The organism is Litorimonas sp. WD9-15 (genome assembly GCF_050271975.1).
In the GTDB taxonomy this organism is placed as follows: Bacteria; Pseudomonadota; Alphaproteobacteria; order Caulobacterales; family Maricaulaceae; genus Litorimonas.
Genome location: NZ_CP189850.1, coordinates 2,175,131 through 2,232,801, shown reverse-complemented (window position 1 = coordinate 2,232,801; position 57,671 = coordinate 2,175,131). Strand labels below are relative to the sequence as shown.

At 52.8% G+C, this 57,671-nt stretch carries 47 protein-coding genes and 4 tRNA genes; 26 read left to right on the top strand and 25 right to left on the bottom strand.

Annotated features, from left to right (window positions below; all coding sequences use genetic code 11):
* Positions 1-40: 40 nt before the first annotated feature.
* From ACP9M6_RS10400 to ACP9M6_RS10355, 10 genes are all read left to right on the top strand, one after another.
* The gene (locus ACP9M6_RS10400; RefSeq protein WP_427450860.1) at positions 41-436 is read left to right on the top strand and encodes a hypothetical protein; all 396 of its coding nucleotides are present in this window, start codon (positions 41-43) and stop codon (positions 434-436) included.
* Positions 436-1,653, top strand: coding sequence for an LL-diaminopimelate aminotransferase (locus ACP9M6_RS10395; RefSeq protein WP_427450858.1), 1,218 nt, complete (start codon positions 436-438; stop codon positions 1,651-1,653). The genes ACP9M6_RS10400 and ACP9M6_RS10395 overlap by 1 nt, the downstream gene beginning before the upstream one ends.
* A 75-nt stretch (positions 1,654-1,728) precedes the next feature.
* Complete coding sequence (glpX, locus tag ACP9M6_RS10390) at positions 1,729-2,685, top strand: class II fructose-bisphosphatase (protein WP_427450857.1); 957 nt, start codon at positions 1,729-1,731, stop codon at positions 2,683-2,685.
* A gap of 2 nt (positions 2,686-2,687) precedes the next feature.
* Positions 2,688-4,460 carry a single-stranded-DNA-specific exonuclease RecJ gene (recJ, locus tag ACP9M6_RS10385; protein ID WP_427450855.1) on the top strand — a complete coding sequence of 591 codons (1,773 nt, stop codon included), beginning with the start codon at positions 2,688-2,690 and terminating at the stop codon, positions 4,458-4,460.
* A 76-nt stretch (positions 4,461-4,536) separates the two neighbouring features.
* A tRNA-Glu gene (locus ACP9M6_RS10380) sits at positions 4,537-4,611 on the top strand.
* A gap of 79 nt (positions 4,612-4,690) precedes the next feature.
* The gene (locus ACP9M6_RS10375) at positions 4,691-5,161 is read left to right on the top strand and encodes a DUF192 domain-containing protein (protein ID WP_427450853.1); all 471 of its coding nucleotides are present in this window, start codon (positions 4,691-4,693) and stop codon (positions 5,159-5,161) included.
* Between the two features lie 62 nt (positions 5,162-5,223).
* A tRNA-Pro gene (locus ACP9M6_RS10370) sits at positions 5,224-5,300 on the top strand.
* An 85-nt stretch (positions 5,301-5,385) separates the two neighbouring features.
* Positions 5,386-7,344, top strand: a complete 1,959-nt coding sequence (locus ACP9M6_RS10365) for an ATP-binding protein (RefSeq protein WP_427450851.1) — start codon at positions 5,386-5,388, stop codon at positions 7,342-7,344.
* A 47-nt stretch (positions 7,345-7,391) separates the two neighbouring features.
* Positions 7,392-7,697 (top strand): NADH dehydrogenase ubiquinone Fe-S protein 4, encoded by a 306-nt coding sequence (locus tag ACP9M6_RS10360; protein ID WP_427450849.1) that lies wholly within the window; start codon positions 7,392-7,394, stop codon positions 7,695-7,697.
* 12 nt (positions 7,698-7,709) lie between these two features.
* A tRNA-Arg gene (locus ACP9M6_RS10355) sits at positions 7,710-7,786 on the top strand.
* A gap of 45 nt (positions 7,787-7,831) precedes the next feature.
* On the opposite strand, the gene ACP9M6_RS10350 is transcribed toward ACP9M6_RS10355, so the two are convergent.
* The 3 genes from ACP9M6_RS10350 to ACP9M6_RS10340 form a co-directional block, all read right to left on the bottom strand.
* A complete protein-coding gene (locus tag ACP9M6_RS10350) occupies positions 7,832-8,833 on the bottom strand; it encodes a hypothetical protein (RefSeq protein ID WP_427450847.1) in 1,002 nt (333 codons plus the stop codon).
* Positions 8,834-9,017: 184 nt separating this feature from the next.
* Positions 9,018-10,175 carry a cystathionine beta-lyase gene (metC, locus tag ACP9M6_RS10345; RefSeq protein WP_427450845.1) on the bottom strand — a complete coding sequence of 386 codons (1,158 nt, stop codon included), beginning with the start codon at positions 10,173-10,175 and terminating at the stop codon, positions 9,018-9,020.
* Positions 10,175-11,173 (bottom strand): cysteine synthase A, encoded by a 999-nt coding sequence (locus ACP9M6_RS10340; protein ID WP_427450844.1) that lies wholly within the window; start codon positions 11,171-11,173, stop codon positions 10,175-10,177. The genes metC and ACP9M6_RS10340 overlap by 1 nt, the downstream gene beginning before the upstream one ends.
* 97 nt (positions 11,174-11,270) lie before the next feature.
* On the opposite strand from ACP9M6_RS10340, the gene kdsA reads away from it, so the two are divergent.
* The gene (kdsA, locus tag ACP9M6_RS10335; RefSeq protein WP_427450842.1) at positions 11,271-12,119 is read left to right on the top strand and encodes a 3-deoxy-8-phosphooctulonate synthase; all 849 of its coding nucleotides are present in this window, start codon (positions 11,271-11,273) and stop codon (positions 12,117-12,119) included.
* Here kdsA and ACP9M6_RS10330 read toward each other — a convergent pair.
* On the bottom strand, positions 12,116-13,312 hold the full coding sequence (locus ACP9M6_RS10330) for a DUF3089 domain-containing protein (RefSeq protein ID WP_427450841.1): 1,197 nt from the start codon (positions 13,310-13,312) through the stop codon (positions 12,116-12,118). The two genes, kdsA and ACP9M6_RS10330, sit on opposite strands and share 4 nt — an antisense overlap.
* A gap of 92 nt (positions 13,313-13,404) precedes the next feature.
* On the opposite strand from ACP9M6_RS10330, the gene ACP9M6_RS10325 reads away from it, so the two are divergent.
* A complete protein-coding gene (locus ACP9M6_RS10325; protein WP_427450840.1) occupies positions 13,405-14,172 on the top strand; it encodes a DUF502 domain-containing protein in 768 nt (255 codons plus the stop codon).
* Here ACP9M6_RS10325 and recG read toward each other — a convergent pair.
* Positions 14,169-16,277 (bottom strand): ATP-dependent DNA helicase RecG, encoded by a 2,109-nt coding sequence (gene recG, locus ACP9M6_RS10320; protein WP_427450838.1) that lies wholly within the window; start codon positions 16,275-16,277, stop codon positions 14,169-14,171. The genes ACP9M6_RS10325 and recG overlap by 4 nt on opposite strands.
* A 71-nt stretch (positions 16,278-16,348) precedes the next feature.
* On the opposite strand from recG, the gene ACP9M6_RS10315 reads away from it, so the two are divergent.
* Positions 16,349-16,615 carry a succinate dehydrogenase assembly factor 2 gene (locus ACP9M6_RS10315; protein WP_427450837.1) on the top strand — a complete coding sequence of 89 codons (267 nt, stop codon included), beginning with the start codon at positions 16,349-16,351 and terminating at the stop codon, positions 16,613-16,615.
* 1 nt (position 16,616) lies between these two features.
* Complete coding sequence (mfd, locus tag ACP9M6_RS10310; protein WP_427450836.1) at positions 16,617-20,108, top strand: transcription-repair coupling factor; 3,492 nt, start codon at positions 16,617-16,619, stop codon at positions 20,106-20,108.
* On the opposite strand, the gene ACP9M6_RS10305 is transcribed toward mfd, so the two are convergent.
* Positions 20,105-21,478 carry a diguanylate cyclase domain-containing protein gene (locus tag ACP9M6_RS10305; protein WP_427450834.1) on the bottom strand — a complete coding sequence of 458 codons (1,374 nt, stop codon included), beginning with the start codon at positions 21,476-21,478 and terminating at the stop codon, positions 20,105-20,107. The genes mfd and ACP9M6_RS10305 overlap by 4 nt on opposite strands.
* 66 nt (positions 21,479-21,544) lie before the next feature.
* The gene (locus tag ACP9M6_RS10300) at positions 21,545-23,317 is read right to left on the bottom strand and encodes a M2 family metallopeptidase (protein ID WP_427454781.1); all 1,773 of its coding nucleotides are present in this window, start codon (positions 23,315-23,317) and stop codon (positions 21,545-21,547) included.
* 324 nt (positions 23,318-23,641) lie between these two features.
* On the opposite strand from ACP9M6_RS10300, the gene hemH reads away from it, so the two are divergent.
* Entirely contained in the window at positions 23,642-24,655 is a 1,014-nt protein-coding gene (hemH, locus tag ACP9M6_RS10295; RefSeq protein ID WP_427450832.1) for a ferrochelatase, read from the top strand.
* On the opposite strand, the gene ACP9M6_RS10290 is transcribed toward hemH, so the two are convergent.
* Genes ACP9M6_RS10290 through ACP9M6_RS10280 form a run of 3 tightly spaced genes read right to left on the bottom strand, consistent with a single transcriptional unit; the run spans position 24,638 to position 27,300 of the window.
* Positions 24,638-25,282 (bottom strand): shikimate kinase, encoded by a 645-nt coding sequence (locus tag ACP9M6_RS10290; RefSeq protein WP_427450831.1) that lies wholly within the window; start codon positions 25,280-25,282, stop codon positions 24,638-24,640. The two genes, hemH and ACP9M6_RS10290, sit on opposite strands and share 18 nt — an antisense overlap.
* Positions 25,282-26,634, bottom strand: a complete 1,353-nt coding sequence (gene thrC / locus ACP9M6_RS10285) for a threonine synthase (protein WP_427450830.1) — start codon at positions 26,632-26,634, stop codon at positions 25,282-25,284. Before thrC ends, ACP9M6_RS10290 begins: the two co-directional genes overlap by 1 nt.
* 54 nt (positions 26,635-26,688) lie before the next feature.
* Positions 26,689-27,300, bottom strand: a complete 612-nt coding sequence (locus ACP9M6_RS10280; protein ID WP_427450828.1) for a helix-turn-helix domain-containing protein — start codon at positions 27,298-27,300, stop codon at positions 26,689-26,691.
* Positions 27,301-27,411: 111 nt separating this feature from the next.
* Here ACP9M6_RS10280 and cysG point away from each other — a divergent pair, with 111 nt between their 5' ends.
* Genes cysG through ACP9M6_RS10260 form a run of 4 tightly spaced genes read left to right on the top strand, consistent with a single transcriptional unit; the run spans position 27,412 to position 31,922 of the window.
* Positions 27,412-28,788, top strand: a complete 1,377-nt coding sequence (gene cysG, locus ACP9M6_RS10275; protein WP_427450826.1) for a siroheme synthase CysG — start codon at positions 27,412-27,414, stop codon at positions 28,786-28,788.
* A complete protein-coding gene (locus ACP9M6_RS10270; RefSeq protein WP_427450824.1) occupies positions 28,785-29,096 on the top strand; it encodes a DUF2849 domain-containing protein in 312 nt (103 codons plus the stop codon). The genes cysG and ACP9M6_RS10270 overlap by 4 nt, the downstream gene beginning before the upstream one ends.
* On the top strand, positions 29,096-30,745 hold the full coding sequence (locus ACP9M6_RS10265; RefSeq protein WP_427450822.1) for a nitrite/sulfite reductase: 1,650 nt from the start codon (positions 29,096-29,098) through the stop codon (positions 30,743-30,745). The genes ACP9M6_RS10270 and ACP9M6_RS10265 overlap by 1 nt, the downstream gene beginning before the upstream one ends.
* Positions 30,738-31,922, top strand: coding sequence for a phosphoadenylyl-sulfate reductase (locus ACP9M6_RS10260; RefSeq protein ID WP_427450820.1), 1,185 nt, complete (start codon positions 30,738-30,740; stop codon positions 31,920-31,922). The genes ACP9M6_RS10265 and ACP9M6_RS10260 overlap by 8 nt, the downstream gene beginning before the upstream one ends.
* A gap of 999 nt (positions 31,923-32,921) precedes the next feature.
* Here the strand turns inward: ACP9M6_RS10260 and katG are convergent.
* On the bottom strand, positions 32,922-35,099 hold the full coding sequence (katG, locus tag ACP9M6_RS10255) for a catalase/peroxidase HPI (protein ID WP_427450818.1): 2,178 nt from the start codon (positions 35,097-35,099) through the stop codon (positions 32,922-32,924).
* Between the two features lie 143 nt (positions 35,100-35,242).
* On the opposite strand from katG, the gene ACP9M6_RS10250 reads away from it, so the two are divergent.
* Positions 35,243-36,148: a LysR substrate-binding domain-containing protein gene (locus tag ACP9M6_RS10250; RefSeq protein ID WP_427450817.1), complete on the top strand. Its 906-nt coding sequence runs from the start codon at positions 35,243-35,245 to the stop codon at positions 36,146-36,148.
* Here the strand turns inward: ACP9M6_RS10250 and hisIE are convergent.
* From hisIE to ACP9M6_RS10200, 10 genes are all read right to left on the bottom strand, one after another.
* The gene (gene hisIE, locus ACP9M6_RS10245; RefSeq protein WP_427450816.1) at positions 36,145-36,738 is read right to left on the bottom strand and encodes a bifunctional phosphoribosyl-AMP cyclohydrolase/phosphoribosyl-ATP diphosphatase HisIE; all 594 of its coding nucleotides are present in this window, start codon (positions 36,736-36,738) and stop codon (positions 36,145-36,147) included. The genes ACP9M6_RS10250 and hisIE overlap by 4 nt on opposite strands.
* Positions 36,735-37,502, bottom strand: a complete 768-nt coding sequence (gene hisF, locus ACP9M6_RS10240) for an imidazole glycerol phosphate synthase subunit HisF (RefSeq protein ID WP_427450814.1) — start codon at positions 37,500-37,502, stop codon at positions 36,735-36,737. Before hisF ends, hisIE begins: the two co-directional genes overlap by 4 nt.
* A complete protein-coding gene (gene hisA / locus ACP9M6_RS10235; RefSeq protein ID WP_427450812.1) occupies positions 37,496-38,221 on the bottom strand; it encodes a 1-(5-phosphoribosyl)-5-[(5-phosphoribosylamino)methylideneamino]imidazole-4-carboxamide isomerase in 726 nt (241 codons plus the stop codon). The genes hisF and hisA overlap by 7 nt, the downstream gene beginning before the upstream one ends.
* A complete protein-coding gene (hisH, locus tag ACP9M6_RS10230) occupies positions 38,218-38,817 on the bottom strand; it encodes an imidazole glycerol phosphate synthase subunit HisH (protein ID WP_427450810.1) in 600 nt (199 codons plus the stop codon). The genes hisA and hisH overlap by 4 nt, the downstream gene beginning before the upstream one ends.
* Complete coding sequence (gene hisC / locus ACP9M6_RS10225) at positions 38,814-40,463, bottom strand: histidinol-phosphate transaminase (protein WP_427450808.1); 1,650 nt, start codon at positions 40,461-40,463, stop codon at positions 38,814-38,816. The genes hisH and hisC overlap by 4 nt, the downstream gene beginning before the upstream one ends.
* Positions 40,460-41,758, bottom strand: a complete 1,299-nt coding sequence (hisD, locus tag ACP9M6_RS10220) for a histidinol dehydrogenase (RefSeq protein WP_427450807.1) — start codon at positions 41,756-41,758, stop codon at positions 40,460-40,462. The genes hisC and hisD overlap by 4 nt, the downstream gene beginning before the upstream one ends.
* On the bottom strand, positions 41,758-42,642 hold the full coding sequence (hisG, locus tag ACP9M6_RS10215) for an ATP phosphoribosyltransferase (RefSeq protein ID WP_427450805.1): 885 nt from the start codon (positions 42,640-42,642) through the stop codon (positions 41,758-41,760). Before hisG ends, hisD begins: the two co-directional genes overlap by 1 nt.
* On the bottom strand, positions 42,639-42,929 hold the full coding sequence (locus ACP9M6_RS10210; RefSeq protein WP_427450803.1) for a YerC/YecD family TrpR-related protein: 291 nt from the start codon (positions 42,927-42,929) through the stop codon (positions 42,639-42,641). Before ACP9M6_RS10210 ends, hisG begins: the two co-directional genes overlap by 4 nt.
* A gap of 112 nt (positions 42,930-43,041) precedes the next feature.
* Positions 43,042-47,970, bottom strand: a complete 4,929-nt coding sequence (locus tag ACP9M6_RS10205) for a calcium-binding protein (RefSeq protein ID WP_427450801.1) — start codon at positions 47,968-47,970, stop codon at positions 43,042-43,044.
* Positions 47,971-48,143: 173 nt separating this feature from the next.
* Positions 48,144-48,233, bottom strand: a tRNA-Ser gene (locus ACP9M6_RS10200).
* Between the two features lie 242 nt (positions 48,234-48,475).
* Here ACP9M6_RS10200 and ACP9M6_RS10195 point away from each other — a divergent pair.
* The 6 genes from ACP9M6_RS10195 to ACP9M6_RS10170 all read left to right on the top strand — a co-directional run bounded on the left by ACP9M6_RS10195 (position 48,476) and on the right by ACP9M6_RS10170 (position 53,979).
* Positions 48,476-49,411 carry a septal ring lytic transglycosylase RlpA family protein gene (locus tag ACP9M6_RS10195; protein ID WP_427450799.1) on the top strand — a complete coding sequence of 312 codons (936 nt, stop codon included), beginning with the start codon at positions 48,476-48,478 and terminating at the stop codon, positions 49,409-49,411.
* 105 nt (positions 49,412-49,516) lie between these two features.
* Positions 49,517-50,653, top strand: coding sequence for a D-alanyl-D-alanine carboxypeptidase family protein (locus ACP9M6_RS10190; RefSeq protein WP_427450797.1), 1,137 nt, complete (start codon positions 49,517-49,519; stop codon positions 50,651-50,653).
* A gap of 4 nt (positions 50,654-50,657) precedes the next feature.
* Positions 50,658-51,308 carry a dTMP kinase gene (tmk, locus tag ACP9M6_RS10185; RefSeq protein ID WP_427450795.1) on the top strand — a complete coding sequence of 217 codons (651 nt, stop codon included), beginning with the start codon at positions 50,658-50,660 and terminating at the stop codon, positions 51,306-51,308.
* Positions 51,309-52,373 (top strand): DNA polymerase III subunit delta', encoded by a 1,065-nt coding sequence (locus ACP9M6_RS10180; protein ID WP_427450793.1) that lies wholly within the window; start codon positions 51,309-51,311, stop codon positions 52,371-52,373.
* The gene (locus ACP9M6_RS10175; RefSeq protein ID WP_427450792.1) at positions 52,370-53,155 is read left to right on the top strand and encodes a TatD family hydrolase; all 786 of its coding nucleotides are present in this window, start codon (positions 52,370-52,372) and stop codon (positions 53,153-53,155) included. The genes ACP9M6_RS10180 and ACP9M6_RS10175 overlap by 4 nt, the downstream gene beginning before the upstream one ends.
* Positions 53,155-53,979: an MBL fold metallo-hydrolase gene (locus ACP9M6_RS10170; RefSeq protein WP_427450790.1), complete on the top strand. Its 825-nt coding sequence runs from the start codon at positions 53,155-53,157 to the stop codon at positions 53,977-53,979. Before ACP9M6_RS10175 ends, ACP9M6_RS10170 begins: the two co-directional genes overlap by 1 nt.
* Here ACP9M6_RS10170 and ACP9M6_RS10165 read toward each other — a convergent pair.
* From ACP9M6_RS10165 to ACP9M6_RS10150, 4 genes are all read right to left on the bottom strand, one after another.
* Positions 53,963-54,547 carry a histidine phosphatase family protein gene (locus ACP9M6_RS10165; RefSeq protein WP_427450788.1) on the bottom strand — a complete coding sequence of 195 codons (585 nt, stop codon included), beginning with the start codon at positions 54,545-54,547 and terminating at the stop codon, positions 53,963-53,965. The genes ACP9M6_RS10170 and ACP9M6_RS10165 overlap by 17 nt on opposite strands.
* Positions 54,547-55,350: a 3-deoxy-manno-octulosonate cytidylyltransferase gene (kdsB, locus tag ACP9M6_RS10160; RefSeq protein ID WP_427450786.1), complete on the bottom strand. Its 804-nt coding sequence runs from the start codon at positions 55,348-55,350 to the stop codon at positions 54,547-54,549. The genes ACP9M6_RS10165 and kdsB overlap by 1 nt, the downstream gene beginning before the upstream one ends.
* A complete protein-coding gene (locus ACP9M6_RS10155) occupies positions 55,343-56,305 on the bottom strand; it encodes a KpsF/GutQ family sugar-phosphate isomerase (RefSeq protein WP_427450784.1) in 963 nt (320 codons plus the stop codon). Before ACP9M6_RS10155 ends, kdsB begins: the two co-directional genes overlap by 8 nt.
* A 690-nt stretch (positions 56,306-56,995) precedes the next feature.
* Positions 56,996-57,601: a phage tail protein gene (locus ACP9M6_RS10150; RefSeq protein WP_427450782.1), complete on the bottom strand. Its 606-nt coding sequence runs from the start codon at positions 57,599-57,601 to the stop codon at positions 56,996-56,998.
* Positions 57,602-57,671: the final 70 nt, after the last annotated feature.

Here is a 57,671-nt window from a genome sequence, read left to right as displayed (position 1 = left end):
TTAGGGTGACCCTCGCAGAGGTTTGTCTCATAAGGCTCACATGAAACAGGTTTTCACATCTACCCGAATCGTCTTGCTTACGGCGGTACTATCTATTTCCGCCTGTCAGACTGTGAAAATGCCCAATCTCGATGTTATCAAATCCCCTGAATTTAGCGAAGACGCCGCGAATATAGAACGCTCCTATCCACGACCGGTTGATGCGCCTGTGCTGCCACAAGATGTTCGGTCCGGCGCGCAATGGGATAAGGACGCCATAGCCTTACAGAGATTACGCGACCTCTCTGACAAAGCGGAGCCAGAGCCGGTTCTTTCGGAAAAGGATATCGAAGACCGCTATAATGCGCTGAAAGATAAAGCGCAGGCCTATAAAGACGATGATCCTGCGACTGAAACAGATTTCCCCGAAGTAGATACAAGACGAAGACGAAACTGATGCAAACCAATCCGGACATTCCAACGGACGAATTCTACCGCATTCAACGCCTGCCACCTTATGTTTTTGCCGAGGTCAATAAGCTGAAAGCGCAGCTTCGCGCTGAGGGTCAGGATATTATCGACTTTGGTTTTGGCAATCCCGATCTGCCCACACCTAAACATGTGATCGATAAGCTCATTGAGACGGTGCAAAAACCGCGCGTGACCGGCTATTCTGCCTCACGGGGTATCAAGGGCTTGCGTCAAGCTTGCTCCCGTTATTACGCGCGTCGGTTCGATGTTGAACTTGATCCGGAAGATCAAATTATTGCCACGATTGGCTCGAAGGAAGGGTTCGCAAACCTCGCGCAAGCCATCACGGCACCGGGTGACGTGATTTATGCCCCCGATCCGTCCTATCCGCTACATGCTTACGGTTTCATCATTGCAGGGGCAAAAATTCAGGGCATTCCTGCCATTACGGCGGAGGAATATTTGGTCGGCGTGAAAGACGCGCTCGCAAAAGCAGACAAGCCGCCCATGGCGATTGTCGTCTGCTTCCCGTCCAACCCAACGGGGATGGTCGCGGATAAGACTTTCTACGATGAGATCGTCGCGATTGCAAAGGCACATGATATCATTATCCTGTCAGATCTCGCCTACTCCGAAATCTATTTCAGCGATCCACCGCCGTCCATATTCGAAGTCGTCGACCCCGAGGACATCATGTGTATTGAGACAATTTCTATGTCCAAGACCTATTCTATGGCAGGTTGGCGCATGGGCTTTGCTGTTGGAAACCGTCGCCTTATTGCGGCCTTAACCCGTGTGAAATCTTATCTGGATTACGGGGCTTTTACACCCATTCAAGTCGCCACTTGCGCCGCCTTAGATGGTCCGCAGGATGTCGTGCAGGATGCGCGCGATATCTATAAAGCCCGCCGTGATGTCCTTGTTGACAGTTTTGGCCGTGCGGGATGGGATATTCCGGTGCCGGAAGCCTCCATGTTTGCCTGGGCACCACTTCCGTCAAAATTCGCGCATCTTGGCTCTGTCGAATTCTGTAAAATGCTGATGGAAAAAGCGAATGTAGCGGTCTCACCCGGAAACGGATTTGGCGAGCATGGTGAAGGCTATGTTCGGATTGCACTCGTCGAAAATGAGCAACGCATTAGACAGGCGGCTCGGAATATCAAAAGTCTGTTGGCTTCAACTGATATCCTCGCCGCAGAATAGACTTAGAATAATCGTACTTTTATTATCCGGCATGTTAACGGCAGGCTCAAAATATTGACTGAATGGGGTCCTCGAATGAGTAAAATTGGTTTTAACGCAGCGCTCGCGCTGCAGGCGGCATTGGTCACGGAAAAAGCTGCGATTGCGGCGACAGCGCTTGTTGGGCGAGGTGACGAGAAAGCTGCGGATCAGGCTGCGGTAGACGCAATGCGCAAGGCCCTGAATAATATGGATATTCGCGGTCGAATTGTGATTGGTGAGGGCGAGCGCGACGAAGCGCCCATGCTCTATATTGGCGAGGAAGTCGGCAAGGGCAAAGGCCCTGAAATCGACATCGCGCTTGATCCACTGGAAGGTACGACTCTAACCGCCAAGGCTATGGCCAATGCCTTGGCTGTCATGGCTTTTGCGCCAAAGGGCGGGCTCCTCTACGCGCCGGACACCTATATGGACAAGATCGCCTGCGGGCCGGGCTATCCGGCGGGCATATTAGATATTGATGCGTCCGCCGCTGACAATGTCAAAAAACTCGCCAAGGCCAAAGGCGTTAAACCGAACCAGATCACGGTCTGTGTTTTGGACCGTGCACGGCATGGCAAGATCATCGATTCCCTGCGCGATATTGATGCCGCTGTCAGCCTCATCACAGACGGCGATGTCCAAGGCGTGATTGCGACGACGGATCCCGATACGCAGATCGACATGTATGTCGGCAGTGGCGGCGCACCGGAAGGTGTTCTCGCGGCGGCAGCGTTACGCTGTATTGGTGGCCAGATGCTGGGCCGTTTGACATTCCGGAATGATGATGAAGTCAGCCGCGCCCGCCGCGTCGGGATTGATAATCTTGATACGATCTACGATCTCAAAGGCCTCGCTTCCGGCCCGACGATTTTTTCTGCGACGGGAGTTACGCAAGGGTCGCTTCTCGACGGCGTGAAATTTATCGGTGACAAGGTTCACTCTCATACGCTTATCATGAACTCTGTTGACGGCTCCGTTCAAAAACTGCGTTCTGTGCGCCCCGTCGCTTAGTGATGTCAGAGGCAGATTTCCCGGACTGCCTTGGCGTGACATCTTCAATTCGTGGACGCCGTTGGCGTCTGCGGCATGACCCTTCGGCACTTGAGGAATATAGCACAGAGTCAGGGCTGCCGCTTTTGCAATCCGCCTTACTGTTGGGGCGTGATGTTGCGCTGTCAGAGACAGCCAATTTCCTCATGCCGACATTGCGGAACAGCCTTCCTGATCCATCTTCTTTGAAGGATGCGGACAAAGCGGCAGGCCTAATTCTCGATCACATCATCGCTGGCAAACGGATTTCACTTTTCTCTGATTATGACGTGGACGGTGGAACGTCGGCGGCACAGCTCATCCGTTGGGGCAGGGGACTTGGCTATGAATTCGGCCTCTACGTTCCTGACCGTGTGAAGGAAGGCTACGGTCCGTCAGAAGCGGCATTTGGCCAATTAAAAGCCGAAGGTGTGGACCTCGTCATTACACTCGATTGCGGGGCGGCGGCGCATTCAGCATTGGAATATGCGGACGCGATAGAGTTGCCCGTGATCGTTGTCGATCATCATCAGATGGGGGAGGTGCCCCCACCCGCACTCGCACTCGTTAATCCGAACCGGATGGATGACACATCTGAACAGGGGCATCTGGCGGCAGCGGGCGTAACCTTTATGTTGCTTGTCGCACTACATCGTGAAGCCCGGGCTAGAGATCTAACGAACACCGTTGATTTAAAGAGTTTGCTAGGACTCACCGCGTTAGGAACAGTGTGCGATGTCGTGCCCCTACGCGGCGTAAACCGGGCCTTTGTCCGGCAGGGGCTTAAGGTCTTATCGTCTAATGAAAACATAGGCGTTCAGGCATTAGCGGATGTCTCAAGTGCCTATCCGCCTTACACAACTTATCATGCCGGATTTGTTCTCGGCCCTCGGATTAATGCGGGGGGACGGATTGGCAGCGCAGAGATGGGGGCGCGTCTGCTCTCAACGGAGGATTCGCAACAGGCCTATGGCTATGCTGCAGAGTTGGACCGCGTGAACTTGAAACGTCGCCAGATGCAGGACCGGATTCTGGAAGAAGCATTAGAAGCCGCACAAGCACAATCCGAAGAGCCCGTCATCATTGTTGCCATGGAAGACTGGCACCCGGGTATTATAGGTATCGTGGCTGGACGATTGAAAGACCGATTCCGGAAACCCGCAATTGTTATCGGTATTGACCGCGATGCAGCGGAGCCTATCGCGAAAGGGTCGGGACGCTCTATCAATGGAGTGGATTTGGGCCGGGCTATATCAGCGGCGGAAGAGGCGGGCTTACTCCTCTCGGGTGGCGGCCACGCCATGGCTGGCGGTCTGAGTGCCGACCCTGATCAGATTGACGCATTTCGAACCTTCATTTGTGAACGCCTTGCGGAAGACGTCACAACAGCCCTCGAAAACGAGTCGAGCAAAGTTGATTACGTTCTCAGTCCATCCAGCCTGACAGATGACCTCATGAGGGTCATAGACTCCGTCGGACCATATGGCGCAGGAAATCCACAACCCGTTTTTGCTTTTGCGGATCTCTCCGTAACTTATGCGCAACGCACGAAGGGTGACCATGTGCGGTTTACATTGAGCGACCAAGATGGCGGCAACCTAAAAGGTATTTGCTTCCGAGCGGGCGAATCTGGATTGGATGAAGCCCTCCTTATGGCAGGGGAACAGCGCTTCCACGCGATTGGCCGCCTCAAAACCAATGTTTGGCAGGGCCGGACCTCCATTGATTTCAATCTTATGGACCTCGCACCTGCATAAGGTGGTATTTTTGCGTAAAAAGCCTCTTGCAAGGTTTGAAACCCGCCTCTATATCGCGCTCCACACTGACTGATGCGGTCCCTTCGTCTATCGGTTAGGACGCCAGGTTTTCAACCTGGAAAGAGGGGTTCGATTCCCCTAGGGACTGCCAATCAGTTTTTTCCCGCTGTCAGTGTTTTCTCCTGCATTTCAGATTTACATCCTGCCCCGCAGGGCTGTATGTCAGCCACATGAAACGTATTGCTACATTTACACTCGGTCTGATGTTTATTGCAGGGACTGCCTTTGCCCAGACCTCTAAAAATGATGTTGTTGATTTTGGCGAACCGCAACCGCTGACCATTGTGACGGCGGATGGAGAGCATAATTTCCAGGTCGAAGAAGCCAAAACGCTGGATCAACAGGCGCGAGGTATGATGTTCCGCGAATCAATGGACGCGGATACAGGCATGATTTTCGAATTCGATGAGCCGAAAGTGGCGACGATCTGGATGAAGAACACATCCATTCCGCTGGATATCCTTTTCGTGCGATCCAATGGTAAAATTTTGAAAATCGAACACTCTCATCAGCCCTATACACTGCGTAGCGCCTCCTCAGAGGCTGTTATTGCCGCAGTCGTTGAGCTCAAGGGCGGAGAGTCCAAGGCCCGCGGCATCCGGCCCGGCGATACAATCGAACATCCTTTCTTCGACAACTGAATTTAACCCGTATTGGCACTTGCCTTTTATTCCAGTCGGGGTAAGTAGCGCTCCACCGTGTTCGGGGCGTAGCGCAGCCTGGTAGCGCACCTGTTTTGGGAACAGGGGGTCGCAAGTTCGAATCTTGCCGCCCCGACCACGGATCTTCACCTTATATTGGCGCAAGACGCCGTAAGGCTTTGATAAGCCCTTTCTGCTAGTCTCTTCCTGGGGCTTAGGGAAAGATGGCTATGCAAACTGCGCGTAATTCGGTTCAGAACGCACCGATGGGGAAAAAAACTCCGTTTAAACAGGTTGAGATCGGGCGCATTCGGACGGTTGGCTCCAGTAGTGCTGTTATCTCCATCAATAAATCTGTGATTCGGAATAATCAGCTGAACCTTGCCCAGATCGGTACGATTCTAAAAATTGTGACGAGCAAATCTATCGTTGTGGCCATGGTCGGCTCTCTCAAAATTGGCGGAGATGATGATGAGGGCATGAGTGATGGTTGCCTCGCCATGCTCAATATTATGGGTGAAATCACGACCAATGAGACAACGCGCGAGACAAAATTCTTCCGGGGTGTCCGGTCTTTCCCTGTTTTGGGTGAGGCGGTTTATAACATGTCGCCCGACGAATTGACGATGATTTTCAACCGGGAGAACGAAGCCTGTATCGAAGTCGGGCGATTGCAGCAGGACAATTCTATTGTCGCGAAGGTGCGCGTGGATGATTTGCTGTCCAAACATTTTGCTATTCTTGGTTCTACGGGCTCCGGTAAATCCTGTACTGTGGCCTTAGTTCTGCAGGCTATTCTGAATGCGAACCCGCAGGGTCATGTCGTTCTTTTCGACCCGCATAATGAATATTCCAAGAGTTTTGGAGATCGGGCGGAGGTGATCGATAATGAGTCCCTCGATCTGCCGATTTGGATTTTTGATTTTGTCGAGACCTGTGAGCTTCTCTGCTCAGATATTGAGGATCAAGCACGGGAAGAGCAGGAAATCCTGCATGATGTTATCCTCCGCGCGAAACAGCTTTATGACCGCTCGCTTAAACGCGGTGACGTCAGCACCCAACTTAAATTGGATGATATCGAGGGCGAGCTCCAACGCGCCACACATATCTCTCTGGATAGTCCTGTGCCCTACCGCATTCGTGATGTTGCTAAGCTTGTCGATCATGCCATGGGCAAGCTCGAGAATGCTTCAAATCTAGCGCCCTATAAGCGCTTAAAGCGCCGTATTGCGACCTTAACATCCGATCCGCGCTATGCGTTCATTTTCAAGAACCAAGCCTCTCCGCGTCCGATTGAAGATATCGTGGGCCGTATTTTCCGTCTCCCCGTGAATAACAAACCGATTTCTTGCCTCGATTTTTCTGGTATTCCTTCGGAGGCCCTAAATATTGTCGTCTCCGTTGTCAGCCGTCTCGCTTTCGAACTTGCGACGTGGTCGGAACGGAAGTTACCCATACTTCTGGTGTGTGAAGAAGCGCATAGATATATTCCCCGTGACCGGAATCTTGGATTCCATTCCACGCGCCGGATTATTTCGCGAATCGCGAAAGAGGGTAGGAAATATGGAGTGTCTCTCGCCATTGTTTCGCAGCGTCCGTCCGAATTGGAGCCCTCCACACTGTCGCAATGCTCGACGATCTTCTCTATGCGGTTATCAAATGAATTGGATCAAAATTTCGTTCGCGCAGCAGTGCCGGACGGCGCAGCGGAACTGCTCTCTTTCCTGCCGTCACTCGGTACGGCGGAAACTATGGTTTTCGGTGAATCCGTCAATCTTCCCATGCGGGTCATTCTGGATAATCTGCCGGCTGAATATCGACCGCATAGTTCCAGTGCACAATTTACAGAACTGTGGCAGCGTGATCATGCGACACCGCAAATGATGGAACAAGTTTTCAACCGTTGGCGGGCGCGCAGTCTGCACCCGGATGGAAAGCCGCAGCAGACGTCAGCGCCTGTCACGCCGAGTGTACAGGACACCCGTGCAGCCCTGCGTCGTCGTAACGCTGACCGAGCCCCTGCGCAAAGGCCTCATCAGCCCGCACCTCAGACTGGGACGCTCGCGGCGCAAGCTCGCGAAAAGCTCATGGCGCAAGCTGGACAGAGGTCGCCGCAGCAAACGACATCAACTCTTGCTGATGTGAAAGCGCGTCTGAATTCTGCCTTTCACCGCGATATCTAACGCAACACTGCATTGACCAGAGCGAGGCGTGGCGCTATCGCGTTTTCATGTTTGCAAAGATATCAAAAGCTCAACCCTCTGCCATGACCTCTGGTCGTGCGAATTCCGAAAAATGGTATCTTGAGTATCAATCGACGGAACGCAGTGTGATTGATCCATTGACGGGGAACACCCGTAATGTTGATACGCGCGAACAAATTAAAATGCCGTTCGATACGCTGGAAGATGCTGTGGCTTATGCCAAGGCCAACAATATTCCGCATCGTGTCATTGACCGACCAAAGTCAAAACGCATTCCACGGTCCTATTCGGAAAATTTCGATTATGACCGCAAATTACCCTGGACGCATTAACGTCCATTTCGGGGACCTATAGCTCAACTGGATAGAGCAGCCGCCTTCTAAGCGGCAGGTTGTAGGTTCGAGTCCTACTGGGTCTGCCATTCTTTATCTGCGGGTTATCGCCAACCAGCCTAACCCGCGCGTTTTCACTTAAAATGTGCGTCGAGGAAATCGAGGAAGGCTGGCCAGTCCTCTTTGACGACTCCATGTGTTCCGGGCCTGATCCAGAAAGCGATATCGTCAGCAGGTTGAAAGTCGTCTAACCTTTCAGCCGTAAAACTATCTGCGCCCCAAACTGGCGCGGCAATCTTTGCAGCGCGGTAAGCGCCTTCGGGATCAGACCAGACGTCACGTCGGGCGTTGCCGAGAAGGATGGGTTTGGGAGCGATTGCAGCGAGCAGGGCGGGTGCATCGACAGGCAGACTTCGATAATCATCTGTATAGTCCGAGGCGAGCGGTGTGACCCATTGGGGGTAGCTAGTGACGATATCCTTGAGGCTCTCTCCGGTCTTGTCTCGCATGATGGAAGCCCCAACGGTGCCGGATTGATGCGAGACGGCGGAGTCAATATTATCGCTGAGCGCTGCCGCGATAAGGGCCGTCTTACCATATCTGGAATGACCATAGGCAATGATGGAACGCTCAGGGACGTCAGCTTTCAATTCATCCGCGAGTGCAATTGTAAGTGAAGCCCAAACCGTGAGTGCGCCCGGACGGCTCTCTCCGGCATCCGGAAAAATAGATTTTAATCTTTCGACACCTGCCGCCTTGCGGTCCGGAACATAATCGGGCGGATGCATAACAGCGACGGCGTAACCTCTATCCAGAATATTTTCATAGGGGTGTTCGACGATGTATCGACCAAAGAAATAACCGAAAATTGAACCCAAAGGTCCCATGCTTCTGGCTTCACCGGGCAGTGGGGATTCGCCGTCCCGCGCGACAACGCTTCGATTGCTTGAAAAATTCTGCGTTATAATGACAGGCGCATTGGGTCGATCATTCGGCGTAATGAGAATGATTTCGAACGGATTAGCGGCTTGCCCGTGAGAAACGGCATAGTTTCTGCGCTCGACTGTGGCGCGATTATCAAGCCAGTCAGGTGTGATGACGTCGCGCTCAACCACCTCAAAGCGCGTTGGTTTCAAATAGGGGCCCAAAAGCAATGTTTGAAACTGTTCAAAATCTCGCGCACTCGGCGGGTCTACTGTCTGCGTTCTAATCGGGTCAGGGGATAAGTCAGCTTGTTGCAGGATTGTGCGAGCGGGCGCGCAAGACCCTAAAACTATGACGGCCCAAAGAATCCCGGCAAAGACAATGAAACGAATTATCTTAGAAAACAGATGCAAGAGACTGTTCTATATCGGCTTTCAGATCTGATATGGCTTCAAGGCCACAGGCAAAACGGATGAGTGGGCCTCCCAATCTGTCGGCATGACTGCGTTTGAGTTGCGGATCGCAATGAATAGCGAGGCTCTCAAAGCCGCCATAGGAATAGCCGATACCGAAGAGCTTTAGATTATCAATAAATTTGAGAACATCAGCCTCGTTCAAAGGTTTGAACACGCAGGCAAACAAGCAAGCTCCGCCCGTAAAGTCCCGCTTCCAAAGGTCGTGATCGGGATGATCTGTCACAGCAGGATGCAGAACGGTTTGAATTTCATCGCGGGTCATCAACCATTCCGCCAATGCCAGCGCCGTTGCTTCGGATTGCCGGAACCGTGGCAGGACGGTCCGGAAACCACGCAAAATTTGATAGGCATCATCGGGTGAACTCGCATTGCCGAGTTGTTTGGCTGTGAGTTTGGCCCGAATGAATAGTCCTTCATCCCCGAAAACGGCCGCACCATACATGACATCGCTATGACCACCAAAATATTTGGTGGCGGCGTGGACGGAGATGTCTATTCCGAACTGAAGCGGGTTCAGCGTAATTCCACCTGACCACGTATTGTCGATAAGGGTCGCTACGCCTTTCGCTTTTGCGGATTTCGCAATAGCGGGTAGGTCTTGTATTTCGAAGGTCAGAGAACCGGGACTCTCTAGGAGAATGAGGCTCGTATTCTCGCGAATAAGATCTGAAATGCCTGACCCTATACGCGGATCATAAAGCTCCATCTCTACGCCGTAGCGTTTGAGGAATGTCTGACAAAAATAACGCGTTGGCCCGTAAGCAGAGTCTGTTAGCAAGACATGATCGCCAGGCTTCACAATCGTTAAGATCGGCCCCGTTAGTGCCGCAACACCGGATGGATAGAGTAGGGAACCGACACCGCCTTCAAGCTCAGTGAATAAGTCTGCAAGGGCATCATGGACCGCAGTCCCATGCCGTCCATATCCGCGAATATCACTACGGTAGAGGTCTTCGGCTTTCTCAAATAATAGAGTGGATGCGCGTGTAACAGGGTGACTGACAGGTGTACCCAATCCTGCGGGTGGACGCCCCATATGGGTGAATTTTGTCTCGAGTTGCAGGTCGTCGGCGGACATTAGCAGAGCCAGTTTGGAACGGGCAGGCCCTTCTCGCGAAGGAAGTCCGGATTATAGACTTTTGATTGGTAACGCTGCCCGTAATCGCAGAGGATGGTCACGATCGTGTGACCCGGACCCATTTCCCGCGCCATGTGGATGGCGCCGGCAATATTGATGCCCGATGATCCTCCTAGGCAGATACCTTCCAGCTGGTTGAGTTCAAAAATGATCTGTAGCGCTTCCGTATCTGAAATCCGGTATTGGCGGTCCACTTGAATATCTTTCAAGTTGGCCGTGATCCGGCCCTGACCAATACCTTCAGTGATCGAGTTGCCTTCCGTTTCCAACTCACCGTGATCGTAATATGCGAACATCTTGGAACCATAAGGATCTGCCAAGCCGATTTGTACATCCGGATTTTTTGCCTTCAACGCCATGGACACACCGCCCAATGTTCCACCTGACCCGACGGCACAGATAAAGCCATCGACTTTACCATCCGTCTGGTCCCAAATTTCAGGCCCTGTTGTGCAGATATGCGCATCCCGATTGGCCGTGTTGTCAAACTGGTTCGCCCAGATGGCCGTGTTTGGCTCTTTCTCGTTCAATTCCTTGGCCAGGCGTTCAGAGAAATGGATGTAGTTTCCAGGATTTGCATAGGGAACCGCATCCACCTCAATCAATTCCGCCCCGAGGAGTTTAACCGCATCTTTCTTCTCTTGGCTCTGAGTGCGGGGCATCACGATCTTGCAACGATAGCCGAGCGCGGAACAGACCATGGCCAGCCCGATTCCAGTATTACCTGCCGTGCCTTCGACAACAATGCCGCCGGGCATCAAGGCACCTGACTTTTCAGCCGCACGGATGATTGAGAGGGCGGCACGGTCTTTGACGGATTGACCAGGGTTTAAAAACTCGGCTTTGCCGTAAATTTCGCAACCCGTCATCTCGGACGCGTCTTTCAAATAGAGCAAAGGCGTATTGCCAATAAGGTCGAGTACGGAACGGGCTTTCATCAATCTTCACCTGTGTCAGGAAATGTGATGACCGTTTGCCGCACTCACTGCGCAAAATCCATATGTTTTCGCGATGTCACGTGATAGTGCACAGTCCATGACCGATAAACCTAACAGTCTCATTGAATTACCAACACCCGATGGCGGGACATACCGAATTGGGAACGACCAAACGCTGACCATTCTGGCCGGACCCTGCGCGATGGAGTCGCGGGATCATGCCCTGATGACGGCGGAGCGGTTGAAGGGGATTGCTGAGCGTGTCGGTGTTCAGCTGATCTATAAATCCAGCTATGACAAAGCGAACCGAACCAGTATCCATTCGCCGCGCGGTATAGGTCTGGACGGCGCACTTCCAATATTTGCAGAGATACAATCTGAATTGGGCCTACCCTGCGTCACAGACATACACACGGCGGAACAGGCGAAACGCGTCGGAGAGATTGTCGACGTTCTACAAATACCCGCCTTCCTCTGTCGTCAGACGGACCTCTTGGTCGCGGCGGCGGAAACGGGTCGTGTGATAAATGTGAAGAAGGGACAGTTTCTCGCACCTTGGGATATGAAAAATGTCCTGAATAAATTGGTTGAAGCCGGGAATGCGAACATCATGGCCTGCGAACGTGGGGCGAGTTTTGGCTATAACACGCTCGTCACGGATTTCCGCGGTCTCCCGATTATGAAGAGCTTTGGCGCACCCGTTGTTTTCGATGCCACGCACAGCGTCCAACAGCCCGGTGGGCAGGGCGGTACATCTGGTGGTCAACGCGAATTTGTTCCGGTGCTCGCACGGGCAGCCGCAGCCATTGGCGTCGCGGCGATATTCATGGAGACCCATCCCGATCCTGAAAACGCACCGAGTGACGGCCCTAACATGGTCCCCATGGATGAGTTTGAAACGCTGCTGACGGATATCAAACGTTTCGATGATCTAGCGAAGTCTTAATCAGGAATTGTGACGGGGGCGTCTTCGACGACCTCCATCTCGAAATCATCCAACATTGCGCCTGCGCGTTCGGGCAGATCTCCGGATTTTAGGCGGGCCTCAACCCGTCTCTTCGCATCTTGTTTCAAATCCTCATAGAACAGGTTGGACGGTAGTGTTCTAAACTTACCTCCGACTTTCAGGGGACGGCGCAGGCTCTTACTTCGTGGAATATCTACTAAGAGTAACCCACCTTGGCACTGCGCACCGGATTGTTTGGTCATGGGTGCGGGATCCATATCCGGGTCCAGGCCTTCCGCCGCGACGCCGCCAAGATGCAAACGCGGAGGCGCATAATCCTCAGAAGACGTCCAGAGGAGGGGGTTGGTGCAGAGTGTCGGACGGTTCGCAATGGCCTCATAATCCTGACCGTTATGAACCAGTAACCGTTCAGAAAACCGTTCAGCGATCACCTTATCCTTTGAGGTAAAAGACCCAAAGGCTACCACGCATCCGGTCTGCTCCGGGGTCTCGCAAGGAAGGAGATTAGACATTGGACCTTTGAAAAATTCTAGCGGCAGGGGGTGGTCAATGACATAGGCGACGGCCAAGCGATCTCTTAGGTCGCCCTGAAAAAAGTCCATCAGTAATCTTTGAACATGGGAGGCCCCCTGATTATGGCCGACTAGAACAATGGGTCGTTCCGGCGGAGAGTTCTCGAGAAAATATTCAAAGGCCCGTTTAATATCCTGATAGGCAAAATCCTGAGCCTGCTGCGCGTCTTCACGGTTCGTCATGAATGCATAGAGGGAGGCTTGGCGGTAATTTGGCGCGAATAACCGCCCCGCCTGACCATAAGGCGACACGTAATTAGGTCGCACGATCTTCTTCATTTTATTTCGCTTGCGGTCCTGCCACGGCAGGTTCCAATGTTCCCCGCCACGATAGACGCTCGGCACAGCCACAAAGACATCGCCTTTGGCTTCTAGCGTATAGGGGTCTTCGCCTAAATCGGGGCGCGCCAACCAACTCTCGGCTTCGGTGTAAACAGGGGCAATAGGTGGTTCATAAGTTTGAAACGGTTGTCCGGGGTCTTGAATACTCTGGAAAATATCATCGCGGTAGAGATAGGCGATTATCAGAAGGACAAAAGCAATACCGAGCAATGCGGCCATGACCCTTAGTAAGCGCTCAAAATTTCTTGATTTCGACATAGAATGACCCGTTCATGAAAATGTACCCTAGCCCATCATTCCCCTATGGGGTAGCGAGGAGCCGAGTTTGTACTGAAATTTAAGGCTATGGCATGAAAGACGATACAAAAGTGGACGCTGATCCGTCTCTGTCTAAGTCGGGCTTTTTCTATAAACCCGATGATGTCTCAAAATTTTCACTTTTGAAATGGCTTAGGAATCGTTTTTTCACAGGCGTTGTTGTCGCCATTCCGATTGTCACGACCCTTCTTGTTGTCAGCTGGGTTGTACAAAAGGTTGATAATAACGTTTTTAAAATCATCCCCGACTCCCTCAATCCAGAGACCTACTTAGGCTTCGCTATCCCCGGCTTAGGATTGATTATATCAATTATCTTGCTTTTCCTCTTAGGGATCATAGCCTCTAATTTTATCGGGAAATCGCTCATTCGGTCCGGCGAGAGTCTGTTGGACCGTGTCCCTGTTGTCAGTCCCGTCTATAACGCCCTGAAACAAATCGTTCAGACGGTCGCGGCGCAAAAGGATCGTGCTTTTCGTGATGTTTGTCTGCTGGAATATCCGAGAAAAGGTGTCTGGGCGCTCGGTTTTGTTACGGCTGACCTAGGCGGCGAAGCCAAGCGGGAATTGGGCGATAATATGGTTTGTGTGTTTGTCCCGACGACGCCCAACCCGACATCCGGCTTTCTTTTATTTTTACAGAAAGGCGACATCAAGATTCTGGATATGACGCCGGAAGAGGGCGCGAAAATGATTATCTCCGGCGGGATGGTCTCAAGCCGTCCGGATTCTGTTTTGGACGCGGGTGGTGGTGTCGACATGAACGAGACGGAAGAAAATAAGACTCCGATACCCTCGCTCTAACCCGCGCGCATCATCGCGATGCCGTAATCCTGTTCAAATAAATATAAGAGGGTCCGCGCCGCTTGCCCTCTAGGTGAAGTCAAACCCGGGTCTTTTTGTACGAGCAGCCGCGCGTCTTGAGTGGCCGTTTCCAACAAGTCTTTATGACGATCCAAATTGGCGAGTTTGAAATTCGGGACACCCGATTGTGCGGATCCCAATAGGTCGCCTGACCCCCGTAACTCCCAGTCTTTTTCCGCGATCAGGAACCCATCTTCGGATTGACGCATAATTTCCAAACGGGCTTTCCCATTTACCGAGAGCGGCCCCTGATACATGAGGAGACAGGAGGATTTCTTATCCGATCGTCCGACCCGTCCGCGAAGCTGATGAAGCTGCGCGAGGCCAAACCGTTCCGCATGTTCTATGACAATGATGGTTGCATTGGGGGCGTCCACGCCGACCTCAATCACGGTCGTCGCGACAAGAATATCAAATTCGCCCGCCTTAAATCTCTGGCTCATCGCCTCTTTTTCCTGCGCTGAGAGGCGGCCATGGAGCAGTCCGACGCGCTCTCCAAATATTGCCGTGAGTTGGCGGTGCCGATCCTCAACAGAAGAGAGGTTCAGGACTTCGCTATCTTCGACAAGAGGGCAAACCCAATAAACTTGGTTTCTTTCTTTCAAGGCGCGCCCGACACCGTCGATGACATTGTCCAATCGTTCGAGCGGGATGATCGCCGTCTCAATCGGGACGCGGCCTGCGGGTTTTTCGTCCAAGATTGAAATATCCAAATCGCCGTAACTCGTCAGCGCCAGTGTTCTTGGAATAGGTGTCGCCGTCATCACGAGGAGGTCTGTCGCTTGGCCTTTCTCAGTCAGGCGCAGACGGTCCCGAACACCAAAACGATGTTGTTCATCAATAATCACGAGGCCAAGATTTTTGAACTCGGCCTTGTCTTGGAACAGGGCGTGTGTGCCGACAATCACGTCAATATACCCTTCCGCCATACCCGTCGCCAGTGCTTCCCGCGCCTTACCTTTATCCCGGCCCGTGACGGCTTCCACGGTCAATCCGGCGGGTTCGAGAAAGGTTCGGAGTGTCTCAACGTGCTGTCGCGCCAATATCTCTGTCGGTGCCATCAGGGCCGTCTGCACGCCTGCCTCGGCCGCATAGGCGCATGCGAGGGCGGCGACGAAGGTCTTACCCGCGCCGACATCCCCTTGGAGCAGACGCGCCATGCGATCGGGTGAGGACATATCCAATTTGATCTCATCAAAACTCCGTGCTTGCGCACCCGTGGGCGGGAAGGGTGCGCCTTTCAACACGTCCTCGACATAATTGCCTTCGGACTTCAGTGACCGTCCGCCCAGCCCGCGATGTCGTTCCCTGACTAAGGCCATGGCCAGTTGCTTGGCAAAGATTTCATCATAAGCGAGACGGCGGCGGATGGGGCTGTCCGGACTAATATCCACGGGATGTTCCGGACGATGGAGGAGGGCAAGTGCCTCGTCATAATCCGGCCAATCCTGTTGTGCCTTAAAGGCGGGATCGAGCCAGTCGCCGAGGTCTTCTCCGTCCAACACTTTATCCAACCCAGCATTGACGGACTTTCGCGCCACTTTCTGACCTAATCCTGCTGTGAGCGGGTAGAGAGTCTCCAGCTCCGGCAACTCCTCCGCTTTTTCCAAGGGCAGGACGTAATCCGGATGCGTCATTTGGATCTCGGCATTGAAGACTTCACATTTGCCGGAGATCAATCGCCGCGAGCCCTCCGGCATCATCTTTTCCATACTTTGCGGATAGGCTTTGAACCATGTCAGGGTCATGTCGCCCGTGTCGTCAAAAACGCGGACGCGGTAGGGACGGTTTCTGGCATTCGGCGCGATGTGTTTCCCGACGGTCACTTCGAAGGTCGCGATATCGCCTTCCAATGCGCCCGCAATCGTCGGGCGGTTCGTGCGGTCGATTAATCCGGATGGCGGCGTCAGGACAAGATCCCGCACGCGCGGCCCCATGGCGCGCGTCAATGCTTCTGCCGTTTTCTCACCCACGCCTTTTAGCGACGTCACATCGGCATAATAGGCGTTAAGTGCGGCAGGTCTGACGGCGGGTGAACGGGACATATCGCCCTGATGACGGGAAAATCTCATCCGCACAAGTGACAGCCGCGTTTCACCTCTATATGAGGCGCAACATGACCGAAACTGACATGCAAACACGCCGTAAAAGACTCGTCTATCGTGCCAATTATCGGGGTTTTAAAGAGGCTGATATGATTCTTGGAGGCTTCGCGAAAGCATACATGGAGACGATGACGGATGCGGAAGTTATCATGTTCGAAGACCTGCTCGGCGCGAAAGACCACGATATTTATGCTTGGATCATGGAAACGCTGCCCGTGCCTGCCAATTACGATACACCACTTTTAGAACGTTTACGCACGTTCAACCCGATAGCTTAATATGCAGATACAGCTCTCCCGATATATCGGGCCGGAAAAGACACTGACCGCTTCGGGATTGCCGGAGGGTGCGGACGCTCTGGCCTTCACCCGCGCGGTTAAGCGCGACAAAAAACCTTCACTATTCATTGCGCGGGATGATGCGCGGGCGGCGGCTTTTGCGTCAGCTTGTCGATTTTTTGCGCCGGATGTTCCGGTGCTGTCTCTGCCAGCTTGGGATTGCCTACCCTATGACCGTGTTTCGCCAAGCCGGACATTGGCCGCACGACGGGCCGGGGCATTGTTCTTCCTGACAACGATAGACCGGACAAAACCCTATATCATCGTCACAACGATTAGCGGCGCGATGCAGAATGTCCCGCCGCGCGGGGTTATCGCAAGTGCGGGCCTCCACGCCAAAGTCGGCGAGGATATAGAGCGGGAGCGGATTGAGACCTATCTCACAAATAACGGCTATAGTCGCGCGTCTACCGTAGTTGAGGCGGGTGATTTCGCTGTCAGGGGGGGTATCGTTGACATCTTCCCGCCTACGGAACGTGTCCCTTTGCGCTTGGATTTCTTTGGTGACGAAATTGAGAGCATACGCGAGTTTGATGTGGACAGTCAGCGGACCTCGGCTTCTCGCTCCGAATTGACTCTCGCGCCTGTGTCCGAGGTCTTTATGACAGAAGACTCGATTAGCAATTTCCGCCGGAATTATATTGCCTCATTCGGGGGAGGGGTCAGCCGTGACCCGATCTATGCCGCCGTGGTCGAAGGCATTCGTCCGCAGGGAATCGAACATTACCTCCCGCTTTTTTACGATCATGTTGAGACGGTTTTCGATTATTTTGGACCCAATACACTTGTCGGGCTGGATGGATTGCTAACCGAAGCGAAGCGGGAACGTATCGACTTGATTGAGGACTTTTACACCTCCCGCAAAGAACATGCCGATGCCCGCGATAGCGGCAGCGGCGATCCGTCCAAAATGGCGGGGCTCTACCGTCCACTGCCTGTCTACGCGCTCTATCTGGATGAGTTGAACTGGGACGACGCCCTCGCCAATCTGCGCCAGCGGCAACACACTCCTTTTGACAGCCCCGATGAAAATGTCATCGATTTCGGCGGTAAGCCGTCACGTAATTTTTCCGCTGAACGGCGCACCGAAGGCGTGAATGTCTTTGAGATCGCAGCGAAACATATCAATGAATTAAAGGATGCTGGCCAACGCGTTTGGCTCGGCTGTTGGACGGATGGGTCGCGGGAACGGTTGACCAGTGTCTTTGAAGATCAGAATCTGATTGTTCCCAAGGTGGAGCCACAAGCGGCGCGGGACAGCAAGCCCGGTTCTGTTCGCGCGGTGATTTTACCGATTGAAAATGGGTTTACGCTCGGTGCGCTGTCTATCTTGTCTGAGCAGGATATCCTCGGCGATCGCCTGATAAACCGCGGACGAAAACGCAAGGCCAAGAATTTCATTGCGGAAGCCGCGTCTCTCTCTCCCGGCGATCTTATCGTGCATATTGATCACGGGCTAGGACGCTATCTCGGATTGAAAACCTTGCAGGTCGGAGATGCCCCACATGACTGTCTTGAACTGGAATATGCGGGTGAGGCGAAACTCTATCTGCCTGTCGAGAATATCGAATTGCTCTCACGCTATGGCAGTGCAGGGGACGGCGCGGTTCTTGACCGTCTTGGCAGTGCGGCCTGGCAGGCCCGCAAGTCGAAAGCCAAAGGCCGATTGCGCGAAATGGCGGCAGGCCTCATCAAGATTGCGGCGAAACGTGCCTTGCGTCGGGCCGACCCGATAACACCGGATGAGTTGACCTATAACGAATTCGCAGCCCGTTTCCCTTACATCGAGACCGATGACCAATTGCATGCAATTGATGATGTTTACAAAGACCTTGCCAGCGGTCGTCCTATGGACCGTTTGATTTGCGGGGATGTTGGTTTTGGGAAAACCGAAGTCGCGCTGCGGGCCGCATTCGCCGTCGCTATGGCCGGGCAACAGGTCGCGATTGTTGCACCAACGACCATTCTTTCTCGCCAGCATTTCAAAACATTCCTCGCGAGGTTCAGGGGTTGGCCAGTGGAAGTGCGTCAACTCTCTCGCTTGGTCAGTGCGAAAGAGGCGAAGCAGACGAAGGAAGACCTCGCCAGCGGCAAAGTTGATATCATCATCGGGACCCACGCGCTTCTAGCCAAAACAGTGAAGTTTTCCCAACTTGGCTTGGTCATCGTCGATGAAGAACAACGGTTTGGTGTCCAACATAAGGAGCGGCTCAAATCTCTTCGCGCGGACGTTCATGTCCTGACTCTGACGGCGACGCCCATTCCGCGTACCTTGCAAATGGCGCTTTCCGGTATTCGTGAACTCTCCCTCATCGCGACGCCTCCCGTCGACCGTCTCGCCATTCGCACATACGTAACACCGTGGGATGAAGTGTCTCTGCGCAAAGCTCTATTGCGGGAGAAATATCGCGGCGGGCAGTCCTATTTCATCTGCCCGCGTATCGCCGATATTCCCCGTATCGAAGAATTCATGCGCAATGCCGTGCCAGAAGTAAAATATATCATCGCCCACGGCCAGATGGCGGCGGGCGCGTTGGAAGACATCATGACAGCCTTTTACGACGGCGAATATGATGTGCTGATTTCCACCTCGATCATCGAAAGCGGGATTGATATTCCGTCCGCCAATACAATGATTATTTATCGCTCTGATCGTTTCGGCCTCGCACAGCTTTACCAGATGCGCGGTCGGGTGGGTCGGTCCAAGGTCAGGGCCTATGCCTATCTAACCATGCCGGAAGCCCAGATTGCGACGGAAGGGGCGTTAAAGCGGCTCAAAATTCTTCAATCACTCGACAATCTCGGCGCGGGTTTCACGCTTGCCAGTCATGATCTCGATATGCGCGGTGGTGGCAACCCGCTCGGCGAAGAACAATCGGGCCATATCAAGGACCTCGGTGTCGAACTCTACCAACATATGTTGGAAGAAGCCGTCGCAGAATTGCGCGATGATGACGAAATGGTCCGAGATGAAACCTGGACGCCACAAGTCAATGTTGGGGTCGCTGTTCTCATCCCTGAAGGTTATATTTCCGACCTCAATCTGCGCTTGTCGACCTATCGCCGGATAGCTGATATTGAAGATGATGAGCAATCAAATGCCCTCGCGGCGGAACTGATAGACAGGTTTGGCCCAATACCGGAAGAGGTCGACCACCTTCTAAAAGTCATGAAAATCAAGCGCCTCTGCCGTAAATCACATGTTGCCAAGGTCGATGCCGGGCCAAAAGGCGTCGTGATGCATATGCGTCATGAGGATATCAAAGACCCGTCTATTATTATGAACGCCATCACTAAGAATAATGGCTGGCGGTTACGGCCAGACCAAACGATCCTTGTGATGGGGAATTTTCAGGATCCGAAACATCGCTTGCGCGGCACAGAACGGGCAGTCGCGGCTCTTATACCAGAAGCAAAACGTAAAGTCGCCTAAACCGAAGCCTGTTCCAATTCGTGAAGAAGGCTTCTGAGCGCTTGCGACGCTGTCTCGCCTGACTTGACTTCCAATATTGCTGTGGAGGCGGAAAGGGTTAGAGCCGTAATGCCCGCGCTAGTCGTTTTGAAGGAAAACGTTTCGAGGAGCGGTTTTATCCGGTCTAAAACATGCTGGGCATCTAATTCCGATGTCTCATTCAAAGCCATGAGAAAACCATCTTCATGGCGACAGACAACATCCTGCATCCGGACCATGTCTTGAATCATTACGCCGGTTTCAACGAGCGCATTTTCAATACTGTCATTCTCAATGGTATCAAAACTATCGGGTGTGAAACTCAGACCTATCAGAGATAGATTCTGCTGTGTTTTCGCAGCATAATCAACACATCTCACAAGATGCGCATCAAAAAAGGTGCGGGAGAAAACAGTCCCTGAGCCATCGCGATGTTTATCTGAGACGAGTTCAAACAATTCCCGTTTCATTTGCTCATGCACGCGGTGGTAATTCGCGAGCTCGAGAATACGCCCTCTGATTTCCTCGGGTTCAGCCTTCACACTGACAATGTCGCGGGCGCCCCGTGCATAGGCGGTATCGCGGTCCTCAAAGGAGTCATTGACAAGGAAGAGAGTTGGCACGTGGTAGAGTTTTGTATTTTTGCGCATCGTCTCGGAAATGCTCAGCGCGGGCTCCGGTTGCTCTAAGGCATTCATTATGACGGCATCAAAAGGATCGCCGTGGAGATAATCAAAAGCGGAAAAACTGGTAAAGGCGGCCACGACCTCGACACCCTTATCCTGCAGGGCATTTATTACGACCATGAAGGCGGGAGAGGCTTTGCCGATAAACAAAACGCGGAAAGGACGGTCGGGGGACATATCGCCCAATTCTACGTCTTCATTGAAATCTTCGCGTAATGTCGCGACGCGTCGATGAATTTCAGCCTCTATCGTTCCCAAGCGGATCATGCTGCTCACACGGTTGGCGATTTGCGAGGCATGCATCGGGGCAAAAACCGTCGAGTCAAATTCGTCGGTCAGGCCTTTGGCAGGTCTGGAGAGCGCTCCAATTAAGGGTAATTGACGGGGCGCGTAATGTTGCCGAACGACCTTCGCGATCTTAGGAGACATCTCGACATAATCCGTGAGATGGCAGAGTATCGCGTCCGGCGCCTTGACCGGCGTGGAGGTCAGTGTTCGGCCATCGAACAAACAGAGCAAAACATCGAAATCCAAGCCCCGAAGAGAAACTGCTACGGACCGACTGGCGGCCGGATTGTCTGAGACAATCAATATCCGCGTCTTCGGAGATTTCGAAGCGAGAAGTTTGCGACGGGCGGGAATCACTTTTTGAGCAAGAGCGGACATAGGGAAAACCCTATGTTCGAATTCCTACCAGCTTGTTAACCACGTCTGTGAAGACGTGGTCACGTTTTACCACCCGCAGGTTCGGTCTTTGTTTTCTTCTTGCAAGTAAGTCATCACGGGGGCGAAATATTCGAGAATCGCAGAGCCGTCCATTTCCCGTGTGCCCGTGAACGCTTCGAGCGCATCCGGCCAAGGTTTTGACGCGCCCATTTCCATCATCGTGTTGAACTTTTCGCCGACTTCTTTGTTCCCGTAAACGGAACATCGGTGGAGCGGGCCCTCGAAGCCGGCCTGCTCACATGCGGCCTGATGGAACTGGAACTGTAAAATATGGGCGAGGAAGTAGCGCATATAGGGCGTGTTGCCCGGAATGTGATATTTCGCACCGGGATCAAATGCATCCGTGGGACGGTCTGCAGGCGGCTTGAGCCCCTGATACTTCTCGCGCAATTCCCACCAACCATCATTATACTCAGACGGAGAATAGGTCCCGTCAAAGACTTTCCAACGCCATTGATCCACCATCAGACCGAAGGGCAGAAACGCGACTTTGTCCATGGCCTGCCGCATGAGTAGCGCAAGATCGGCGTCTTCACCCGGAACGGCATCCGCGTCGAGCAAACCGATCTCCACCAAGTATTCCGGTGTGATCGATAGAGCAATCATATCGCCAATGGCTTCGTGGAAGCCATCATTGGCCCCGTCATGGAAAAAGGCCGATTGGTCTTTATAGGCGCGTTGATAGAAATTATGACCGAGTTCATGATGAACCGTTGAGAAATCTTCTCCGTTCACTTTCGTGCACATCTTAATGCGAACATCATCTTGCGCGTCGATATTCCAGGCTGAGGCATGGCAGACGACTTCGCGGTCTTCCGGCTTAGTGATCAAAGACCGCTCATAAAATGTGTCAGGCAGAGGCTCAAATCCCATAGAGGTGAAAAACTGCTCAGCCGTTTTGACCATTTTCAGCGCGTCATAATCATTTTCGACGAGGAGTTCTGTGACATCGACCCCTTTACCGCCGCCTTCGGGCGCGACATCGTCATAAACATTACCCCAGCTTTGACCCCACATATTGCCGAGAACATCTGCACGAATGGGTTCATCCAATGGTACAATCTCGTCGCCATATTTTCCGTTGAGTTCTGCCCGAACATAGCAATGCAACTCGTCATAGAGCGGTTTGACCTGTCCCCAGAGACGATTAGCTTCTTCCGCAAAAGCCTCCGCATCCATATCGTAACCCGCGCGCCAGAGATCGCCCGCATCTTTAAAGCCAAGCTCTTGCGCGCCTTCATTGATGATTTCGACCATGCTAGCGTAATCTTTTTTCATGCTGGGCGAGACAGTCCGCCAGCCCTCCCACACGGCTTGTAATTCCGCCGGATCATCAGATGTCGCAATGATGTCAGAGGCCTCATAGAGTGATAGCGTCTTGCCATTCATCTCAAACGTTCCCGTGCCGTAAGCACTGTCCAAGCGCGTCATGATCTGCGCCAGTTCTTTTGCAGCCGCGGGATTATCCGGCGCAGGGAAGTTTGATCCGCGCAATAGTCCGTTCATTTTCCGGCGCATATCCGCAGGAAGGTTTAGACTGTTAAAACGCTTGGCCTCTTTCGAAAGCCGTGTTGACAGTTTCGCACCTTGCTCGGCCATGCGGGCTTCAAGTGCATTTGTATCCTGCGTGATAAAGTTGGCTTTTACCCAAGCCGTTTGTGCGGCGAATTTTCCAAATTCTGAAATCTCGGTCTCCGCATTTTCGAGAAACTCTTTCGCTTCCTGCACAGTTGGTGCGGATTGCGCCGTCGCGCCCATTGTCTGTTTCGAGGCCTCCATTAATTCTGAGCCTGTTTTGGTTGCGTCCGTTACAATCGTTTCTATAGCATCCGGGTCCGTCGTGACCGTTTCCGGGGCATCCGTTGCAGCCGGACAGCCTGCAAGGAAAAGCGCAGAGAGGCACAGGGCCGATGCGGAAAGAAGGTTGGCTTTAATTTTCATGGCATCCTCTAAATTCTGCGTCCGTATCTTACGCACGTTCTGCAATCCTTTTGTCTTTGCTTAGTCGTAAACAGAGGGCAGTAACGGTTCAAGAACACAGTCAAAACGAGGCGCGATTCCAAGCGCTTTCATTGATGAGTGCGACCAAAAGGACACATTTTCATGGCTTTAAATCCGGCACAGTCCCGCCCCGGCCTTTTAATGGTCAATCTCGGCTCTCCCGATTCGCCAACGGCATCGGATACACGGCGTTATCTCGCGCAATTTTTGCACGACTATCGGGTCATCGACACATCACGGTGGATTTGGTGTCCCGTCCTCCACGGGATTATATTGCGTACCCGGCCGAAGAAATCTGCTGAAGCCTATGAGTCCATCTGGCATGAGCCCGCAGAGTTCCCCGGTGACGAAGCTCCGCTCATCCGGATCACCCGCGCACAGGCAGCTGGCGTTCAGGCACGGTTGGGCGACGGCGTAGAAGTCGAAATTGCGATGCGTTACGGCAATCCGTCCATCGGGTCCGCCATTGATCGTCTCAGAGAGAAAGGCTGCACGCGGATAGCGGTGCTGCCACTCTACCCGCAATTTGCCGGTGCGACGACGGCCTCTGTTTATGACGGTGTGGCGATGGCCTTAGAGGAGCGCATGGACGTTCCCGAACTCCGTTTCCTGCGCCATTACTATGATGACCCGCGTTACATTGAAGCTTTGGCGCAAAGTATTGAAACCCATTTGGAACCTCTGGATTGGACGCCGGATGTCATCATGACGTCCTATCACGGTCTCCCGCAGAGTTACGTCGATAAGGGCGATCCCTATCAGTCAGAGTGTTTGGAAACGACGGAACTGTTACGTCAGCATATGGGTAAAACGGAAGAGGAGCTTTACGCGACCTTCCAATCACGGTTCGGACCAAAGGCGTGGTTGCAGCCCTATACGGATAAAACGCTGGAAGCCATTCCTGCGCAGGGCGTCAAGAAAGTTGCCGTGATGATGCCGGGCTTTTCCGCTGATTGTTTGGAGACATTGGAAGAAATCGCGATCGAAGCGAAGGAGAGTTTCGAGGAACATGGGGGAACGCATTTCACAACCATCCCTTGTTTGAATGCGGATGAACTCCATCTCGATTTGTTGGCCGATCTCGCGAAAGAGCGGCTGTTAAATGGCTGGCTTTAGGCGCTGGAAAATCTCTTCGATTGATAATGTGTGATCAAGGATAACATCCGAACTGATTGTGGCATCGGCTAAAGCGTCATAGGCCTTTGCACGTGCGGTTAGTAAATTCGGATAGGATTCCAGAATGGCCTCGGTTTTATCCTGCCCATCTCTGCAATGATAATGACCGTGCCAGATAAGGGGTTTGGGCTGTTTGAAATACTGGACTTTCAACCTTTCGACCGCCTTATCAGACGCCGCAATATGTATGACATACCAATGATTTGCGAGCGTTTCCAAAACCTCATTGGTCGTGTAAATCACGCTGCCCGTCGTATCAAGAATAGCGTTCTGTCCTTCATATTTTACCGCCTGAGCCGTTGCCTGGTTTTCCAGCGAAATAGAGTGCGCCTCCCGCTCCGCATAGCCGTCCGAATAGGGCTGGCCCTGCCAAGCGGCAAAGTCATCCATGCTGTCGTGGCCCAGATTTTCCCAGATGATCTTATCGACTTCGATCAGATCAAAATCGAAAGCGGTCGCGAGGCGCATGCCCGTATAGCTTTTTCCAATATTGGACATGCCGACGAGGGCGATGTGTAATGCGCCGGTCGCGTAACGGCGCTCGAACTCTGCCCGCGTCAATTTCATCAGGCGTTATCAGCCAGATAATCGGATAGCGCATCAAGCGTCGGCGCCATAACATGCATGCGCTTTTTCTTCTTCATCGCTTTTGCGAGGGGCGCGGGCAGCGGAATATCAGTGTGGAGAATGCGCTCGACACTATCGGCAAACTTTGCCGGATGGGCCGTACCCACGGTAATACGTGTGAACGGACGGTCCACATCTTCCGCAAATTTTTCCATCGCGAGATGTCCCACCGCTGTATGCGGACACATGATATACCCGGTCTCGGTATAGACGCGGCGGATATGACGTTCCGTTTCCACATCACTAAATGAAGCGCCCCAGCAGACGTCGCGGACCTTGTCGTAATCCTCGTCATAGAGCGAGAGAATGCGCGGGAAGTTATTCGGGCGTCCAATGTCCATGGCATTGGAGAGTGTCGGAACACTCGGGCGAGGTGTGTATTCGCCGGAGGCCAGATAATCGACAAAGGGATCATTCGCATTATTGCCGATCACAAAGCGGTCAATTGGCGCGCCCATCTTTTTCGCAATTAAGCCACCCGTAAGATTCCCCAGATTTCCTGACGGAATAGAATAGACGAGCGGACGGTTGGGATAGGCGGCTTTGGCCTGTAGCGACGTCCAGAAATAATAGAAACTCTGCGGAATCACGCGTCCGACATTGATGGAATTCGCGCTCATCAAGTCGTGTTTCGCGGTTAGCGCCTTATCGCCAAAGGCCTGTTTCACCAGCTGCTGGCAATCATCAAATGTTCCGTCCACGCAAATGGCTTGAACATTGGATCGCTTCGTTCCCATCGTTGTGAGCTGTTGTTCCTGAACCTTGCTCACGCCGCCTTTCGGGAAGAGGATAAAAACTTTGATGCCCTTCTGGTCGAGGAAAGCATCGCCAATCGCACCGCCCGTATCGCCGGAGGTCGCGACGAGGATTGTGCGTCTCTGCTTCGTTGTCCCCATAAGATGGCTGGCTGCACGACCCATGAACCGCGCGGCAAAGTCTTTAAAGGCGAGAGTCGGGCCGTGGAAGAGTTCCAGTACGAAGTCTTCTGCGACGGGCGCGAGTGCAGGGTCCAGCACATCACCCTTTGGCGTTCGCATCGGAACATCGAAATTATAGGCATCGCGGCAGAGGGCCAATAAGTCGGTTTTCGTGAACCTCTCATCTGTGAAATGCGGCGCAAGTTCCGCCGCACAATCCGCAAAGGACTTCGCGCCCAGCACCGCTGTTTCTTCCGAAGTAAAATGCGGAAGCGTATCCGGCATCCACAAGCCACCATCCGGCGCAAGGCTGGCCAGAAGCGCATCGCCAAAACTGGCTGAGGTTTTGGGGTCGAGGTGGGAGTGGTAATTCATGCGCGTCCCTTTAGCCTAGACTACGTTTCGCGCAAGTTTTTACCTCAAAAATCTCTATCGGACCCGCACGGCATGCGCGAGGATGTTGACCATTGTCGCGCGAGCGGTCGTTGATCCTGTATTCCGGATGAGATGCGGACGGTCCGCGCGATAACGGAGCGTTTCTCCGGCTACCGCGTTCCAGCTTTCACTCCCGATTACGACAGTCAGTTCACCTTCCAAAACACTCAGGTTTTCAATTGATCCCTGTGGATGTGGTGAGCTTTCCAGGACGCCGCCCGATTGTGCCGTGAAATCATACCACTGCACAAATTCCACTGTGTCCAGAGAGCCGAGGATTTGCAATTCACAGAGTCCGTCCTCCGATTGCAATTTAGGTATATCCTGTATGACGGCTTTCTGAACGAGAGTGCTCTTACTCGGCGCGTCCGACACCATCGCTTCAACACTTGTCCCCAAAGCCTGCGAGAGGCGGGAAAGTGTCGCCAATGTTGGATTGCTCTCATTCTTCTCGATTTGCGAAATCATGGACTTGGCGACGCCGGACAGTTCAGATAGGTCGCCGAGTGACATCTGATCCGCCGTGCGAAGCCGTTGGATCGTCTGTCCCAGTTTTTCCGACAGCGCTTCTGTTTCGGGGCAGGGTAATCTTTTGGAACGGGCCATAAAGTTTTCGTGGGGTGGTGGATTTCTCGTTATCGTTCTATATATAGAACACCAGCGTTCAATCAAGTGAACGGTTTGCGTCAGCAGAGAATACCGAGTTTAAGAGACGATATGCAGTATCTACCCATACATTTCGACACGCGCGGGGTCACGATTCTTGTGGTGGGCGGCGGTCCGGCGGCGGAAGCGAAGCTGCGGACATTGCTGAAGACCGAGGCGCATTTACGCGTGATTGACACTGAAGTCGGCCCCGAAGTCGCCAGATGGGCCGAAGCCGGAAAGCTGGAATGTGTCAAGCGCGATTATGAAGCCAGTGATCTGGACGGTGTTTCGCTTGTCTATGCCGCGACTGAAGATGACCTGCTAAATTCCGAGATTGCAGAAGCTGCAACGGCCCGACAAATTCCGGTCAATGCCGCTGACCAAAAAGATGCCTGCCGCTTTATCACGCCGGCACTCGTGGACCGCGCGCCTGTGCTCGTCTCCATCGGCACAGAAGGCACGAGCCCCGCTTTGGCGCGGGCGCTTAAAGCTGACCTCGAAACACGCCTCCCGCCTGAGACGGGGCGTTTTGCTATCAAGACCAAGGCGTTACGCGACAAAGTGAAAGCCATCATGCCCGATCTCGCGGATCGTCAGCGCTTCTGGGCGGGTATATTCGGCGGCAAGGATTTGACGGCACAACTCCGGACCTCTCCCGAAGACCTCACCGCGCAAGTTGAAAACCATCTGCAGGATAAAGACGAAATTGCGGGGAAAGTTATCCTTGTCGGGGCAGGGCCCGGTGATCCGGATATGCTCACAACAGCCGCGCGTCGTGCGCTCCATGCTGCGGATGTCATCGTCTATGATCGCCTTGTCAGTGACGGCGTCATGGAATTGGGGCGTCGTGAGGCGGAATATATCTATGTCGGCAAAACGCCGGGTGAGCCGTCTATTGGGCAACCCTCGATCAACGATATTCTCGTCGCGAAGGCGTCTGAAGGCTTGTCCGTTGTGCGTTTAAAATCCGGTGATCCGCTTATCTTTGGACGGGCGGATGAGGAGATTGATGCGCTGCAAGCCGTTGGTATTCCCGTCGAAATCATTCCCGGAATTACCGCTGCTGCTGCTGCTGCTGCCGCGATAAATGCGTCACTGACAACGCGCGGCACGAATAAGGCTGTGTCGCTCCTGACGGGTCATGACGCCAAAGGCTTCGCCGAACAGGATTGGGTATCGCTTGCCAGACCTGGTGGACGTGCGGCCGTGTATATGGGTGTGGGGGCCGCGCGGTTCATTCAGGGGCGTCTCATGCTCCACGGCGCAGAAGCTGACCGTCCCGTGACCGTGGTCGAAAACGCGTCCCGCCCGAACCAGATCATTACTTACACGACCCTTCGTAACTTGCCGGAAGATATTGCCGCCGCAGGGATTAAGGGGCCCGCCATCCTCCTCATCGGCTATGCCGAACGGATGTCGGTCAAAGATGAAAGGCTCGCGATATGAGCACGCTCAAACATAAGGGCAAAGGCCCGCAGGCCATGACGGCGAATGAATTGCAGGACGGATTCTCCGTCTGGCTCGACCCGTCGCTAAATTGGACCCGTATTTTCGCGGATGCCCTGCGCACGGAAGACGAAGATCTGATGGAAAAAATGCAGGACAAGGCCGATGCGGATGAACAGAATAATATCGTTGTCGGCACCTATTTTATCGACATCGAACCAGATACGGGACTACCCGTCCGTTACCGCGAAAAATTCCGCGTCAAAGGCCCGTCCTATGACACGGCCGATTTATTGGAGTCACAATAATGTATCGTTATGACGAATTTGATGCGCAGCTGGTCGCGGAGCGTACAAAGCAATTTCGCGGACAGGTCGAACGGCGTTTGGCCGGACGGTTGAGCGAAGCCGAGTTCCGCCCCTTGCGCCTGATGAACGGGCTCTATCTGCAACTCCACGCCTATATGCTGCGCGTCGCGATTCCCTATGGCACGTTGAACAGCGAGCAGATGCGCATGCTCGCGCACTTGGCCGAAAAATATGACCGTGGGTACGGGCATATCACGACGCGCCAGAATATTCAGTATAACTGGCCGAAATTGCCGGATGTACCGGACATGTTGGACGATCTCGCGAGTGTGCAAATGCACGCCATCCAGACGTCGGGTAACTGTATCCGGAACGTGACCTGCGACCCCTATGCGGGGGCGACTGCGGAAGAGATTGAAGACCCGCGACCCCTCGCGGAATTGCTGCGCCAGTGGTCGACGCTACATCCCGAGTTTTCTTTCCTGCCCCGCAAATTCAAGATCGCTGTAACAGCGGCAGAGAAGGATCGCGCGCTGATTAAAGCCCATGATATCGGCATTCAGGTCGTCAAAAATGAGGCGGGTGAAGTCGGCTATAAAATCATTGTGGGTGGTGGTTTGGGCCGGACCCCGATCATCGGCCAGACCCTGCGCGAGTTCCTGCCCAAGGATGAATTGCTGCCTTATCTCACCGCCGCTCTGCGTGTTTATAACCGCTATGGCCGTCGGGATAATAAGTACAAAGCGCGTATCAAAATACTGGTCCAGGAGACTGGAATTGAAGCCTTTACCAATCAGGTCGAAGATGAATATGAGATCATAGACGTCAGTGATATTGCCGTGTCCGAGGCGGAATTAGAGCGCATCAGTTCCTATTTTGCGTCCCCCGATTTCGAAGACCTCAAAGACGACCCGTCCGAATTGACATCTGCCATCGCCGATAATCGCGCCTTCTCCCTCTGGGCAAAGAACAATGTCGCCGCGCATAAAGCGTCGGGTTATTCCATCGTCAATATCTCGCTGAAACCGCTCGACCTCGCGCCGGGAGACATCACTGCGGAGCAGATGCGCGTTGTCGCGGACTTGGCGGATAAATATTCATTCGGTGAACTCCGAACGACGCATCAGCAAAATCTTGTTCTACCGCATGTGAAACAAGCTGACTTGCCAGCGCTATTCGCACAGTTACAGGCAGCAAAACTGGCCTCTGACAATATCAATCTTATCACAGACATCATCTGCTGCCCCGGGATGGATTTCTGCGCGCTCGCGACGGCGCGGTCTATCCCGATCAGTCAGGCGATTGCGGAACGGTTCGCGGACCCCGAGCGCCAGCGCACAATCGGTGAAATGCAAATCAAGATATCCGGCTGCATCAATGCCTGCGGACATCACCATGTCGGGCATATCGGCATTCTCGGCCTCGAAAAAGCGGGCGTCGAATTCTATCAGGTCAAGCTGGGTGGCGACGCTTCGGAACATGCCGAGATCGGCAAAGTGACCGGACCGGGATTCTCTGAATCTGAACTCATCGACGGGATCGAAAACATGGTCGATCTCTACTTGAAACAACGCGAGGAGGGCGAACGCTTCCTCGACACATATAGACGCATCGGCATCGCGCCGTTCAAGGAAGTTCTCTATGCCTAGCCATATACTCATTCAGGACGGACGGGAGCGCGATGCGTCGCGCTTTGCCGAGCCGTCAGGTGTCGACGCGCTCGACAGCAATGAAACCGTTGATGTCCTGCACATTCCGAATGATGCGGACTTGTCTACGATTGCGCCAGCCCTTGACCGGATTGAAACGATCCTCATCGACTTTCCGGCCTTTACGGATGGACGCGGATTCTCCCTCGCGAAACAATTGCGGGTCCATCACGGCTATAAAGGCCTGCTGATTGCGGACGGTCCTCTCATCCCCGACCAATATGCTTTTGCCCTGCAATGCGGGTTTGACGGTGTCCGTGTGGATGAGGCGACACTTTCGCGCCATACAGGTGGAGATTGGGCCAAGGCGCTCGATGATTTCGATCTGACCTATCAACGGGGCTACGCGATCAAAGCGGGCCCTGCGACGTCCGTCTTCGACTCACGCATAACCGCGCTCGACGAGCGAAAGGCGGCCGACCCTTTTTTCGGCCACTCGGCGGAGTTAACGCTTAGAAAGGCCATCGCGAAATATGACGGCGACCTCGTCCTCGCGACGAGTATGGGTGTCGACTCGGCGGTCCTGTTGCATATGGCGTCGCGGATAGATAAGAACTTACCGATCATCTTCCTCGATACGGGCAAGCATTTCCGCGAAACGCTCGCCTATCGCGATGAGTTGATCGAGCGTTTCGGTCTCACCAATTTCAAGAATATCCGCCCTGATCAGGATGAGCTTTTTACTGAGGATTATGACGGGACCTTGAACAAGGAAGATCCGGATGCTTGTTGCGATCTGCGCAAGGTCCGCCCGCTCGACCGCGTTATAAAGACCTATGCCGCGCGGATCACGGGACGCAAACGCTACCAGACTCCGGACCGTGCCGACATGCCGATCCTGGAGGAGGGCGGTGTGCAGGACAAAATCAATCCGCTCGCCTATTGGACGGCCAAAGACGTCACCCGCTATATGCGTGTCCACGACCTCCCGCCACATCCACTCCTCGCGCTCGGTTATCTCTCGATTGGATGTCAGCCCTGCACGACGCGTGTTGCCGATGGTGAGGATCCACGCGCAGGCCGTTGGCGGAACAGCGACAAGACGGAATGCGGCATCCATTTCATCGATGGAAAATGGGAAAGCATAGAGACGAAGGCGACGTTCGAGGCGTTTTAATGAGGAAAATTGGAGTGGTTGAAAGAGGGTTTGGAGTGATAGTGTCTCTACCGCTAGGTTTTGTTCTGGGTCTCATTTTAGTATTTGTGGAAGGCTTTTCATTCAAACCTCCGATCACGATTATAGAAAAATATATTTTTGCAGGCTCGTTTGTTTTCATGGCGACTATTGGCGTATTTTTTCCTCGTAAATTGTTTGACTGGATGTACCCCTGAAGACACGCACCATCGATCGCTGCCCATCGGGTGACAGCCGGAGAGAGTAAAGAAAGGACTGTCCGCGTGGTGGCCTCCGCGATGGAGTACCAGGGTTAGGTCTTTCATCTTTGTTTTACACGAAGGCCATGCGCGTGAGGGATGCGCAGAGGTCGGCGATACCGTTACTTACATCATCTCTCACATCAGCCGCTTGTCAAACGGCAGATGTTTGCGCACTGTACAAATGGCTGACGCCAATTGTACCGCCACGCGGCAGCGGCTTTTGAAGAAACGGCCTGTCAGATAAACCCCGGAGTCTGCCCACTTGGAACAGCCGGTCGGCTCTCGTTTCTAAAGGTCCGGCTCAGGCCCGGGGCTTAATCCAGGCTGCTCAACCCCGCCGTCCTCCAGACCGATCAGTAAGCGCTAATCTGTCCCGTGTCTGAAAGAACATCTTGAATATAGCGCGGTTTGGATAAGTGCGGGGGTATGTTTTTTATAAACGGGGATTGGTTGCCAAAAGATCCAACCTCTCCGTCATTACCGGGCTTGTCTCGGTAATCCATAACCAAGTTTCAAGCATCGTATAGATTACCGCCACTTAGTCGTTTGGTTTCAAACGACCAGGCGTTAATGACGGAAGTAGGTAAATTTTGATCTCTAGTTTCGAGACCAAAATGACAGATGTGTGGGTGATTGGATAACGAGGATAGATATGCCCATTATTGCGGATTGACCCGCCACCAACAAAAAACCCGACCTCGTTTTCGAGGCCGGGTTCTCTTACTCAGTTCAGATTGCTCTATTTCAGATCGAAGCGGTCATTGTTCATGACCTTTGTCCAGGCTGCGACGAAGTCCTTGGCGAACTTTCCGTTATTATCGTCCTGCGCATAGACTTCCGCAAAAGAGCGAAGGATCGAATTGGACCCAAAAACCAGATCGGCTTTCGTCGCCGTGAACCTGATTTCACCCGTCAAACGATCACGTAACTCATACATACCGTCACCAGACGGATGCCATGTGAAGCCCATATCCGTCAGATTGACGAAGTAGTCATTGGACAGGCTGCCGACATTATCGGTGAAGACACCGTGTGACGTGCCGCCGTAATTCGTGCCCATAACACGCATTCCGCCGAGCAGAACCGTCATCTCAGACGCTGTCAGGCCGAGTAATTGAGCGCGGTCGAGGAACATCTCATCCGCTACCGTGGCAAATTGGTCTTTCGCGAAATTGCGGAAACCATCGGCCAGCGGCTCGAGCACGTCAAAGCTCTCTGCATCTGTCATTGCGTCAGTTGCGTCACCACGACCTGGTGAGAATGGGACGTCCACATCATGACCGCCAGCTTTCAGGCTGGCTTCCAGACCGACATTACCCGCCAGAACGATGACATCGGCGAGTGAAACGCCTGTGTCATTTGCAATTGGCTCCAACGCCGCCAAAACCTTGTTCAGGCGCTCCGGCTCGTTGGCTTCCCATGTGTTTTGCGGGGCGAGGCGAATGCGTGCACCATTGGCGCCACCACGACGATCCGTGTCACGATAGGTACGGGCACTGTCCCAAGCTGTGTTGATCATCTCAACCGGCGTGAGGTCCGTCGCCGCGATTTTCGCTTTCACGGCGTCGACGTCATAGGACGTGCTGCCTGCGGGGATCGGGTCCTGCCAGATCAAATCCTCATCCGGCACCCATGGGCCGAGATAGTTGATGCGTGGACCCATATCGCGGTGCAAGAGCTTGAACCAAGCACGGGCAAATGTGTCGCGGAAATAGGCTTCATCCGCCATAAACTTCTCGCAAATTTCGCGATAGATAGGATCGACCTTCATGGCCATGTCGGCATCGGTCATGACCGGCATGGTTTTGGTTGTGCCGCCATCCGTGTCGATTGGCATGTTGACGTCGTCAATATTGACGGGCTTCCACTGTTTCGCGCCAGCAGGAGAGGTTGTCAGCTCCCACTCGTGACCGAATAACATGTCGAAATAACCCATATCGAACTTTGTCGGATTTGATGTCCAAGCGCCTTCGACACCGGAGGTAACATGGCTACTCGGTTTGCCGGTCGCATTCGGGTTCATCCACCCAAAGCCCTGCGCTTCTAGCTCCGCCCCTTCAGGCTCGCGACCCAAAGCGTCGGCATCTCCATTACCATGGGCTTTACCAATCGTGTGGCCACCCGCGGTCAAAGCCGCCGTTTCCTCATCATTCATCGCCATACGAGCAAATGTGACGCGGATATGCTGGGCTGTACGCGCCGGATCAGGGTTACCGTTTACGCCTTCCGGGTTCACATAGATCAGACCCATATGAACGGCGGCGAGGTTAGGACCGAGCGTGTCGGCATCTTCCAAATTCGCGTAGCGATTTTCAGATGGAGCAAGCCATTCTTTCTCTTCACCCCAGTTGACGTCCAATTCCGGTGCCCAGATATCTTCGCGGCCAAAGCCGAAACCGAAGGTTTCCAGACCCGTGCTTTCATAGGCGACATTACCGGCAAGCAGCATCAGGTCGGCCCAAGAGACGGCGTTGCCATATTTCTTCTTGATCGGCCAAAGTAGGCGACGGGCTTTGTCGAGGTTACCATTATCGGGCCAGCTGTTCAGCGGAGCAAAGCGCAGATTGCCTGTACCACCGCCACCGCGGCCGTCAGATGTTCGGTATGTGCCCGCTGCGTGCCAAGCCATGCGCACCATCAGACCCGCATATGTGCCCCAGTCAGCCGGCCACCAATCCTGGCTGTCGGTCATCAGGGCGTGTAGGTCGGCTTTCAGGGCGTCGAAATCCAGAGCTTTGACGGCTTCCTGATAATCGAAATCCGGGTCCATCGGGTTGGAGCGGGCATCATGCTGATGCAGGATTTCAACATTCAGGGCTTCCGGCCACCAGTCTTTGGTAGATGTCGGGCGGCTGCTCGTCGCGCTGCCATGCATGACGGGGCATTTGCCGCTCGTGTTGACGGTCATATCATTCATAACTCTCTCCTGAAATTCGGGATGCCAAATGTTGGCGTTTTCCATGTGGTTAATACGTGTAAGAACACAATTCTGGACTTATATCTCCTGTTTAAACCGATACGTCCAATTGATTGTTTTCATGAGCATGATAGATAATGCCTATGAACTTGCGTGATCTACGATATCTACAAGCCCTAGCGGAAGAACAACATTTTGGACGGGCCGCCCGTATTTGCAATGTCAGCCAACCGACGCTCTCCGTACAGATCAAGAAAATGGAAGTGGATTTGGGCGTTGAATTGGTCGAGCGCAGCGGACGTACGGTCATTCTGACAGATGTTGGACAGAATATACTTGCTCTGGCAAAAGACGCTCTGGCCTCAATCGATCACATTTATTCAACAGCGGAGACAGCCCGCGATCCTTATTCAGGGCAATTGCAACTCGGGTCTATTCCAACGATCTCGCCCTATCTCATCCCGCAGGCCATCCGTCAGTCAAAGGCTATGTTCCCTAGATTGAAGCTTGGGTTTTTAGAGGACATCACGGAACGACTGAACGAAGCGTTGCTTCAAGGCACATTAGATGTCGCCATACTCGCCACGGAACCGGAGGACCCGAGATTGGAGGTCATCAACCTTTATCGCGAACCGTTTTCCGTCATCCTCCCGAAAGAACATCCGTTAAACGAGACGGAAGATTTGGATGTCGAAGATCTGACATTGAATGAATTAATCTTACTCCCCGAAGGCCATTGTTTCCGCGATCAGGCCGTCGACCTTTGCCAATTCGCACAGCCTTCCGCGCTACATGAGGTGAATGTTTCCAGCATGGAAACGATCATTAGTCTTGTCGCGGCGGGGCAGGGGATTTCCCTAATTCCATCCATGGCCTTGGGCGGTCGGTGGAATGCGGGGGATGATGTTTGCGTGCGGACTCTCAACCACCCCAATGCCTATCGACAGATCAATCTGACTTTCCGGAAAAGTACGCCGAAACGACAGCTCTTGGACTCTCTTGCAGACGTTATTTTAGACAGCCTCCCCGAAGAGATGTGCGCCGTTTAACTGTGCCGCGATTGAAGCTCTGAAATAACGTCCGAGAGAGGTACGTTTTTCGCAGCGAGCAAAACCGTGAGATGATAGATCAAATCGGCGGCTTCGTTTGTTAGTTTATCTTCCGTTTCAGCCACAGCGGCTAGGGCAACCTCCACGCCTTCCTCACCCACTTTTTGAGCGGCGCGGCGTAATGGGCCTTGTAGAAGTTTTGCGGTGTAAGAGCTTTCTGGATCGGCGGTTTTGCGGTCAATGATGAGCCGTTCCAAATAGCTTAGGAATCCTACGCCTTGTGCGCCTTTATCTCCGAAACAAGAAACTGTCCCTTCATGGCAAGTAGGACCTGCAGGACGGGCCATAATGAGAAGTGTGTCGTGATCGCAATCGACAGTCATATCGACGAGTGAGAGCATATTCCCGCTCGTCTCGCCCTTCGTCCAAAGCGTTTTGCGAGAGCGGCTGTAAAAGGTCACGAGGCCGGAAGATTGGGTCTTAGCGACTGAGGCTTCGTTCATATAGCCGAGCATCAAAACCTGCAGCGTATCCGCATTCTGCACGATGGCGGGGACGAGGCCGTTTCCTTTGTCAAAATCGATTTTCATAATCTTACCTTGATACCCACGCGGTCTAAATCAGTTTTTAAATCCGGAATCGCTATAACGGATTTATGGAAGACACTTGCGGCGAGGGCGCCGTCGACATTGGCCTGTTGAAAGACATCTTCGAAATGAGACACGGCCCCCGCGCCACCCGACGCAATGAGGGGCACGTCGCAAACGGCTCGAACGGCTTGAAGTTGCGCGATGTCATAACCTTTGCGAACACCGTCTTGGTTCATACAATTTAGCACGATTTCGCCTGCGCCGCGTTGCACGACTTCCTGAACCCATTCCGTCGTCTCGCGGCCCGTCTCTCGCATCTTATCGGGATCGCCCGTATGTGATTTCACGCGGTAGGCGGTGCCGTCATCAAAGCTGTCAATTCCGACCACGATACATTGCACGCCGTAAGCCTCGCTCAGTTCATTGACGAGTTCAGGACGGAGCAGGGCGGGAGAGTTGATGCTGATCTTGTCCGCGCCCGCCGCCAGTCTCGCACCTGCGGCTTCCACACTCTTGATACCGCCGGCCACGCAGAACGGAATGTCGAGGGCGCGGCTGACTTTGCCGACCCAATCAGGGCTGACCGTGCGATCATCGACGGAGGCCGTGATGTCATAGAAAACGAGTTCATCCGCACCTTCATCTCGGTATCGCAGGGCAAGATCAATAATGTCGCCGACATCGACATGGTTGCGGAACTGCACGCCTTTCACAACGCGGCCGTCCCGAACATCCAGGCAGGGTATAATCCGACGTTTTAGCATGTAATGGCATCATCTAGTGTGAACGCACCTTCATAGAGTGCCTTGCCGATGATGATCCCATGCGGATTGAGCGCCTTCAAATCGCGGACATGATCCAGGGTCCCAACACCGCCCGATGTGATGAGGTCTATGGTCGGGAAGTCGGATTGTATGCGTTTGTAGAGATCCAGGTTCCCGCCCGTCTGCATCCCGTCGCGGCCAATATCTGTCACGAGGATCGTCTTTAGGCCGGAGCCGAGGTAATCGCTCAACACATCCCACAGCGTTTTCTTGGACGGCTCCGTCCATCCTTTGATGGCGGGACGAAATTCGCCGTCTTCACTCTGATTGACATCCAAAGCCAGACAGATGGCGTCGGGGCCGAGTGTCTCCAGCCAATGTTTCACCATTTGCGGGTTCGTCACGGCGAGCGAGCCGATCACGACACGGTCTACGCCGCCATTAAGGAGGGTTTGAACCTGACTTAATTCGCGGATGCCGCCACCTGTTTGCACTTTTATTTTTGCGGAATTTGCGACTTTCAGAATCAATTCAGTCTGCGCCGTCGCGCCGTTCTTTGCGCCGTCCAAATCTACGATATGCATCCATTCAGCGCCTGCTGCCGCATAGCCCTGCGCGACCTCAACCGGGTCAGCGGCGTAATTCGTACGCGCGGAAAAATCACCTTTGAGAAGGCGGACACAACCGCCATCCATGAGGTCCATAGCAGGGAAGATCATAGACTGAGATCCATAAAGTTTTTGAGGATTTGCGCACCGGTTTTGGAACTGCGTTCCGGGTGAAATTGACAGCCCCAGACATTCCCATTGCGCACGATGGCGGAAAAGGTGGTTCCATATTCTGAAGCGGCGAGCGTGTAATCGGACACCTCCGCCGCGTAGGAGTGAACGAAATAGGCATGATCGCCCGACGACACATCCTTTAATACCGGATCGTCTTTCACGACCGAGACCGTGTTCCAGCCCATATGCGGCGAAGGCAGTTTGCCCGTCTCCAAAGACGTAACTTTCCCGGGGATGAGACCTAGTCCAGCTACGGTCTCTCCGCCCTCTTCGAGTGTTTCAAAGAGGAGTTGCATGCCAAGGCAAATGCCTATGACGGGTTGCTGCAGGGATTGAAGGACTGGCGTTAACCCCTTGTTATCAATAGATTTTATTGCAAATGGTGCAGAACCAACGCCCGGAATGACAACTCTATCTGCACGCGTAATTTGTTCAGCCTCGTCGCTGATGACCGCGCTGACGCCCAAACGCTCAAAGGCGTAACCCACAGAGGCAAGGTTGGCACATCCTGTATCGACAATGACGAGGGTCACAAGGTTCCCTTGGTGGACGGAATATCACTGCCTGAAATGGCAAAAGCGGGGCGCAAGGCGCGGCCGACACCTTTGAAACAGGCCTCAATCATGTGGTGGGAATTGTCGCCCTTCACATCAATGTGGATGGCCGCGCCGAGGGTCTGGGCGAGGCTTTCAAAGAAATGCGGGCACATCTCGACCGGGAACTCGCCGACGTGATCAGTTGGAAACTCTCCGCGGAAGACGGCCGCCGGACGACCGGACAAATCAATCGCGACCTGTGCCTGTGTTTCGTCCATCGGGATAACATAGCCATAACGACCAATACCGGCCTTATCGCCGAGCGCTTGTTTCAGCGCAGAGCCGAAGGCGAGGGCCGTATCTTCGACCGTGTGATGCGCGTCAATGTGAAGGTCACCTTCGCAGGACATCGTCAGACCCATATTCCCGTGTTTCGCAATCTGCTCCAACATATGGTCGTAAAACCCTATACCTGTTGAGATTTTTGTCTGTTTAACGTCGTCAAGATTCACGCGAACGGAAATATCTGTCTCGTTCGTTTTGCGGAATGTTTCACCTATCCGGTCGGCTCGTTCCGCAATATCTGTTACGCCGAAAGCCTGTAGGGCGATCGTATTCTCATCGGGGGACCCAATAGAAACGCGCACGCGGCCTGTCGTGCTGCGATAGTCTCGGATTTTGACATTGAACTGACGGAGACGGGCGAAGAGCTTGTCTTCATCCTTGATGGCCAGCAGCAGAAAGTTTGCATCGGATGGATAGACCGTTTCAACGAAATCGGAATTTCTTAGACCATCTGCCAGGCGGTTTCGTTCGGCCAGTGTTTCCGCCAGACGTTGCGCGTGAACCGACATCGCCGACGGGGCAAGCGCAGCCAAAACCGCCGCTTCGACAGGTCGTGCGATCGGGTAGGGCGGGAGAACTTTGAGCAGGAGCTCTATAACGCGGGCATCCGCAAGAAGCGCCCCGCCACGCACACCTGCGAGAGCATATGCTTTCGAGAGCGTTCTTAGCACAACAAGGTTCGGGACCGTGCCGACTTTATCAACTAAGCTCTCAATTGTTGAGAACTCTATGTAAGCCTCATCCACAACAATCAGCGTTTCAGGCAAAGCGTCACAGACACTCAGGATAGCCTCACGTGTCAGACTGTTCCCCGAAGGGTTATTCGGAGAGCAGAGGAAAACCATTTTAACGGAGCTTGGTTTTGCCGCTGCAATGACTGCAGGAATGTCCCATTCATAAGCCGCGCTCAGGGGCACTTCGACATTCCCCGCGCCCTGAATATCGGCGCAGGTTTTATAATACCCGAATGTTGGAGGGCAGGTGAGGATGCTGTCCTGACCCGCTTCGCAGAACGCCCTCAGCAGACATTCAATGCCTTCATCCGCGCCGCGCCCGACCATAACTTGATTGGTGTCCACGCCGTAAAGCCCCGCCAAACGCGCGGTCAGAGATTCGGGTTGTTGCGCGGGATAGCGATTATAATCTGACGCACCGACCACAGGTGGCGGCGCATAGGGGTTTTCATTTGCATCCAAGTGCAGCGCGTTCGTCGCGCCCCCGCGGGCGGAATAGATGGACATGGCAACGACGGAGGCCCGCGCGATACTATCGGGCCAAGCTGGTTTCGGGCTGCTCATTGTAGAGCCTCCAATCTTAGTGAGACGGCACGTTTATGCGCGTCGAGGCCTTCCATCTCAGCCAGTCGTTCTACGACGGGGCCGAGTCGTTTCAAGCCTTTTTTCGTCAGCTTCTGGATGCTGACATATTTAATAAAACTCTCAAGCGTGACACCGGAATAGGCGCGGGCTGCGCCATAAGTGGGGAGCGTGTGGTTCGTCCCGCTGGCGTAATCACCCACACTTTCCGGTGTCCAAGGACCGAGAAAGATTGAACCCGCATTTCGGATGGCGCCTACATAGGTATCGGGTTTGCGCAATTGCACGATGAGGTGTTCAGGCGCGTAACGATTGACGATATCGATGATCTCCGCGCGGTCCTCAGCGATGAACATCCGTCCCAATTTCAGGGACTCCGTTGCGATATTTTTACGGGGCAGTGTTTCCAACTGTTTGGCGATTTCCACTTCAACACAGTCAGCAACCTCTGTCGTTGAGGCCACGCAAACGACTTGCGCAACCGTATCATGTTCAGCTTGGCTCAGCAGGTCAGAGGCGACAAAAGCCGGGTCTGCGGCTTCGTCAGCCAGCACCATGGCTTCGGACGGGCCAGCCGGCATATCGATTGCCGGACCGCCTGCCGCCTGTGCCACGAGGGATTTTGCCGCTGCAACCCAAGCATTACCGGGGCCAAAGATTTTATCGCACTTTGGTATAGTTTCCGTCCCGTAAGCCAGTGCGCCGATCGCTTGTGCGCCGCCGATTACGTATAGCGCTGAGACTTTACAACGATAAGCCGCGGCCAAAATCGTGGGATCGACTTTGCCGTCTTTTCCGGGCGGGGTCACGACGACACGGTTTTTAACGCCCGCCACCTTCGCAGGAACGGCCAGCATCAGGAGGGTCGAAACGAGAGGCGCTGTGCCGCCGGGTACATAAAGTCCTGCCGTTTTAATCGCGCGGGATTCGCGGCGGCAAATGACGCCTGGTTCTGTTTCAACCTCAATGGGAGCCGGAATTTGCGCCTTGTGGAAACGTTTAATGTTCCGACGGGCGCGTTCGATCACGGATTTATCGATTTGGGGCAGGGCATCCCATGCTGCTTTCAACTCTGCCTTCGGAACTTCCAGTACATCAATTCTAACACCGTCAAATTTTTGCGTTAAACGTAGGAGCGCCGCATCGCCGTTTTCTTTCACGTCCGCGAGAATGTCACGCACGCCGTCCATCAACGACTCATCAGAAATCGCAGCCGGACGGGCGAGGGCGCTTTGCCGCTCTGACGCGTTTAAATCTGACCAGATAAAGCGTTGCATCAGCTCATCATCTTCTCAATCGGGAGGACGAGGATCGCCCGCGCACCGAGGGTCTTTAGACCCTCAAGGGTTTCCCAGAACACTGTTTCAGTACATACGGCCTGAACGGCAACAAGGTCTTCCGGTCCGCCCAATGGAATGATTGTGGGAGAGTCGGAACCGGGCAGAAGGTCCGTGATCTCCTTAACCGCAGACTTTGGTGCATTGAGCATAATATATTTGGTCTCGGCGGATTTCAGAACACCGTCGATGCGGTTCATAAGCTTATCGAGGATGTCAGATTTGTTTGCTGATAATTCCCGAGCGGAGCGAATGAGAACCGCTTCGCTTTCAAGAATGGTTTCAAAAGCGGTGAGACCATTCGCCTCCAGTGTCGCGCCGGAGGAGACGAGATCACAAATGCTCTCCGCAATTTGAATGGAGGGCGCGAGTTCGACAGCGCCTTTCATTTCGACCAACTTCGCGTCAATGCCATTTTCGGAAAGGTAGCGTCCTGTGACGCCGGGATACGTCGTCGCGATACGGGTGCCGCTCAGATCACTTGCGGATTGAACTTTACCAGTCTCCGCCGCTGCCAAACAGAGTTTACAGCGCGAGAACCCGAGACGCATAGCAATGGCAGCATCCAATTCGTTCTTTGACACCAATTGTTCTTCGACGAGAACATTTTCGCCAACGATACCAATATCCGCCGCATTATTCGCGACGAAAGAGGGGATGTCATCATCCCGCACGAGCAGAAGATCAATCGGCATATTTTTCACGCGCGCGAGCAACCCGCCGCCCCGAATGGAAAAGCGTAAACCACATTTCTTCAACAGGGCGAAACTGTCTTCAGCCAAGCGTCCCTTTTTTTGGAGTGCGATTTTCAGACGATCTGTCATGATTCTTCTTTCATTTGTTCCAGAACGGCCCTGTATCCGCCATGCGGTTCATCACGCAGGAAACGGGCGACGCGCCCAATTGTGGTGGTAGACACGCCAGTCTCTGCTTGAATTTCGCGGTAACTCATCCCACCAGCTTCGAGCATCTGCGCGACGTGCCAACGCTCAGACAGTGCGCGCAATTCAGCAGGCGTGCAGAGGTCCACGAGGAAACGCTCCGCCTCTTCTGCGGTGTTCAGTGATGTCAACGCATTTGCGAGATCAAGATATCGAGACGTCTGGGTCATTGTGCCAGCGTGCTAATACATTGACCCAAATGGAAAGCAAGCAGCTATTTCATATATTCCGAAGAAATTATGACCGATGAGGAAAGGGGGCCTTACGCCCCCAAATCGAAGATTATGCTATAGCGGCCATCATATCGACGCCGTCAAACCCAAGGATGTCTTCATCCGAGAGATCAGAGAGATCAAAACCTTCCAAGACCAAGACGGCACCGTTGGAGAATGTCAGAACGCTATCACCATCTTGTTGCACGGCACTGTCCAGCGCGCTCTGTATATCAGCAGCGCTGAAATCGGATAAGTCAAGTAGATCTACACCATCGGTAAAGTCAGTGACAATTGTCGTCGCAGCGGATGCATTGAAGATAAATATATCTGCTCCGCCACCCCCCGTAAGGATGTCATTCGCACTTCCGCCATCCAGAATGTCATTGCCGGATTGTCCGTTGAGACTATCGTTACCCCCGCCGCCGATCAGGCGATCATTTCCGCCGCCACCGAAAAGTAAGTCATTGCCTTGTTGACCGAAGAGTCTGTCCTCACCTGAACCACCATACAGTCTATCTGCACCGCGCCCACCGATCAGAAGGTCATTGCCGGCACCACCGCCAAGGAAGTCATCTCCGGCATTACCCTCTATAAGATCATTTCCGTCTTCACCTCGAAGAACGTCATCACCCAAACCACCGGAAATCAGGTCGCGACCATTTCCGCCGAGGAGAGTGTCATTTCCATCTCCACCATTAATGATATCATTATTGGCCTGGCCTTCTATACGGTCCGCACCGTCACCGCCTGATAAGGTGTCATCGCCGGAACCGCCCAAGATATTATCATCGCCATTTCCGCCATCAACTTGGTCATCGCCACTTCCAGCCAGGATTCTATCATTTCCATCACCACCGAATATGCTGTCATCCCCATCACCAGCGACGATGATGTCATTTCCAGCATCGCCAAAGAGTTGATCATTGCCCGCTTCACCGAAAATACGGTCACTGCCTGCGCCGCCGGCAATAAAGTCATCCTCTGCCGTTCCACGGAGGAAGTCACGTGAGTCAGATCCAACAACACCAATTCTCAAGTCAAAACTGCCAAACTCATTGTCCACAGCGAATAGATCGAATTCACCATTTGTAATTCTCATACGATCATTGAGAGCGCCGTCCCCCTCATTATCATATTCAATGAAGGTGACGCCATCTTCATGGTAATATCGCAGTTCACCTGCTCGGCCTGAAAATTCTGCTGCCCCAATAAAAATCAGGTCAATTGGCTCTCCGTTTGGATCCCCCCGGCCCTGTCCGAAAGAAATTCTGTCAGCGTTCTCAAGGTCTGTAATTTCGTCAGTATATCCGAACCGACTGCTGACAAAATCAAATGTATCTGCGCCGTCACCACCGGTGAGAGTGTCGCCATTAAAGCCACCAATCAGTGTGTCGTTACCAGCTCCACCATTGAGAATATCTCGACCAAAGAAACCATCCAGAACGTTGTCATTCTCGTCACCTGTGATGACATCATCATAGATACTGCCGATAACGTTCTCGACATTTATGATTGTATCACCATTGGCATTGCCACCGGAAGCCGTTCCTAAAGCGAGGTCAATGATGATTCCTTCACCACTGCGGTCATAGAAATATCGAACTTCATCAATGCCATCACCGCCATCAAGGAAATCTGCGCCATCGAGGCCAATGAGGACATCGCGACCTGCGCTGCCGATGAGTGTGTCATTACCTGTATTCGCCAAATTCGAACCAAGTTGAGACCCAAAGGCGAACTCACCGCCAATCAAGAAGTTACGGAATTCAGGATTGTCGAGCTCGGCTGCATAAATTGTGTCGTCTCCGAAACCGCCTTGCAGTGTGACAGTTGTGCCATTCCCGATGATAATGTCGTCAAAACCACTACCCGTGATGATTTCAATATCGATCAGAGTGTCACCTTCAGCATAACCACCTGTAAATTCGCCTGTCAGGAAGTTTAGGGTCACTGCAGCATCAGAATTCCGATAAGTTATGAAGTCAAACCCTTCACCGCCATTCAGAATGTCGGCTCCTGCAGAGGCGATAAGACTGTCATCGCCGTCTTCACCATTAATGTTATCAACCCCTGCTCCTCCGGTAAGAATATCGTCACCGGCCCCCGAGAAGATTGTACTACCTTGATTGCTGGCAATGATCTGATCTGCGCCTGACCCAGAAATCACGTTTTCGATGCTGATAAGTGTGTCAGTACCAATTACGAAACCGAAACCAATGGCCGTTCCGCCAATAAGATCGATGAGGTATCCGTCTTCGGCGGACTCGCCTTGCGACACATCGTATGTGTCAATACCGTCTCCTCCGTCGATGGTATCATCTTCTAATGACACGAAGATTGTATCATCGCCTTCCAACCCATTAATCGTGTCGCTTCGATCTGTCCCGAAAAGTTGGTCATCGCCCGAAGTGCCATCAATCGGGAGAATTTCTAACGCTGCGAGTTCATAGGGAATGTTGTTTTCAAAGCTCGACACAGAAACATAATACCGCGCGGCTTCATCCGCCGTGAAATCAACTTCACTACCCGTAAACTGGACGACAGGATCCCCATTTACGTCGAATAAACTGAGTTCAAATCTATCACTCAGGTTGCCTTCAACTGCGAAAAGTATCCTCTGACCCGCAACAAGATCGATTGTAAACCAGTCCTCATCGCCTGGAAGCTCAATAGTCCCTGTAGCAGTTCCCCCAGCATCGATGACACCTGTTGTCGATGTGTCGGCTGAAAAGTCGTCTACAACCACTTCACTTGTTATTGTGTAGTCTCCAACTGAATTAGAGTCCGCAAATACAGATACATAGTAAGTGCCGGTAAGCGCTACAGTTTGAGTGAGCTGGTTTAAGCCATCAGAACCATCTGAAGGGAAAACAAATTGGCTGTTTTGAACAAATTGTCCATTCTCATCCAAGAGAGTCATACGGACATTTACAGAGTCACTCGTTAAGCGAACCAAATCACCTGCTGTGAGGTCGACTCTAAACCAATCCTCATCACTGACAGCATCAATGATACCGGTCACGGAACCGCCCAAAAGTAACTCACCCGTGGTCGAAAAATCCGCCGCGAAATCATCTTCCAGGACAGCACTGGTTAGCGTATAGCTACCGGGATTGAAGCCTTCGACATTGATAAAATATGTCCCGCTTTCGGAAACCAGAGCAGAGAGTTCCTGATCATTAACGCCATCAAAGGGTTCATTCGAACCAAGTACGTTGAAGCCTGATGAGAAAGCGAGAAACGAGCCGAACTCATCCACCAGAGAGAGGAAAATGGGTGTATCGGAATCCGTCCTGATTCTGATGGTTTCTCCAGCCGTTAGCGTGATGGCGAACCAGTCACTATCATTGTTGAAATCGATCGAACCGGTCGTTGTGCCGGTTTGGGGAACAACACCTGTTGTATTGGCATCACTTGAAAAATCATCTTCGATAATGTCAGACTCAAGTATGTAATTCGTACCTTCCAAACCGAACTCAACGGCGACATAGAAGGTTCCGGACAATGTTCCGTCTGTGATAAGTTCTGATGAAAATGCCGGATCTGACGGGACATTCCCCGATACGAAACGTTGCCCATTCGCACTGAACAAAGCTAGCCCAATATCTTCTGTCGACCGTATTCTGACGATTTCGCCTTCCGTCAAATTTATAGCAAACCAGTCTTCATCGCCTTCAAAGTCAATCTGTCCTGACGCATTCTCGCCAATTGAAATAACCCCATCGGTCATCGCATTACCAGCAAAGTCATCCTGAAAAGAAGCGGCAGAGAACGTGTAATCCACAGCTTGGTTCGAGCCCGCCCCCGGTTCGCCTTGTACCGAAATATAAAACAACCCGGAATAGGCTTGGTCAATAACCAAGCGTTGGACAATATTACCGTCCGAGAGGAACAGTGTAGAGCCAAATTCCAAAATATCTCCGTCTGAATTGACAAGGTTGAAATTGAACTCGGGGAAATTAAAATCTGCTTCTGTCTCAATAACGACGACTTCATCACCCGTTAGTGTGATTTCAAACCAATCGGTGTCGCCTTCAAAATTTATCTGCCCGTTGATCGTCTGTCCAATCGTGACACGGCCTTCTGTCGAACTGTCGGAGGCGAAATCATCTTCGATAATTTCAGCACTCAAGGTATATTCATCAACAGACCGGATTGATCCATTGTCATTGACCGAAAAGAAATATGTTCCGGCAGTCTCGGCGCTAACTATCAGCTCCTGGTTTGTACCCGACAAAAAATTGAGTTCAGGCGACTGAAGTCGAAGTGCAAAAATTTGATTCTGTGTGAGTGTTAGTCTCACAGCCTGACTAGCTTCCAGCGTGATCGCGAACCAATCAACGTCATCCTCGAAGTCAATACGACCTTGAACCGTTGTGCCATCAGTTGGGATGACGCCGAGAGTTGTAGAGTCCCCCGCGAAGTCATCCTCAACAATTTCACTTGTGAGGGTGTAATTAACATTAGTTGCAGATGTGAATTCAAACAGACCCGCATCGAGATAATAGGTTCCCGTTTCTTCGATTATGGAGACGAGAGATCTTCCAACTGCCAAGTCTTCCAAACGTGTCTGTGGACCAGTAAAACTAACGAAGTCTCCATTCGCATCTCTGAGAACATGCTCAAAGTTAGAGATGTCACTCACAACTCTTAGAATTTCACCCGCATTTAGCTCGACCGCAAACCAATCGCGATCCGAACCATCGATAATGTTGCCCTCAATTATACCGTTTCGCGGTAGAATACCTGTTGTTGAAACATCCCCGGCGAAATCATCTCCTGCCTCCATGTTATTGTAGGGCAGGGTAAGGGGTAGGGCCTCAATGTAAGCCGTAGAGGGGAAGAGAGAAAATTTATCTTCAATGTCTAGCCCATTGAAAACGACTGCATAAGGGGAAGCAAGGTCTATAATTTGCAAATCATGAAGCTCATATAAATCAAATGTTGCGCGCCTCTCAATCTGATCCGACGACACACCAAAAACAAATTCGCTCATTAAAAGTCCCTCAACCCAAGCTGATCGCGCGCCATATTGAGGATTTAGAAGCATAAAATCATATTTTTCAAAGGAAAATTACATAAAATGGTAGAATGGGCCTCTGAAGACGATGCCTACGAAGTCGCTAATGGTCTGAGCCCGGGAAAACGTTCAGCTTAAACTTAGGGAAATGGCGGGCGGGGAGGGATTCGAACCCCCGATAGATTTGCACCTATGCCGGTTTTCAAGACCGGTGCATTCAACCACTCTGCCACCCGCCCGGATGTGAGTTTGCGGCGCATATGACAATTCAGGGCAGGGCGCAAGACCCTCTATCCGTTAACCTTTCACCAACCTTGAAATTTGAGAGACCGTCAACCCTGATTTCGAACGCGCATTTAAGCTTACTGTTTTATCTACTTTCTCATCGGGAGACACCCAAGGGCGTTTCGGACAAAGATGTCCGGCACATGTCACAAGAGTCACTCGGCGAATGAGATAAGCGTAGTTAAAGGTGAATGTGATGGTGAGCACAAAGCAGGTTTTGATCGGTGTTCTGGCGGTAACGCTGGGTTTGAGCGTCTCAGGGTGTGCTTCAACGAGCATATCGAAATCCGTGAAGGCGGCGCCGATTACTTACAAGATAGGTGACGGCGCGACGAAATATGCCTCCCTCTCAACACCACGCGCACCAATGAAACGCGCTGTCCCGGAAAGTTACATTCCGGCCCGCCCCATGCCTGCCCCGCAGGCGCAACAGTCATTTGATCAGGCTAGTGTAGATAAAGATTTGTACAAACATCAACGCCTCGGCAAGCGCTATAAAATCCGCGGCAAGAGCTACACCCCGAAACATCAACCTGATTATGATGTAACAGGTGTCGCGTCATGGTACGGCCCTAAATTTCACGGTAAGCCCACGGCAACGGGCGAGACATTTGACCAGAACGCTTTAACGGCGGCGCATAAAACGCTCCCGCTGAACTCTATGCTCTTCGTGACCAATGTCGAAAACGGCAAGACCCTCATGGTCCGGTTGAACGACCGTGGTCCGTTTGTCGGCGACCGTATTATTGATCTATCCCAAGCGTCTGCGAAAGCCCTTGGCATTACCGGATTGGGTCAAGTACGCGTTCAATATGCCGGACCTGCTGACCCCATGGCGGCAAACCGCGCGCCTGTCCGTGCGCCCGTTCCAGTTGAGCGTCCGCAGGAGAACTTTGTTGAAGCGCCTTACACGGCCCCAACACCTGCGCCGTCTATGCCATTTTCCCCGCCTGAACCCGCGCCTTACACACCTGCTGCGCCTGTCGCGCCGTCCGCCCCGCAAGCGGTACAACCGGATACGGTTGATCCGTCGACAGGGAACGTGACCCTGACGATTAAAGGTCCGATACACATTGCGAGCCACAAGGGTCCTCAGCCTCGTCTCATACGTGAGCGCGTTAAAACGAAATAGAGTTATCGCAGGGCTCTGCCTTGCGATTGCCACACCTCCATGCAAATTGAACGGAGCGTCCTTCCGGGCGCTCCGTTTTGATTCTAATCGAGGTCTTCCGCTCCTGTGTTCAAACCGTTTTTATACTTAACCCTATCGCTGGCTTTTTCGGGTCATGCCTATGCGCAAACCTCCTTTCAAACCGAAGCGCCCCACGCTGTTATTATCGACGCAGCCTCCGGCGAAGTCCTGTTTGAGAAGGATGCGCGGCAACCCATGCCACCCGCCTCAATGACGAAAATCATGACCGCGCAAATGGTGTTTGAGGCACTCGAAGCCGGTACACTCAGTCCTGCTACCGAATTTGTCGTCAGTGAAGATGCCTGGCGTCGCGGCGGATTTGCCTCGGGTTCCTCGACCATGGCGTTGGATTTGAATTCGAAAGTCTCCGTCGAAAACCTTATCAAAGGCGTTATTATCCAATCCGGAAATGATGCCTGTATTGTCCTCGCTGAAGGCATGGTGGGCTCGGAAACAGCTTTTGCCGAGCGAATGACAGCGCGGGCCCGCGAGATGGGTTTGGACAGCGCGACCTTCCGCAATGCGACGGGTTGGCCGCATCCCGAACACCGGATTAGTGCGCTCGACCTCGCCAAACTCGCACAGAAACAGATTTTACAGTTTCCGCAATATTATCCCATCTATGCGGAAACAGAATTTACGTGGAACGGTGTGCGACAGTTCAACCGCAATCCGATTCTCGGCCGCGTCACGGGCGCAGATGGCCTTAAGACGGGAAGCACGAGCGAAGCCGGATACGGCCTTGTCGGGTCAGCTAAGCGCGGGGATGACCGGCGCATCATCGTTATCAATGGCCTCGAAAGCGCTGCCGACCGCCGCGACGTCGCAACGCGACTGATGGAGGCGGCATTCTTACAATTTCGGGTCTATGACTTACACAGCCAAGGCGAGACATTGGCGGAAGTCGATATTTTCATGGGAAATTCTGAGAAAGTCGGCGTGGCCCTCACTCAGGACATTCGGAAAGGTATGCCGATTAGTGACCGTAACTCTGTCACGACGTCTGTTAAATATGTCACGCTTGCGGCGCCTATTACAAAAGGCGACAAAGTTGCAGAACTCGAAGTGAAGATTCCCGGACGTCCCGTCGAGACATATGACCTCGTTGCCATAGAAGATGTGGCGCGTAAGGGTCTGTTTGCACGAGCTTGGTCCGGATTGATGATAAAGTTGAGGGGCTAAAACGATGGCACAAGGAAAATTTCTGACATTTGAGGGCGGTGAAGGTGCCGGTAAGACGACCCAGGCCAAAATGTTGGCAGGCGCTTTGGAAAAGGCCGGGATTGAAACACTATTGACACGCGAACCCGGTGGTACGTTCGGCGCGGAAGCCATTCGCGACCTCGTCCTGTCCGGTACGTCAGATCGCTGGTCTGGCATGACCGAACTCCTGCTGATGTATGCGGCCAGGATTGACCACGTGGAGAAATTGATAAAACCCGCCTTGGACCGGGGGGTTTGGGTGATCTCTGACCGTTTTGCGGATTCCAGCATGGCCTATCAGGGGTATGCGCGCGGATTGGGACGCGACCGCGTGAAAGCCGTCCATGAATCTGTGATGGGCGGGTTTGAACCTGACCTGACGATTTTGTTCGATATGGATGCCGTCCTGGCGCAGAAACGTGTGGAAACCCGCGGTGAAGACCTCACCCGCTTCGACGCCGAGAGTTTGGACTTCCACAAAGCTCTCCGCGCGGCCTTTCTGGAGATCGCGGGAGATAATCCGGACCGTATCGTCACAGTGGATGCGGATGGGTCCCGTGGAAACGTACACAATGCTATCCTCTTCGCGCTCACCAAAGCGCATCCGGACCTCGCGGGAAAGTTGGGGGCGTAATTGCGCCAGATTGAAAACGCGGAAAACCTGCCGGAGGCCGATTGCGCCGATGGATGTGCCCATCCGCGTGAGGTCTACCAGCTTCTCGGACATGAAAACGCGGAAGATCGCTTCCTGACCGCCTATCGCTCGGGTCGCATGCATCATGCTTGGTTGCTCACGGGGCCGAAAGGTATCGGCAAAGCCACTCTGGCCTATCGTATGGCGCGCAAGCTTTTGGGCGGTGAGTCGCTGCTCAAGACGTCTCTGGATATCCCAAAATCCGACCCGATTGCGCAGCGGGTTGAGGCCCTCACACATGGCAATCTGTTTGTTTTGCGTAGGCCTTATGATGTGAAGCTGAAGCGGTTCCGGCAGGACATTCCCGTGGACCGCGTGCGGGAAGTGTCGGGTTTTTTTCAGGAAACGGCCGCCGAGACTGGTCAGTGGCGCGTTTGCATCATTGATAGCGCGGATGAGTTGAACCGCAATTCCGAAAATGCGATCTTAAAATTACTTGAAGAACCGCCTTCCAACACATTGTTTATCCTTATTTCTTCTGCACCCGGACGGTTATTACCTACGATCAGGTCGAGATGTTTGAACCTCGAACTCCGCGCTGTGCCTGACGCCCAAATCGGAAGCTGGCTATCGGAACAAGGATGTGGGTCGCCGGAATTGATGACGGCGGCTGTCAAGCTTTCACGCGGCGCACCGGGGAAAGCTCTCGCGCTCGTTCAGAATGCGGATACCGTCTTGCGATCGCTCTCAGATTATATTGGCTCGTTGAGCCGTATGGATAATGCGATAGATATGTCGATTGCTAAAATTATGGCCAGCAAGAAAAATGAGACAGCGCGTGGCCTGTTCTGGGATGGATTAGGGGATACACTCCACGCCAATGCACTCCACGCCGCAACGGGGACTTATGAAGGGCCATTTAGCCCGGCGCAGATTAAACGCTCCCCCAAAACCTGGCAGGAGAACCATGCGCGGTTACGGGACGCAAGACGCGCAGAGGCCGCGATCAATATGGATAAAACCGCCACGATGTTTGAACTTCTCTCCTCGATAAGGGCGGCATGATGTTGGTCGATTCTCACGTCAATTTGCATGGCGAGAAATTCGCGGAAGATCTCGACGCCGTCATTCAACGCAGCTGGGAGGCGGGCATTGGGTCTCTACTGAATATTTGTTGTAACATCAGAGATTTGGACGCGGTTATAAGAGTCGCCGATCTTAGTTCAAATATATGGGCCACCGTCGGAACACACCCTCATGACGCCAAAGATAATCCCGGTATTACGGCGGAAGACATCATCGAATTGAGCAAGCATACAAAGATCGTCGGGATTGGCGAGACGGGTTTGGATTACCATTATGATTGGTCCCCAAGGGAGGTCCAGAAAGCCAATTTCCAAGCCCATATCGAAGCCGTGCAGGAAACGGGACTGCCGCTCGTCGTACATACGCGGGAAGCGGATGAGGACATGATGGAGATGTTGCAGACAGCTTTTGCCAAGCAGGAATTTTCGGCCATCATGCATTGTTACACCTCCGGCCAAAAGCTCGCAGATGCGGCCGCTGAGATGGGCTTTTATTTTTCGGTCTCTGGGATCATGACATTTAAAAACGCGCATGACGTCCGGGACCGTATCAAGACCATGCCACGTGATCGTATCCTGATAGAAACTGACTGTCCTTATCTCGCGCCCGTGCCCTATCGTGGACGTCGGAATGAACCGGCCTATGTGCGGGAAGTCTGTCAGGCCCTAGCCGATTTATTTGACTGGTCATTTGACGAGGCTGCGGAGAAAACAACGGACGCGTTTTTTGATCTCTTCACAAAAGCGACGAGGCCTGCCTGATGGGATTGCGTGCCATCATACTGGGCTGTGGTTCTTCCGGCGGTGTGCCGCGCATTGGTGGCGATTGGGGTGTTTGCGATCCCGATAATCCGAAAAACGCGCGCACACGCTCATCTATTCTCGTCCAGAAATGGGAGGAGAGTGGTGCGCCGGACTCGAAAGCCTGCACAAACATTCTCGTCGACACGTCGCCTGACCTTCGCATTCAATTACTGCGTGAAGAGATAAAACATCTGGACGCCGTCTTCTACACACACGACCATGCCGACCAATCCCATGGGATCGATGATTTGCGTGCGATTGCTTATCGCATGCAAAAACAAATTCCGACCTATATGGACGCGCACACAAAAACCCATGTCCACGACCGGTTCAGCTATTGTTTCGAAATGCCGGAAGGGCGCGTGCATCCGCCCATTCTTGATTTACAAGACTTAATAGAGGGCGGTGACGTTAGAACGGTCAGCGGTTCGGGTGGCGATATTGCAGTAAAAACACTCGCGGTCAGCCACGGCCCCACACCGTCTCTAGGCTTTATATTTGACGAGCAATTAGCCTATAGCCCTGATGTCTGGGGTGTTGGAGGTGAAGAGATTGAGGCGCTGACAGGAGTGGATACATGGATTGTAGATGCCTTGCGCTATAGCTCGCATCCAACCCATGCCCATGCGGATAAAACGCTGTCCTGGTTGGCCAGAGCACAGGTTAAGTCGGCGGTTCTGACAAACCTTCATATTGATATGGATTACGAAACATTGGGATCAGAATTGCCGCCCATTGCCAGACCGGCCTATGATGGAATGGTCGTTAATCTTCAGGCCTGATATTCCAGCCTTCTAATTTCGGGCCACGGTCTGACAGATTTATGATCCCGTAAGATCCCGTCCGCAATTTGCGATCTTCAGACCCATTGCGCTCGACAACATCCAACAGGAAGCGCGCAACGCCATTCGACGTGACAACAAGTGTATCCGTCGATCGGGAACAGCTAGCCAGAAACGCGACCCAGTCCTTGCGCAGGGCTTGAGGGTCAATATGCCAGCCTTCCGGTGGGACCGCGTGTCTATCCCAGTCGCGCAATGCCTGCTGCCCAAGCCGGTTGATAACCTCATCCTCTGGTTTCCCTTCATCAGGGCCATAATCGATCTCGGTCAACATCTCGGCGATTTCGTAGCTTTGCCCGCCGAGAATAGCCTCCACCGTTTGGCGTGTCCGTTTTAGATCAGATGAAAAGGCGGCATTAAACTGCACTGTTTCAAAATGCGTTTTTAATCGCTTTGCTTGTTCTATGCCCGAACGCGAGAGGGGGAGGTCGGTTTTACCCCCGACGCGTCGGATGATATCACCCTTATCAAATGTATTGCCGTGCCGCACGACGAACACGCGACCCATTACAGCGCACCTTTGAAAGAGTCGCCGAACTCCGCGATGAGCTCTTCTGCGCGCACTAAATCCTGCGGCGTGTCTATGCCGGGGGAAGAGATATGCGGGGCTAAGACTTTGATGGCAGCAATGGACATCCCGTTTTCCAACGCACGCAATTGTTCCAATCCCTCGAATTTTTCATAAGGGCTGACGGGTAGCGTGGTATAGCGTTTGAGCGCATCGCGGCGGAACGCATAGAGACCGATATGACGACAGACGGGGGAGAGGGGCGAGGCCTCCCTCATGGCAAGCTCATCCCTGATGGCCGGTATGATATTCTTCGAAAACCAAATTGCGCGACCACCATTTTCGATGAGAGTTGTCCCGGAAAAAGGCGTCTCTTTTTTTGAATTGCGCAATATGTCGAGTGCTGCCCAATCCAGTTGAATATATGGCGTTGCGATATCTGCATCTGACTCGGACAGGCCATTAATAACGGCCTTAACATGACAGGGATTTGTGAACGGCGCATCACCTTGCAGGTTCACCACGATGTCAGCATCTGAGTTCACGGTGTCTAGCGCGGCGAGGGTGCGGTCACTGCCGGATTGAATATCCGGTGATGTCATGACTACGGGAATTTCAAATGACTGGCAGTGGGACTGGATGTCCACGCTATCGGTCGCGACGACATAGTCTGCCTTTTGCACCTGACGCGCAACGTCCACGGTTCTCCGCAGCATGGATATTCCCGCAATCTCCGCCAATGGCTTTCCTGGAAATCGTGTAGAGCCCATACGAGCGGGTATGACAATGAGCGGGTTAGACATAACCTGTAGAAACCAATGATTTCAGATCTATAAGTCCAAGAACTTCATCCTTATCTACAACAAACGCATTGCCGATTTTTCGCTCTGTAAAGGCGGTCAGCACGTCTTTTATCCGCATATCAGGGGTCAGCGTGAAAGGAGAGGCGGACATAATATCCTGCGCGGATTTCGTCATAATATCCGAGGACATGGCGCGGCGCAGATCACCATCCGTTATAATGCCGCATAGAACCCCGGAGTTCATCACGGCGACGCACCCTTTGCCGCCGCTGGTTATCTCTAAAATAACGGCGGACATTGTGGCCTTTTTATCGACCTGAGGTACGTCAGAAGGCGTCTCGCTCAGATATTGCGAGACCCGTTTCAAACCAAAGCCCAGCTTTCCGGCAGGGTGGCGTTTGCCGAAATCCTCGGCGGAAAACCCACGGGCCCGCATTGCGGCTACACATAGGGCGTCACCCAAGGCCAAACTGGCCGTCGTCGATGTTGTCGGTGCGAGGTTATTCGGACAAGCCTCTGGTATCATTGGTAAAACTAAGGCCACATCAGATTTTGACGAAAGAGTGGACTCAGCCGATCCCGTGATAGAAATAACCGGGTTTTTGAGATCCAATACATAATCCACCACACCGTTCACCTCAGCGCTTTCGCCGGAAAATGAGAGCGCCAATAGCGTTGAGTCGGGCGTTATCATGCCGAGGTCGCCATGCGCGGCCTCAGCAGGATGAAGAAAAAAAGCAGGTGTTCCTGTGGATGCAAAACTCGCCGCAATCTTACGGCTAATATGACCGGATTTGCCCATACCAATCACGATGACATGGCCTTGTGTGCCCAAAATAAGCCTGACGGCTTTGGAGAAAGTCTCATCAAGGCTTTCCGCAGTCAGCCGGAGGCCCTTAATTTCTGTTTCCAAAACAGACTGGCCATAAGCTAGGATATCACTATCGGTTGTCATTGAACATTCTGATAAAGGGTCAGAGACAAATGTCACGGATATGTTGACCTCCTTATAGACGACCACGATATATTTCTCATAATAATCATTATGCGATTTGCATCAAAGCTTGTGTCTGGTGCTTTAAATTATACTAGGTCTCGTATCACCTTCTCTTATCGTTATAGCTCATGTGATCGGGTTCGGTTCTGATCTTCCTGTGATAGTCTCAACACCGGACACTCATTTTGCGACTTGGACGATATGCGCCAGGGCTCTTGCGTGTCCAAATCCAAAAGCCCTGCCCGAAAATGCATTTTCTCACACCATTCGCCGCCGCCATAGAAAAGATGATTTGAATGGCCCCACATCATTGTAACAACGTCCATCACCACCGAGAACGAGGTTTCCGCCGTGCAGATCTGTTACAACGTAAAAAAATGATTGAACGAGGTTCTGTAAATAACTGTTTTGCTGAAAGGTTTTCACCTTCTACGCAAGTCCGACGTGCCCGGATCCTGATCAGGATGGGGTATTGTTTGAATTACAGGCATAAGGTCGCTGATCTCACTCAGCTTTGTTATTTCCACGTCCCGTCACGCTCTTTTTGGCCAATTGAGTTACCGTCAAGTCTTCTATTTCCCATCTCCCCTTGAACATAAAAAAAAGGAGCCTTGAGGCTCCTTTCATCTCTTAAAAACTGCAGGAGGTTTAGTTCCGCGATGGATAAATACCTTGTGTCGCAATACAGTATTTCAGGACGGTGAATGGCTGGACGTTTGTTTGCGCTTGTCCCCCACCCTCAGGATTAATCTGGAGTGTGCTTTCTGCCATGAAGTTACCATTGGCTGGACCTGTTGAATAAATATCCAAAGCGGTGTCCGCAAAAACGGCGGCTGTTGGGTCTTTAAGAGTCGCAGGGGCATTCTTCGTTCGCAGTCCAGCGCGATGCGTGTGATTTGGCATTTGAGCGACCGTCATCGTCGTTGTTTCAGCGCCACCTTTCGCACCTTGCGTCCGCGGCGTAAGCCCCGCCCCGTTACCACTGCCCATAGCGACACGTCCTTTAAGATCGGGCAGGCCGAAAGTTGTGCGGCCATCACCGCCATACATCGTGCCCAATAGCGAGAATAACGCACTATTTTGCGCAATTGCGAGTAATTGCCCGTCTGTTCCTGCATATCCGCGTGGACAGAAGTTAAAGCCAACCGCCTGCACTTCGCCCATAAAAACGTCAGTACCCGCATAGGCAGGTACAGACATTGCGGCTGTGCCCGAAACGAACGCAGCCGACAGCAAAAGGTTTTTGATTTTCATAATAAGCCCCATTTTAGTTAGACCCCTAACATCAACAATTCTTCCAGTGTGTCAAATCTTACTCAAATTA

Excerpts from the sequence above, each read along its gene's own strand:
- ACP9M6_RS10400 (WP_427450860.1), top strand. The coding sequence starts at position 41 with ATGAAACAGGTTTTCACATCTACCCGAATCGTCTTGCTTACGGCGGTA.
- ACP9M6_RS10395 (WP_427450858.1), top strand. The coding sequence starts at position 436 with ATGCAAACCAATCCGGACATTCCAACGGACGAATTCTACCGCATTCAA.
- glpX (WP_427450857.1), top strand. The coding sequence starts at position 1,729 with ATGAGTAAAATTGGTTTTAACGCAGCGCTCGCGCTGCAGGCGGCATTG.
- recJ (WP_427450855.1), top strand. The coding sequence starts at position 2,688 with ATGTCAGAGGCAGATTTCCCGGACTGCCTTGGCGTGACATCTTCAATT.
- ACP9M6_RS10375 (WP_427450853.1), top strand. The coding sequence starts at position 4,691 with ATGAAACGTATTGCTACATTTACACTCGGTCTGATGTTTATTGCAGGG.
- ACP9M6_RS10365 (WP_427450851.1), top strand. The coding sequence starts at position 5,386 with ATGGCTATGCAAACTGCGCGTAATTCGGTTCAGAACGCACCGATGGGG.
- ACP9M6_RS10360 (WP_427450849.1), top strand. The coding sequence starts at position 7,392 with ATGTTTGCAAAGATATCAAAAGCTCAACCCTCTGCCATGACCTCTGGT.
- metC (WP_427450845.1), bottom strand. The coding sequence starts at position 10,175 with ATGTCCGCCGACGACCTGCAACTCGAGACAAAATTCACCCATATGGGG.
- ACP9M6_RS10340 (WP_427450844.1), bottom strand. The coding sequence starts at position 11,173 with ATGAAAGCCCGTTCCGTACTCGACCTTATTGGCAATACGCCTTTGCTC.
- kdsA (WP_427450842.1), top strand. The coding sequence starts at position 11,271 with ATGACCGATAAACCTAACAGTCTCATTGAATTACCAACACCCGATGGC.
- ACP9M6_RS10330 (WP_427450841.1), bottom strand. The coding sequence starts at position 13,312 with ATGTCGAAATCAAGAAATTTTGAGCGCTTACTAAGGGTCATGGCCGCA.
- ACP9M6_RS10325 (WP_427450840.1), top strand. The coding sequence starts at position 13,405 with ATGAAAGACGATACAAAAGTGGACGCTGATCCGTCTCTGTCTAAGTCG.
- recG (WP_427450838.1), bottom strand. The coding sequence starts at position 16,277 with ATGTCCCGTTCACCCGCCGTCAGACCTGCCGCACTTAACGCCTATTAT.
- ACP9M6_RS10315 (WP_427450837.1), top strand. The coding sequence starts at position 16,349 with ATGACCGAAACTGACATGCAAACACGCCGTAAAAGACTCGTCTATCGT.
- mfd (WP_427450836.1), top strand. The coding sequence starts at position 16,617 with ATGCAGATACAGCTCTCCCGATATATCGGGCCGGAAAAGACACTGACC.
- ACP9M6_RS10305 (WP_427450834.1), bottom strand. The coding sequence starts at position 21,478 with ATGTCCGCTCTTGCTCAAAAAGTGATTCCCGCCCGTCGCAAACTTCTC.
- ACP9M6_RS10300 (WP_427454781.1), bottom strand. The coding sequence starts at position 23,317 with ATGGAGGCCTCGAAACAGACAATGGGCGCGACGGCGCAATCCGCACCA.
- hemH (WP_427450832.1), top strand. The coding sequence starts at position 23,642 with ATGGCTTTAAATCCGGCACAGTCCCGCCCCGGCCTTTTAATGGTCAAT.
- ACP9M6_RS10290 (WP_427450831.1), bottom strand. The coding sequence starts at position 25,282 with ATGAAATTGACGCGGGCAGAGTTCGAGCGCCGTTACGCGACCGGCGCA.
- thrC (WP_427450830.1), bottom strand. The coding sequence starts at position 26,634 with ATGAATTACCACTCCCACCTCGACCCCAAAACCTCAGCCAGTTTTGGC.
- ACP9M6_RS10280 (WP_427450828.1), bottom strand. The coding sequence starts at position 27,300 with ATGGCCCGTTCCAAAAGATTACCCTGCCCCGAAACAGAAGCGCTGTCG.
- cysG (WP_427450826.1), top strand. The coding sequence starts at position 27,412 with ATGCAGTATCTACCCATACATTTCGACACGCGCGGGGTCACGATTCTT.
- ACP9M6_RS10270 (WP_427450824.1), top strand. The coding sequence starts at position 28,785 with ATGAGCACGCTCAAACATAAGGGCAAAGGCCCGCAGGCCATGACGGCG.
- ACP9M6_RS10265 (WP_427450822.1), top strand. The coding sequence starts at position 29,096 with ATGTATCGTTATGACGAATTTGATGCGCAGCTGGTCGCGGAGCGTACA.
- ACP9M6_RS10260 (WP_427450820.1), top strand. The coding sequence starts at position 30,738 with ATGCCTAGCCATATACTCATTCAGGACGGACGGGAGCGCGATGCGTCG.
- katG (WP_427450818.1), bottom strand. The coding sequence starts at position 35,099 with ATGAATGATATGACCGTCAACACGAGCGGCAAATGCCCCGTCATGCAT.
- ACP9M6_RS10250 (WP_427450817.1), top strand. The coding sequence starts at position 35,243 with ATGAACTTGCGTGATCTACGATATCTACAAGCCCTAGCGGAAGAACAA.
- hisIE (WP_427450816.1), bottom strand. The coding sequence starts at position 36,738 with ATGAAAATCGATTTTGACAAAGGAAACGGCCTCGTCCCCGCCATCGTG.
- hisF (WP_427450814.1), bottom strand. The coding sequence starts at position 37,502 with ATGCTAAAACGTCGGATTATACCCTGCCTGGATGTTCGGGACGGCCGC.
- hisA (WP_427450812.1), bottom strand. The coding sequence starts at position 38,221 with ATGATCTTCCCTGCTATGGACCTCATGGATGGCGGTTGTGTCCGCCTT.
- hisC (WP_427450808.1), bottom strand. The coding sequence starts at position 40,463 with ATGAGCAGCCCGAAACCAGCTTGGCCCGATAGTATCGCGCGGGCCTCC.
- hisD (WP_427450807.1), bottom strand. The coding sequence starts at position 41,758 with ATGCAACGCTTTATCTGGTCAGATTTAAACGCGTCAGAGCGGCAAAGC.
- hisG (WP_427450805.1), bottom strand. The coding sequence starts at position 42,642 with ATGACAGATCGTCTGAAAATCGCACTCCAAAAAAAGGGACGCTTGGCT.
- ACP9M6_RS10210 (WP_427450803.1), bottom strand. The coding sequence starts at position 42,929 with ATGACCCAGACGTCTCGATATCTTGATCTCGCAAATGCGTTGACATCA.
- ACP9M6_RS10205 (WP_427450801.1), bottom strand. The coding sequence starts at position 47,970 with ATGAGCGAATTTGTTTTTGGTGTGTCGTCGGATCAGATTGAGAGGCGC.
- ACP9M6_RS10195 (WP_427450799.1), top strand. The coding sequence starts at position 48,476 with ATGGTGAGCACAAAGCAGGTTTTGATCGGTGTTCTGGCGGTAACGCTG.
- tmk (WP_427450795.1), top strand. The coding sequence starts at position 50,658 with ATGGCACAAGGAAAATTTCTGACATTTGAGGGCGGTGAAGGTGCCGGT.
- ACP9M6_RS10175 (WP_427450792.1), top strand. The coding sequence starts at position 52,370 with ATGATGTTGGTCGATTCTCACGTCAATTTGCATGGCGAGAAATTCGCG.
- ACP9M6_RS10170 (WP_427450790.1), top strand. The coding sequence starts at position 53,155 with ATGGGATTGCGTGCCATCATACTGGGCTGTGGTTCTTCCGGCGGTGTG.
- ACP9M6_RS10165 (WP_427450788.1), bottom strand. The coding sequence starts at position 54,547 with ATGGGTCGCGTGTTCGTCGTGCGGCACGGCAATACATTTGATAAGGGT.
- kdsB (WP_427450786.1), bottom strand. The coding sequence starts at position 55,350 with ATGTCTAACCCGCTCATTGTCATACCCGCTCGTATGGGCTCTACACGA.
- ACP9M6_RS10155 (WP_427450784.1), bottom strand. The coding sequence starts at position 56,305 with ATGACAACCGATAGTGATATCCTAGCTTATGGCCAGTCTGTTTTGGAA.
- ACP9M6_RS10150 (WP_427450782.1), bottom strand. The coding sequence starts at position 57,601 with ATGAAAATCAAAAACCTTTTGCTGTCGGCTGCGTTCGTTTCGGGCACA.